Below are 57,671 nucleotides of genomic sequence, written 5' to 3'. Positions count from 1 at the left end.
GCGCGAATTTCATGAGGACCTATCACGTCGGCTCTGGGAGGTGAGTCAGCTCCAATTTGAGGTTAGTGATCTCAAGGCGCAAGAGGAGAAGATTGCGCAGAGAGTCGCAGCGGCTGCCGGGCAGCTCATCCTGGTGCAGGAAATCGCCGATACGGCGCAATATATTCTGAAGTACTATGCGGACCGTGAAGGGCACTCGGCGATTTCCAGCGTCCTATCGAAGGCCCGAGGTACGCAGAAGATTCTTGACGCCATAATCAATATCGGACCGAGCGTAACGAAAAAGGGAATGCTGGTCCGGAAGGCCTGCCTGGATGGTTATGCGACCGTACGCGAGATCCGCTCCATACTCTCCGAGGGATGGCTGGCGAAATTCCCGGAACTTCAGAACGAGTTTACTCTCAAACTAGCCATGCTTGAGGAAAGTCTGGATAGGTTCCGGACATGTCAGGCTCTGATCGGATCTGACATACAAGATACTGCCCTGCCACTTGTGGAGCAGACGCTCCAGACAGTGAGGGAAGAAGTAATTCCTACGGAATCCCGGTGGAACGACCTGATGAATGATGTCGAGAGAACCGCAGCTGCGGTCGAGAAGGACGTCAAGGAGCTGGTCGCCAAGGTGTTCGCAGGCAGCCCTTCCCTGCCGCCCGCCCATGCGCAGGCCGTCCACTTGGACCCCGACGAAAAGTACATTCTCAAAGCTCTCGCCGAGTGCTTCTTGGAGGAGAAGCTCACCGACGAGGAGTACAACGTAATGGTGCGGAGCGCGGGACTTGACTCCTTCGTGGTCGACGGATCTGGGCACAACCGGGCGAACGTCGAGCTGACCGTCGCCCAGCTGGGGATCGTGGCCGGGGCCGGTGTCGAAAAGGTGGGTACCGACATCGATCAGGCCATTAGCGACGCCAAGATCGCACTCGTGTCAGTGCGCCAGCACGCTGACACGACGGCGAACGCGGCTTCCCAGGCCGTCCAGGACAGATTCTCGAGCTTCGGAAAGATTCTCAAGGACACGTTCGACGATGTCGCCAACAAGTTGAAGGAGAAGAAGTAGAGCAGGCGCACCGGGACCAGGGCCCCTGCGAGTGCCTGGACCGTCCCGGTCTGGGGTGTTGACCTCGATGGGCCCCGGAAGTAGGTGAACGCGGCACCTGTGGATCATGTAGTTCTCTACGCTGCAAGATCCACGAGGGTGCCGTGTTCGTTCCTCCACCATCTCCTGTCGCTGTCACCGTGCCTCGTGCGCCCCGCGTGGAAGCCCTCGGTGAGGGTGCCGTCAAGGAGCAAGTCCGCTGCCTGGTGGCCGGGTTCGAATCGGTCACGGATCCGAGGGGGCTTGCGGAGTGCGGTACCGGCTCTCCTCGCTGCTGGCCCTGGTGGTCTGCGCGATGACCCCGTCCGGCCACGACTCGATCACCGCGGCGGCGGAGTGGTGCCGACGTGCGACGCCGGAGGAACTGGCCGCCTTCGGCCTGCCCTACCACCCACTCCTTGGCCGTTACCGGTGCCGAGCGAGAAGACCCTGCGCAGAGTCCTGGGGCAGCTCGATCCCGGTGAGATCGGCGCGGCCGGTTACGATTGGCTTCGGCGCTTGCTGTCCGCACAGCCCCGCCGGCCGGATCCGGTGATGCCCGACGGCGGCACCGAGCGTGAACAGCGCCGGGCCCACCGGGCGGCCGCCCGCGCCGAGCCGGTACGGCTGCGGCGGCGGGCGATTGCGGTGGACGGCAATGGTGTTGTCACGTTATCGAGGGCGTGATCGCCTGATGGTGCGTCAGGGCTGTGCTGGGGCTGTCGTCAGCTGTGGTTGGCCGTGGCGAGCACGCGGGCGGCGGCGCCGGTGATGTGGTTCCAGATGGTGAAGCGGATGCTCATTTCGAAGCGGTACCGGCCGGCGGTCATGAGGTGGCGGTGGGGGCGGAAGTGGGGTGAGATCCCGGTGAACGCGGACAGGAAGCGTTGCGCTCCGCCGACGGTGCGGAAGCTTTTCATTGCGCGTTCGCGCTGCCTGGTGGGCTGGTGGGAGTTCTCCGCCCGGTTGTTCAATCCCGTGTGAGAGCGGTGCTCGACCGAGGGCATCACCTCACGGTGCGCAGCCCCGTACGACTTCAGCTTGTCCGTGACGACCACCCGGGGCACCTGCCCGGTCGTGGTGAGGAGCCGGCGGAAGAAACGCTTGGCCGCAGCCTTGTCGCGACGGTTCTGGACCAGGATGTCGAGCACGTTGCCATCGTGGTCGACGGCCCGCCACAAGTACTTTTGGAGGCACTGTCACCTTGTTCAGCGGTCTGGGATGATCTTCGGGTTGTGGGTGCCCGGGGAGGGGTGGGATCCGTGTCGTCTGCGTCGCCGTCGTACAAGAACCACCGCTACCCCGTAGAGATCATCGCGCACTGTGTGTGGCTGTACTTCCGCTTCCCGCTCTCGTTCCGTGAGGTGGAGGAGATGATGCTCAAGCGCGGCGTCGTCGTCTCCTGCGAGACAGTGCGCCCTGCACCACGGGAATCCGCCGGCCGGCCGCACGATCTCCTTCACGGGTACCCGCCGGACAGGGGCATGGAATGGCGCCCTCCCGCATTAACACGACTCACGATCGGCACCATCCGATGGTACGAACAGGTGATTTGTCCTCTTCGGTAGCGAATTGCCGCAGCCGACGTGATCGGAGCCAAGCAGTATGGCGCCTCGCGGAGTCCTCCAACCCGCCGTCTGGCAAGGACGGACGAGGACTCGGCGGCCTCCATCAGCCAGGCGAAGAAGGTCGAATATGATCATTCTGCAAGGGTCAGGGATGTCCGTGGCGCACCGCTTCGGACAACTCTCCCCAATCGTTCACCGCCTCAGGGCCATGCCTCTCCTGCTCCTCACCGCGCTGTTGCTCGGATCGGGTGCGGCCGTTGCCGGTACGGCGTCGGCCGACGGCACGGGCAGCGGCAGTTTCGTTGCCACCGGATCCATGACACAGCCCCGGTACTTCCAGACGGCGACCCCACTGCACAGCGGCAAGGTTCTTGTCGTCGGGGGACTCGGCGGGAACGCCGCCTCGGCGGAGCTGTACGACCCGGCCACCCGCACCTTCACCGCCACCGGCTCAATGAGCGTCGCACGGTTCCTGCACAAGGCCACGATCCTGCACGATGGCAAGGTGCTGATCACAGGTGGCCAGCCTGACCAGAACACCGTACTCAACTCGGCCGAACTGTACGATCCGGCCACCGGCACCTTCACCGCCACAGGCTCCATGACCACCCCCCGGACGGCCCACACGGCCACCCGCCTCGGCAACGGAAAGGTCCTCGTCGCGGGTGGAGCGAGCGACACCAGTGTGCTGAACTCGGCCGAGCTCTACGACCCGGCCACCGGCACCTTCACCGCCACCGGCGCCATGACCACCCCCCGGGACACACACACGGCTACCCGCCTCGGCAACGGAAAGGTCCTCGTCGCGGGTGGCAACAGCAACGGCGAGGACGGCGAACTGGCCTCGGCCGAGCTCTACGACCCCGCCGCGGGCACGTTCACCGCGACCGGATCCATGAGCGTGGCCCGGGAGTTCCACACCGCGACCACGCTGCGCAGCGGCAAGGTACTGGTCGCCGGCGGCGACAACGCCACCGGGGCGCTTGCCTCGGCTGAGGTGTACAACCCCATGACGGGCACCTTCACCACCACAGGCAGCATGGCCGAAGCGCGCAGCGTGCACACTGCGACACTGCTTGCCGACGGCACGGTCCTGGTCACGGGCGGGGGCTTTGGCGACACCTTCCTGGCTTCGGCTGAGATCTACAATCCGCGAACCGGCAAGTTCGGCCCGACCGGCTCCATGAGCACCGCACTGGCGGGACAGACTGCCACGCTGCTGCGCAACGGCAGTGTCCTGATCACCGGGGGCGGGAACCTCACCGAGATCACCGCCTCGGCGGAGCTCTACGTCCGCGGCTGTGGCGAGCGACGCTGTCCCTCAAACTGACCCCCGCCAATGGCCGGGCGTGTCGAGCAAGGGCAACGCGCGTTGGCCGACCGGATCCGGCCCAGCATGCCGGAGTGACACCTGGATTGGGAGTTTCCTCAGGTCAGCAGCGGGAAAGCGCGGGTTCGTCAGGCACCGGCCTCATCCCGCTCCACATGTGCCCACGTCATGCGAACGGGTGGTCTGTCCTCAAGAGCGTCGTGAACACAGCCTTGATGCCCGCTACGCGATCGGGATGCGGCCTGGTTCGGCCTCCATGATCCCCTCACCGCCGGTCATGGGGTCTATGAGGGGACCGGTAGAGGCGGCTCAGCCCGCTGCTGCGGCCGCCCCGGCGTCCGGGGCGGGTGCGGTGGCGCCCGGTGCCGAGCCGACGAAGTGCGAGGTGACCGTGCCCGCGGGGGTGAGGCTTAATGTTCGCGTTCTTTCCGAACGCCTCCACGTGCCCCTTGACTACGCCGCCTCGGGCGATGTCGGCACGCGCTGTGCGGGCGGAGGCGTTGATGTCGACGCTGGCGCTCCAGCCTGCGCCGAGGTACCTCCCGCCCTTCGACTGCCAACCGCCCGGAACGGGGGCGGGGGCGGGCCTGGAGTCGGCCGTGGAGACCGTGCCGGTGGGGGTGAGGGTGAAGATGCGTCCGTCGATCTTGATGTTGGCATTCTTTGTGCAGGCGTCGAGTCGGCCCTTGAATATCCCGCCACGGGAGATCTCGGCCTGGGAGGCGCGGGCGGAGGGGTTGACGGAGACCTTGGCCGTCCAGCCGCCGCCCAGGCTCGTGACGCCCTTCGACTGCCAACCGCCGGCGATGGGAGACTGGAACCCGCCGCAGAAAACCGGCTCGGTGTCACCGGTCTTGTCACCGGCGGGAAGGAGTTGGACGGCGGCGCGGGCATGACCGGCGGTTCCCGCGGTGGACGGCTGGGCGTGCGCGAAGGACGACATCACGTTCACCAACAGCGGCCCGCTCGGCACCATGACCGCCAACTGCACCCCACTACTCCTCACCCTGTGCACCCCCGTCAATAACGGAGCGATGAACATCAACTACTCAGGCACTGCCACGTTGTCAGCGATGTGATCGTTTGATGGCGTGTCAGGGCATGCTGGGACCCGGTCAGGCCCGCTGCTCAGGCTGCGGCGGGCATGCCGGTGGCGCCGGTGATCTGGTTCCAGATGGTGAAGCGGACCCTCATTTCGCAGCGGTGCCGGCCGGTCGTCATCAGATGCCGGTGGGGCCGGAAGTGCGGTGAGATCCCGGTGAACGCAGACAGGAACCGCTGCGCTCCGCCGACGGTACGGAATCCTTTCATCGCGCGTTCCCGCTGCCTGGGGGGTCTTGAAAATTCAGGTGTCGATCCCCTGATGTTGTGCTCTTGTGCAGCATGCTGCGTGGGACAGACATAGACTGCCGGAGCGAAGGAATTCAGCTAATGCGTCGGAATGTACAGCGTGTTTTCGTATCGGCTATTGCATCGATTGCCTTCGCTGGCGTGGCCTCCGTGGCGCACGCGGTAGATGTTGGCGACCTTAAGGGCGGGACCGACTGCACGCTTCAAACGGGGGACAATAATACAAACGTCTATCAGTCCTGTGGGGACATCCTCATTGGCACAGGACACAATAGCGGATCGTCTCAAGGGGGATTGGGCGCACTTCCGCCTTCTGGTCAAAACGTGGGGTTCTGCAACATCAGTAATTACACCCTGATCAGCCAAGGGATTTCCTACTATCCAGTAGTCCTAAACCAGGACCCGAACGACCCCTACGCGCCCTGTGTCTCCGTGTCTGAAAATAGCCCTCAGGTTTATACCCTAAACACAGAGCAAGGCGACCCAGCGGGGCAAGTCACGCTCACGTTTACCTTCGATGGAAATGGAATCGTCACCGGCTGTGCGGCGCAGGGGGCGCAGGGGGCGCCATTGTACTGCGTGGTGGCGGAAGGGTATGTGATTGTCGAAAACTACCCATTCGGGTCTGCCGTGCGGGCAAGGGCTTGATCAGGCGCTGTCGGGGCCGACGCCGCATGTGTTGAGCAGGCCGGGAGCGCAGGCTTTCACCGTCTCGGCTATTCGTTTGTTGAGGTCGTCGCGCTCTTCGGCCAGGTGTCGGATGCAGCGGGCGAAGAGCTTGAGGGGGTGCTGTCACGTTATCGGGGGTGCGATCGCCTGAGGGTGCGCCAGGGTGTGAGGGGGCCGGAGTCGGCTGTGGTTCAGGCTGTGGCTGGCGTGCCGGCGGCACCCGTGACGTGGTTCCAGATGGTGAAGCGGATCGTCATTTCGAAGCGGTGGCGGGCGGCGGTCATGAGGTGGCGGTGGGGTCGGAAGTGGGGTGAGATCCCGGTGAACGCGGACAGGAAGCGTTGCGCGGAGCCTGGGCTGCGGAATCCTTTCATCGCGCGTTCGCGCTGCCTGGTGGGCTGGTGGGAGTTCTCGGCCCGGTTGTTCTGAGGGGCCCCGCGTTTTCCGGACAGCTGCTAATTAGCAAATTCAGGCTGCGAGCTGCTGGTTCAGGTACTCGTCGTGGACCTCTCGTGGGGTCCGGTACCCGAGTCCCGAGTGACGGCGCTTCGTATTGTAGCGGACCTCTATGTAGCGGGCGATGTCGCGGTAGGCGTGTTCTCGGGTGGGGTATACGGTCCGGTGGACACGTTCATTTTTCAGGGTCGCGAAGAATGATTCCGCCATGGCATTGTCGTAGCAGATCCCGGTCCGGCCAACGGATTGCCGGATTCTTAGCCCGGTCAGTGTATTGGCGAACTGGGTCGAGGTGTAATTGCTGCCGCGGTCCGAGTGAAAGATGGCGTCTTCGGCGAGTGGGTGGTTGCGTGCTGCCATTTTGATGGCTGCTTCGATAAGTGGGGTCTTGTAGTTGTCGTCCATGGCCCACCCGATGACGGCTTTGGTGTGGCAGTCGATGACGGTGGCGAGGAATACCCAGCCTTCCCAGGTTGGAATGTATGTGATGTCGCCGACCATTTTGCGGCCGGGTGCGTCGGCGGTGAAGTCGCGGTTCACGAGGTCAGGGATCGGGCCGGCGGAGCCGTCGTTCTCGGTGAGGCTGTGGCGCCACGGTCGTGGCTGACACGCCTGGAGGTCCAGTTCCCGCATGAGGTCACGCACGAGCTCGGGTCCGCAGGGGACGCCCCACGCGGACAGGTCGGCGTGGACCCGACGGTAGCCGTAGGTTTCGTCAGAATCCTCGAACGACTTGGTGATCAGCAATTTCAGATCCTCCCGTCGCCGGGCAGTCGCTGAAATCGGCCTGCTCCGCCATTCGTAGAAGCCGGAGCGGGATACTTCCAGCCAGTCGCACATCTTGGCAACCGGCACCGTGTCTTCAGTGTTCGTGGTAAATATTGCGTACTCTGCATCGATGAACTCGAACTTGTCGCTCACCGAGGGTCCTTGGCGAAGTACGCTGCAACTTTTTCCAGGAAAGCGACTTTCTGTCGCAGCTCGCGCAATTCTCGTTCCTGCTCCCGCAGGCGGGCGCGCTCGTCGAGCGTGAGTTCCGGCTCCTCGCCATCATGCTCACGACGGTATGCGTTGACCCAGTTTCCCAGAGTTCCTTCAACGAGTCCGAGTTCCCGGGCGACCTGGGCGACCGGACGCGACGTCTCGATCACCATCTTCACGGCCTCTTCCCGATACTCCGGGCTAAATTTCCTGCGTTTCTGCGACAACCGACTTCCCTTTCCGAGTGGTCCCACCGTAGTGGGACCACTGTCCGGAAGGTTCGGGGCGCCTCATTCAAGCCTTTGTGGGAGCGGTGTTCCACCGAGGGCATCACCTCGCGGTGCGCAGCCCCGTAGGAGCGGAGCTTTCCGTCACGATCACCCTGGGCACCCGCCCGGTGGTGGTGAGGAGCCGGCGGAAGAAACGCCTGGCCGCGGCCTTGTCCCGGCGGTTCTGGACCAGGATGTCGAGGACGTTGCCGTCGTGATCCACGGCTCGCCACAGGAATCTTTGCAAACCGCCGATCTTGATGAAGACCTCGTCGAGGTGCCACTTGTCACCGGGCTGCGGGCGCCGTCGACGCAGGGCGTTGGCGTAGGTCTGGCCGAATTTCAGGCACCAGCGCCGGACCGTCTCGTGGGAGACGACGACGCCGCGCTCGAGCATCATCTCCTCGACCTCCCGGAAGGAGAGCGGGAAGCGGAAGTACAGCCACACACAGTGCGCGATGACCTCGGCCGGGTAGCGGTGGTTCGCGTACGACGGCGTCATAGGCGACACGAACGGACCCCTCCCCAGACGGACAGCCCGAAGATCATCCCACCCCGCCACCGACAACGTGACAAGGCCGAAATGGCTGGTCGAGGCGGAGAACGCCCACTATCTGATGGTCGTCAAGGGCAACCAGCCCCGCCTCCACGCGGCCGTCAAGGCCCTGCCGTGGAAGGAAGTGACCGCCCGCCGCTACGACCGTGAGCGCGGGGACGGCCGACGCTCGACCCGCTCGATACGCACTCTCACCGTCACCGGTCTCGGCCTGGACTTCCCCCACGTCGTCCAGGCGGTGAAGATCCTGCGGCACCGCACGGACCTGAAGACTGGCAAGGTCACCCGGCAGACCATCCACGCTATCACCGACATGACGTCGTCCCAGGCATCACCCCAGGTCATCGGCCGTATCGCCAGAGCGCAGTGGGGTGTCGAGGCCGTCCACCACGTTCGGGACACCACGTTCGCCGAGGACGCCTCCAAGATCCGCACCGGACACGGGCCGGCCAACATGGCCACCCTCCGCAACCTCGTGGTCAACACCCTCCGCGACGCCGGCCACCACAACATCGCTGCCGGACTCCGCGAGGTCTCCTACACGCCCTTCACCCGCCCCCTCGACCTCCTCAGACTCGCCTGACCTGGAACGCAGCATGATCAACACGACTATGAATTAGCCCTGAGGATCGTGTTACGAGCTCGTCGGCGTGTTTTGAATCACCACTTGTGAGAGGTCGGAGTCAGCGGTGCATTCAATGCGCGGGTTTGTGAACATCGAAGTGCAGGTCAGCAGTGGCCCGAAGACATTCTCGAAGGAGAGGCTGAGCTCACTGGTTCGGTCACCCAGTTGAAATTCTACGTCAGAATCCGAGCAGTATGAGTTGGTACTTCCGGGCGCCATCTGCGAGTTACGCGTGCCGTCTACCCATGGAATCAGGATATGGGTACTGCTATTGCGGACTGGGATGAAAGTCGTGCATCCGGGGGTTGATCCCAGACCGATTTTGTGCGCTGTGCCGGTTGTGTTGTTGTTGCCGACGATCATGTAGCCGCAGGACATGTTGTTGTTGTGGCCGCTGTTCGTGATGGCGCAGTCGGCCTCGCTCTTCTCGGAGCTACTGTTGGCGTGGGCGATGGACCCCAGGGTCAAGACACTGAGGGCGAAGAGTGTCGTAGCGCTGGTGAGTACGGGGCGGGCGTAGCGCATGCATGTGCCTATCGAAGCTGTGGGCGTGACCTACTTCTAGGCTGGCGGCGCGCTGGGTTGGGGGAGGCGGGGCCGTTTTGTGGTTCGTTTGGATGAATTTTGCCTCGATACCGGATGCAACCCTAAGACCCTTCAGTGTGGACTGCCCGTTTCGAACGGAACGAGGATAATACGGGTGAACCGCCAAACCCGAGCAGCTGCCCGAGCTCTCTGGCGATTCTGCCAAATGGGGTCTATAGGTCAAATCCGTTGCTCCGTTTGACGGAATCATCGCAACATCACAGCTGGAATCCTGCGCGGTTTCTAAAACAGGCCTGCGTGAGTTGCGATGATCGACTGAAGCGAAGCGCAGGTGTGGATTTGGAGTGAGAGGGATATGGTCATGAAAAAGTCTCTTGCGGGCGCGGTTGTGGTCGCTGCTGCTCTTCTGGCGGCGGGTGCGGCCCCTGTCCACGCGCAAGACAAGGATGACAACGGCGAGCGATCTGCGGAATGCACGATTGTCAACAACGGGTCCCAAAGCAACAATGCCTGTGGCTCCATCGTCAATGGAGACGGCAACGCTCTCGGGAAGGAAAGCAGTATCTCTAATGGCGGCGGCCTCGGGACGCCGCCGGCTGCAAGTGATCCAGTCGTCGCGAGGACCGTTCGCGTATCGTGGGATGCTGTTCCTGGAGCTACTGGATATCGCGTGATCGCCACCACCCCTGGCTCATGTCCAAGCTCCTGCAATACGACCACCTTTTTCCCTGCCGGCACTGCGACCAGCATCGTCGTCCCTGTTAATGCGAGCCCGACTACGTACACAGTCATCGCCTTGAACGAAAATGGTGCAAGCCCCGCCTCTCCTGCCTCAGGTCCAGTCATTAGTTCTCAAGTTCCGATGGCGCCGGCAGCGCCAACGGTTACACCGGCAACCTGAACACGGCCCGGGCGCTTCTTCCGCCGACTCCTTACCGGGGTCTGTCAACGGTGCTGATGCCCCTATGGATGTCGAGGTGCGGTTGGGGTGGGGGTCGTGGGGCTGCTGGCTGTCGTGGTGGGGGTGAGGAGTTTGTAGACCTCTCGTGCGACGTAGCGTTTGAGGCATCGGATGATCTCGCGGCGGGTTTTGCCTTCGGTGAGGCGTCGTTGCAGGTAGTCGTGGGTGCGTGGGTGCCAGCGCAGGCGGGTGAGCACGGCCCGGTAGAGGGCGGCGTTGGCCTGGCTTGCACCACATTGTGAGGCGCCCCGAACCTTCCGGACAGTGGTCCCACTACGGTGGGACCACTCGGAAAGGGAAGTCGGTTGTCGCAGAAACGCAGGAAATTTAGCCCGGAGTATCGGGAAGAGGCCGTGAAGATGGTGATCGAGACGTCGCGTCCGGTCGCCCAGGTCGCCCGGGAACTCGGACTCGTTGAAGGAACTCTGGGAAACTGGGTCAACGCATACCGTCGTGAGCATGATGGCGAGGAGCCGGAACTCACGCTCGACGAGCGCGCCCGCCTGCGGGAGCAGGAACGAGAATTGCGCGAGCTGCGACAGAAAGTCGCTTTCCTGGAAAAAGTTGCAGCGTACTTCGCCAAGGACCCTCGGTGAGCGACAAGTTCGAGTTCATCGATGCAGAGTACGCAATATTTACCACGAACACTGAAGACACGGTGCCGGTTGCCAAGATGTGCGACTGGCTGGAAGTATCCCGCTCCGGCTTCTACGAATGGCGGAGCAGGCCGATTTCAGCGACTGCCCGGCGACGGGAGGATCTGAAATTGCTGATCACCAAGTCGTTCGAGGATTCTGACGAAACCTACGGCTACCGTCGGGTCCACGCCGACCTGTCCGCGTGGGGCGTCCCCTGCGGACCCGAGCTCGTGCGTGACCTCATGCGGGAACTGGACCTCCAGGCGTGTCAGCCACGACCGTGGCGCCACAGCCTCACCGAGAACGACGGCTCCGCCGGCCCGATCCCTGACCTCGTGAACCGCGACTTCACCGCCGACGCACCCGGCCGCAAAATGGTCGGCGACATCACATACATTCCAACCTGGGAAGGCTGGGTATTCCTCGCCACCGTCATCGACTGCCACACCAAAGCCGTCATCGGGTGGGCCATGGACGACAACTACAAGACCCCACTTATCGAAGCAGCCATCAAAATGGCAGCACGCAACCACCCACTCGCCGAAGACGCCATCTTTCACTCGGACCGCGGCAGCAATTACACCTCGACCCAGTTCGCCAATACACTGACCGGGCTAAGAATCCGGCAATCCGTTGGCCGGACCGGGATCTGCTACGACAATGCCATGGCGGAATCATTCTTCGCGACCCTGAAAAATGAACGTGTCCACCGGACCGTATACCCCACCCGAGAACACGCCTACCGCGACATCGCCCGCTACATAGAGGTCCGCTACAATACGAAGCGCCGTCACTCGGGACTCGGGTACCGGACCCCACGAGAGGTCCACGACGAGTACCTGAACCAGCAGCTCGCAGCCTGAATTTGCTAATTAGCAGCTGTCCGGAAAACGCGGGGCCCCTCATTGGCAGAGAGGGAGGCATTGCACTAACGGTCGTCCAGGCCACCGGCTGCCTCGTCACTCTCACCGTCACCTACGCCGCTGCCGGATTCGAGCCAACCGAAGCGACCGCAGAACTCGCCGGCTTCGGATTCTCACTGACCGGCTGGATGGGCGCTGTCACCTTGTTCGGCGGTCTGGGATGATCTTGGGGTTGTCCGTGTCCGGGGAGGGGTCCGCTCGTGTCGTCGAGCACGCCGTCGTACAAGAACCACCGTTACCCGGTCGAGGTCATCTCGCACTGTGTGTGGCTGTACTTCCGCTTCCCGCTCTCCTTCCGTGAGGCCGAGGAGATGATGCTCGAGCGGGGTGTGGTCGTCTCCTACGAGACCATCCGCCGGTGGTGTCTGAAGTTCGGCCAGGCCTACGCCAACGCGCTGCGCCGCAGGCGCCCGCAGCCAGGCGACAAATGGCACCTCGACGAGGTCTTCGTCAAGATCGGCGGGGTGCAAAAGTACTTGTGGCGGGCTGTGGACGCCGACGGCAACGTCCTCGACATCCTCGTCCAGAATCGCCGTGACAAGGCTGCGGCCAGGCGTTTCTTCCGCCGGCTCCTGACCGCGACCGGGCAGGTGCCCAGGGTGGTCGTCACGGACAAGCTCCGGTCCTACGGGGCTGCGTGCCGTGAGGTGATGCCTTCGGTGGAACACCGTTCCCACAAGGGACTGAACAACCGGGCGGAGAACTCGCACCAGCCCACGAGGCAGCGGGAACGGGCGATGAAAGGGTTCCGCAGCGTCGGCGGGGCGCAGCGGTTCCTGTCGGCGTTCACCGGGATCTCACCCCACTTCCGGCCCTACCGGCACCTCATGACCGCTGGCCGGTACCGCTTGGAAATGAGGGTCCGCTTCACCATCTGGAACCGCATCACCGGCGCCACCGATATGCCCGCTGCGGCCTGAACCACAGCCGCCGCCAGCCCCCCGGTGCATCCTGACGCACCCTCAGGCGATCACGCCCTCGATAACGTGACAACACCCTGCGTTCCGCGTAATTCGGGCGGTCTAGAGGGTCTGATGAGGTGAAGTGCCTGGTCAGCAGCCTCGGTGGTGCCGAGCGGGCTAGAAACGCCTAGAGAAACGCTTTGGCCCGACTGCCCATTAACGGCATGACTCAGGCGTGTATGGTCTAGAGCGATGTATGTGAAGACGACGAGTCGGAAGACCAAGAGCGGCACGGTCCGCTACCTGCACCTGGCCCACAACACGTGGGACGCAGCGGCGGGGCGGTCGGTGCCCAAGCTGCTGTACGGCTTCGGCCGTGAGGACCAGCTGGACACCGACGCGGTGCGCCGCCTGGTCGGCTCACTGTCCAGGCTGCTGGATCCGGCTGCCGCACTGGCGGCGACCGCCGAGGCGAACACGGAGCTGGACTTCGTCGAGTCCCGCCCCTTCGGCGGCGCGTATCTCCTGGACCAGCTGTGGCAGCGGCTGGAACTCCCTCGCATCGTGGCCGCGCTGGGCACCCGGGGGCGAGGCCGTCCGCGGAATGTTGAGGCCACCGAGCGCGCCCTGTTCGCGCTGGTCGCGAACAGGGCCCTGGCACCGTCCTCGAAACTGGCCGCTGCCGAGTGGGTCAACCACGACGTGCACATTGACGGCCTGGACCCCGTCGACGACGACGCCTGCTACCGGGCGATGGACTGGCTGCACCAGATACGCGAGAAGCTGGAACAGCAGGTCTTCGATGCGGCTGCCCACTTGCTCAACCTCGAAGTCGACCTGCTGTTCTTCGACACCACCAGCACCTACTTCGAACTCGAGGACGCCGACCTGCCCGTCGCCCGCGACGAAAACGGCCTCCCCCTCCCCGAAACCGGCGACGGCGACAGCGACAGCGACAGCGACGGCGGCGGCGACGGCGACGGCGACGGCGACGGCGACGGCGTGAGCATGGGAGGGTTCCGGACCTGGGGGAAGTCGAAGGACTCCCGCGACGACCTGCCGCAGATCGTGATCGGGATGGCGGTCACACGTGACGGGATCCCGGTGCGGGTGTGGTGCTGGCCGGGCAACACCGGCGATTCCGCGTTGATACGCCAGGTCAAGGACGAGATGCGGGACTGGACCCTGTCCAAGATCGTGTGGGTCGCCGACCGGGGCTTCGCCTCCGCGGCCAACCGCCGCTACCTCCGCTCGGGCGACCACCACTACATCATCGGCGAGAAGCTCCGCTCCAACTCGCCCGAGATCAAGGCCGCCCTCTCCCGGCAGGGCCGATACCAGGACATCTCACACAACATGCGCGTCAAGGAAGTGAAGGTCTCCGAGAACGAACGCTTCGTGATCTGCCACAACCCCGAAGCCGCCACCCGGGACGCAGCGATCCGTACCCAGCTGACCGCCCAGCTCACCGAGCTGATCGAAGACAGCGACGCACTCTCGGACTACAAACGCGGCGAACTGCGCGGGAGAATCGCCGCGAAGCCCGGCCTGAACCGCTATCTGCGGACCACCCCGGCCGGCAAACTCCGCATCGATGCCACCAAGGCCAAGGCCGAGGCCAACCTGGACGGCAAGTACCTCCTGCGCTGCAGCGACCCGAAACTCTCGGCCGAGGACATCGCGCTGGGCTACAAGCAGCTCCTGGAAGTCGAGCGCGGCTGGCGCGACATGAAGCAGATCCTCGACCTCCGCCCGGTCTACCACCGCCTCGAAGAACGCATCCGTGCCCACGTCATCCTGTGCTGGCTCGCCCTGCTGCTGATCCGCATCGCCGAGACCACCACCGAGACGACCTGGCCCACCATCCGCCGCGAACTCGACCGGCTCCACCTGGGCACCTTCACCGGCCCCGCCGGCACCTTCCGCCAGCTCACCGACCCCACCAAGGCGCAACGCGACCTCCTGGCCAAGCTCCGCATCCCCACCCCGAAGAAGATCATCGAGGCCAGCACCACACCCCGCTGACCAGCAGCGATACCCCCGCCTAGAGAAACGCCTCACCGGCATGCTCAGGCACGTTTCCCCAGCTCAGACCCACAATCAAGCCTCTAGCCACGCTGAATTATGCGGAACGCAGGAACACCGCTGGATGGAAAAGGGGACGGGGCGGCACGCGGCCGGGGCCGTCCACGACAGGCGACGCGAGTGGTGAACAACAACCGCGGTGATCAACGGCGGGCTACTGCGTGGAAGACCAGGCGGTGAAGTTCGACATCAGCCAGGGCCCACGGGCCACGAGCGAGAACTTCGCCCCGGGTTGACCGAGGGCTGCTGACGCCCGCCTCCTGCCTCTGGGAAACACACAGAAGGGTGCAGGATCCGCCGGTAGTTGAGCTGAGCTGGTGCGGCCGGGTCCCGGCTACTCCAGCTGCGGGCGGCATGCGGCTGAAGCCAGACCGGCCTGGCCGAGGCCTTTCACGGTGAAGACGGGCGTGACTGGCTTTGTTCACGACTACGTGAACAGGGCCACGCGACCGCCTCGTTCTGGGGGCGCGGTCTACGAGTACGCCGAGGCGAAGTGAGAAAGTGCGGGCAGGACCGTCCCTGACCGGCCGGGCACGGGCACGCCCGGAGGGGAAAAAGACCCCAGGGCACCGCAGTCCTGCCGGAGCCGGGCCACTTTCAGAGGGCAGTCGAATGGCCGCGCTCCTGTGTTGGTGCCCAGTCAGCCCGTCAGGGGCATCCGGGGATGCCCCTGACGGGCTGGTCGAGCCCGGCTGCGGCCTCCAGGGGGTGGATCTCGGCGCTGGTCGCGGCGAGCATGCTCTGGAGACTGCGTTCGAGATCGCCGTCGAGTTCAGTGGCACCATGAGGCTAGACAGCCGGTGGCACACCGCGAGAAGCGCAGGGTTTCCGCTCTCGTCCGCGACAGGATCCTGCGCTTCATGGGGATGCCGGGATCAAAGGTGCGGCCGGGTCTGCGACGGGGGGTCAGCGGCTCTGCTGCTCGACCGTCGATTTGAGCTCGCGCAGGGGTGTTGTCACGTTATCGAGGGCGTGATCGCCTGAGGGTGCGTCAGGATGCACCGGGGGGCTGGCGGCGGCTGTGGTTCAGGCCGCAGCGGGCATATCGGTGGCGCCGGTGATGCGGTTCCAGATGGTGAAGCGGACCCTCATTTCCAAGCGGTACCGGCCAGCGGTCATGAGGTGCCGGTAGGGCCGGAAGTGGGGTGAGATCCCGGTGAACGCCGACAGGAACCGCTGCGCCCCGCCGACGCTGCGGAACCCTTTCATCGCCCGTTCCCGCTGCCTCGTGGGCTGGTGCGAGTTCTCCGCCCGGTTGTTCAGTCCCTTGTGGGAACGGTGTTCCACCGAAGGCATCACCTCACGGCACGCAGCCCCGTAGGACCGGAGCTTGTCCGTGACGACCACCCTGGGCACCTGCCCGGTCGCGGTCAGGAGCCGGCGGAAGAAACGCCTGGCCGCAGCCTTGTCACGGCGATTCTGGACGAGGATGTCGAGGACGTTGCCGTCGGCGTCCACAGCCCGCCACAAGTACTTTTGCACCCCGCCGATCTTGACGAAGACCTCGTCGAGGTGCCATTTGTCGCCTGGCTGCGGGCGCCTGCGGCGCAGCGCGTTGGCGTAGGCCTGGCCGAACTTCAGACACCACCGGCGGATGGTCTCGTAGGAGACGACCACACCCCGCTCGAGCATCATCTCCTCGGCCTCACGGAAGGAGAGCGGGAAGCGGAAGTACAGCCACACACAGTGCGAGATGACCTCGACCGGGTAACGGTGGTTCTTGTACGACGGCGTGCTCGACGACACGAGCGGACCCCTCCCCGGACACGGACAACCCCAAGATCATCCCAGACCGCCGAACAAGGTGACAGCGCCCACGGCACGCAGCCCCGTACGACTTCAGCTTGTCCGTGACGACCACCCGGGGCACCTGCCCGGTCGCGGTCAGGAGCCGGCGGAAGAAGCGCTTGGCCGCAGCCTTGTCGAGCGGGTTCTGGACCAGGATGTCGAGCACGTTGCCGTCGGCGTCGACGGCCCGCCACAAGTACTTCCGCACCCCGCGGATCTTGACGAAGACCTCGTCCAGGTGCCATTTGTCGCCCGGCTGCGGGCGCCTGCGGCGCAGGCTGTTGGCGTACGCCTGACCGAACTTGAGACACCACCGCCGGATCGTCTCGTGGGAGACGACGACGCCGCGCTCGAGCATCATCTCCTCCACCTCACGGAAGGAGAGCGGGAAGCGGAAGTACAGCCAGACGCAGTGGGAGATGATCTCGGCCGGGTAGCGGTGGTTTTTGTGCGACGGCGTGCTCGACGACACGAGCGGCCCCCCTCCCCAGGCGCCCACAACCCCAAGATCATCCCAGACCGACCGAACAAGGTGACAGTGCACCAGTCTGCCGCCGTCTGTCTGACCAAGTCGCCCTCGCGTCGGTAGCGCGAGCTCCCCGACATGAACGTTCGGCTGAGTGCCCTGCCCGATCCGCGTGATCGCCGCGGACGCCGCCATGCCCTTGCCTCGGTGCTCCTGGCCGCGGCGTGCGCGGTCCTGGCCGGGGCCCGCTCCTACGCCGCGATCGGGCAATGGGCCCGCCACGCACCCCAAGACACCCTCGCCCGCCTGGGGTTTCGTCCGCGCAGCTCCCTCGGGGTCCGGCGTCCGGCCTCGCTTTCAACGGTGCGCCGAGTGCTGGTCGCCGTGTGCCCCGGTGGACTCGCCGACCTCCTCGGACACAGCCCTACCGGCACGGAATCGGTCGCGGTCGACGGCAAGAGCGCCCGCGGCTCACGCACCGACATCACGGCGGCAGCCCACCTGCTGTCCGCCATCACGGCCGCCGGCCGCACCGTCAGCCAGCTGAGAGTGCCGGACAAAACCAATGAAATAACCGGCTTCACCGCCCTCCTCGCCCTGTGCGACCTGACCGGCACCGTGGTCACCGCCGACGCCCTCCACGCCCAGCGCGAACACGCAAAATGACTGGTCGAGGCCAAGAACGCCCACTACCTGATGGTGGTCAAGGGAAACCAGCCAAACCTCTACGCAGCGATCAAGGCCCTGCTGTGGAAGGAAGTGACCGCCCGCCGCTACGACCGCGAGATGGGGCACGGCCGACGCGAGACCCGCTCGATACGCACCCTCACCGTCACCGATCTCAGCCTGGACTTCCCCCACATAGTCCAGGTCGTGAAAATCCTGCGGCACCGTACCGACCTGAAGACCGGCAAGGTTACCCGCCAGACCATCCACGCCATCGCCAGCATGACGTCGTCCCAGGCATCACCGCAGGTCATCGGCCGTATCGCCAGAGCGCAATGGGGCATCGAAGCCGTCCACCACGTCCGGGACACCACCTTCGCCGAAGACGCCTCCAAGATCCGCACCGGCCACGGACCCGAGAACATGCCCACACTCCGGAACCTCGCGATCAACACCCTCCGCGACGCCGGCCACCACAACATCGCCGCCGGACTCCGAGAACCTCCTACACCCCGTTCACCCGCCCACTCGACCTCCTCGGACGACCCCTGACCTGCGGCGCAACATGATCAACACGAGTATGAATTAGCCCTGGGGTCAGCCTCTACCGTGAGCACAGCGCCTCCGCGCGCTACACGGCCCTCCCGGCGCTCGGCCAAGAGATACCGGGAGGGCCTCGTCACGCGCCCTTCGTCGGCAAGGTGTCGCCCCACATCTGCACCCATTCGTCGGCAGGCACGCTTACCGATCATGTCGGCACCAAGCTGCCCAAACTGCCGCACTCGTAGGCGTTTTCAATGACGTCTAACACCCTGCCAAGGCTGGCAACGGCCAACCCCGATGCCTATGAGGCATACCAGGGCACCAACAGCACGGTCCGTGTCCCGTGCCGCGGCCGCTGGAACACACTTTCCGCAGGTCAACAGGATGCCAACCGATCCCACGCACGAATCCGAGCCTTCGTCGAGCAGGCCATCGCCACCCTCAAAGCTTGGTGCCTCCTACGCAAGCTCCGCTGCTCGACCACCCGCATCACCACCCTCGTCCAAGCCGTCCTGAGCCTGCATCTGGCCAGCTCAGACTGAGAATGGAAAAGGCTCAGTGCCCGCCGGAGGGCTTTCGGGTCTGGTGCCGGTTCGGGTGACAGGATCACCTCAGTGGCGCCCGCGGCGAGAAGTGACCGTGCGCACTTCGGTACGGGGCAGCGTGCCCAAGTTGCAGAACGGGACGGGACGCCCCGGGCGCGGCTTGAGCGGAAGCGGGCACAGGTACGCCGTACGGTGGCAGGATGGGCTCCGCAACGCCTTCCTCCATGCACTCACGGGCCGTCGGTCGGCTCCGTGACCAGGGTCCCTTTGCCGGGCGCGTCCTGCTCATCGCGGCGATCGGCTGGCAGCTGGCGCTCTGGGCGGGAGCCCGCAACCCACCCATCTACGCCGCCCTCGCCCCGCTGATGGCCCTTCGCAGCGACCCGTTCTCCTCGATGACCGCCGTGCTTATGCGCGTCGTCGGCGTGATGGCAGGGGTCTGCCTGGGCCTGTCCCTGGTTACCCTGCTCTCTCCGACCCTGCCCGCCGTCGTGCTCGTGCTGGGGCTGGCTCTGCTCATCGGCATCTACGTCGGGCCCGGACCTGTACTCAATCCGCAGGTCGGCCTGTCCTCCCTGCTCGTGCTCTCCAATCCGGCTCCGGACGCCTACGGCATCGCGCGCACGTGGGAGACCGCGCTGGGAGGCCTGGCCACCATCGTGCTGGCGCCGCTGCTGTGGCCTCCGCACCCCCGCCGCGAGCTGGAGGCCATCGCGCGGGACTGCAGCACGCGTCTTTCTGCGGCGCTCGGCAGCAGCGTGGGCGCTCTGGGCGACCCTTCCGCGGCCCGCGCCAGTCGCATGTTCGTGGCGGACGAGGCGCAGCGCCTCAGCCGCTGCCGCGAACAGTCGGACCAAGCGCAGCAAGCGATGCGGTTCAACCCGCTGCACAAGCGTGACAGGGAAGTGGTCGCCCACCTGGCGGACCGCTTGAGGACACTGGCCCAGACCGCGCCCTACGTGGACCTCCTCGCGGTGGAAGCCGACGCACTGAGCACGCGGGACGGGCCGAGCCCGGTCCTGCTGAGGGCGAAGCGGGAACTGCCCGCCATCGTCGAGGCGACCGCCCGCACCATCGAGTCCATGGTGCAGGGGCGGGATCCGAACGCCGATGCCGCGGCTGCGCGCCGATTGCTCGACCGGTACCGCGAGACCGATCCGCAGGCCGTGGCCGTGGCCCTGCGCAGGCCGTTCCACAAGATCCTGGACACCTGCGTACTGCTGCGACCGCTGTCGGCTCCGCCGGCGGACCCGGGCAAGCCCGACCAGGCCGGGTAGGCGGACCGGTCGCGGCCCCTCCCTGGGCGCTGTCACCTTGTTCGGCGGTCTGGGATGACTTCGGGTTGTCGGTGTCCGGAGGGGTGGGGGTTCATGTCGTCCGGGGTGCCGTCGTACAAGAACCACCGCTACCCGGCCGAGTTCATCTCCCACTGCGTCTGGCTGTATTTCCGCTTCCCGCTCTCCTTCCGAGAGGTGGAGGAGATGATGCTCGAGCGCGGTGCGGTCGTCTCGCATGAGACCATCCGCCGGTGGTGCCTGAAGTTCGGCCAGACCTACGCCAACGCCCTGCGCCGCAGGCGCCCGCGGCCGGGCGATAAGTGGCACCTGGACGAGGTCTTCATCAAGGTCCGCGGGGTGCGGAAGTACTTGTGGCGGGCTGTCGGCCAGGGTGGCGGTGTCTTGGGTGTTTTGGTTCGGTGTCGTCGTGGCGGGCTGGTGGTGTGGTGTTTCTTGTGTTGGTTCTTGATCGTGACGGGTCGGGTGTCCCTGTGTCGTGGTTACGGACAGGTTCGGTTCCTTTGGGGTTGTGTAGTGGGGGGTGGTGTCCTGGGTTGAGCGCCGTTTCCGTAGGGGGATCGGTAATGGGGTGGAGATCTCGCGCGGGCTGTCTTGGCAGTGGGATCGGGTGATGGAGGGGTTCCGTGCTGTCGGCGGGGCGGAGTGGTTTTTGTCCGGGTTCGTCGGGGTCTCGGCGTACTTTCGGTCTCGCTGGTACGTGGTGGCGGCTGGCCGGTGCGGGTTCGAGATGAGGGTTGGTTTTTGCCGTCTGGGGTCAGGTCAGCGGCGTCGTCGGCATGTTCGCCAGGGTTTGGGCGGTGGGCCGGAACGGGCCGCGGTGTGCTCTGACGCACCTTCGAGCGGTCGCGGCCCCGTCAGTGTGACTGTGTCTTTCCGGGCTGTGGGATCTGCCCGGTTGCTGGGGCGGATCCCATGGATTGATCATGGCCGGATGCGGGGTTTAGCGCAGGTGGGAGGTGATGGATGCGGCCAGGCGTGGGGCGGCTGTGTGGGTGCCGGCGATGAATCGCATGACCGGTCCGAACGTGGCTGCTGCCGGCAGGCCGGTGAAGTAGAGCCCTGGCACGGTTGAGCTGAAGCTGTTGTCTAGGTGTGGGTAGTTGCCTGTCCGCGTCAGGGTGGTGTGTACCTTCGGGGTGTGCTTCCCCTCGTAGCGTGGAGTCGTGACCCGATAAGGAGTTGAGGGTGGGGAAGCGACGTAGCTACGACGCGGAGTTCCGTGAGGGGGCCGTGCGGATCGTGCTGGAGACGGGCAAGCCGGCTGCGGAGGTCGCGCGGGATCTGGGTGTGCACGAGGGCACGCTGCAGACCTGGGTGAGCCGGGCCCGCGGGGCCGCGGAGACGGGTACCGGCCCTCTGGAGGAATCCGAGCGGGAGGAACTGGCCCGGCTCCGGGCGGAGAATCAGCGGTTGCGCAAGGAGACCGTCGAGCTCGGGATGGAGCGTGATGTCCTCAAGCGATGCATGGTCCTGTGGGTGAAGTAGCTGATTGGGACCCGGCGGTACTCGTCGGGGTGATCAGCGACTGCAGGACCGAGGAGAAGATCCCGCACACCGTGGCCTGCCGCGCGCTCGGTGTGTCACCGGCCTGGTACTACAAATGGCGTGGCAGGCCTGCAAATTTGACGAAGCGTGAGGTCAGACGGGCCGCGCTGACCGAGAGGATCAAGCACTTCTTCGACGCGTCGGGTCGGACCTACGGCTCGCCCAGGATCACGCTTGACCTGTGGGCCGAGGGCTGGCAAGTGTCCGTGAACACGGTCGCCGAGATCATGTCCGAGGAGGGCTGGTACGGCCGCGAACCGAAAAAGAGCAAGGGCCTGACTCGCCAGGGCAAGCGGAAAGCAGCCCGCGACCTGGTCGGACGGCACTTCGACGCGATCGCTCCCGACGTGCTCTGGGTGGGTGACATGACCGAGATCGACACCGGCGAGGGCAAGCTCTACCTGGCCACCGTCATCGACCTGTTCTCCCGCCGCTGCCTCGGATACGCCATGGACGCCCGCCACGACGCCGCCCTGGTCAGCGCGTCCCTGCAGATGGCCGCCGCGACCCGCGGCAGCGACGTGGACGGAGTGATCTTCCACTCCGACAGGGGCAGCGAATACGCCTCCGCCGCCTACAACAGCCTGTGCGACCGACTCGGCGTGGTCCAGTCCATGGGCCGCGTGGGGTCCTGTTTCGACAACGCCGCCGCCGAGGCGTTCAACTCCACCGTCAAGACCGAGTACATCCACCGGCACCGGTTCACCACCCGCGCCGAAGCCCGGATCAAGATCGCCACCTGGATCGCCGACTTCTACAACACCAGACGCCGCCACACCCGTGCCGGCGGACTCCCACCCGTGGAGTTCGAACAGAAGATCAGCCAGCAACGCAGCCAAGCCCACCAGAGGGCCGAAGCCGCATAGAAGAGGACTCTACGTTTCCAGGGGATTGACAGGGCCGAAGCCGCATAGAAGAGGACTCTACGTTTCCAGGGGATTGACACCCTGCCCCCCGGACCTGAACCGGGCCACCATCCGCCGCACGACGAATCGATACATCGCCACCCGAACAGCCCCCACACACCACCCACGGCAGCCACAGCCAGGTCCCGCACCCGCTCCGCCCCGACACCAGAACACTCGCCCGACTCTCCGCCAGCACCTCCTTGACAAGCCCGACGATCTGCCCGGGGCGGTCCACCGCACCGAGGTGCGGCTCGCCAACCAGCGCCAGCACCGCGACCGACACGACGCCGGACAACTGCGGGCACTCGCCGAACTCGGGGACGACTGTGTGAGATCCCGAGATCCGGCGCCGCAGCCGGGGCTACCGCGCCCGACCCGCGTCCTCGCGACCCCACCCCGCCCTCCGGATGCGACGCGAGGCCCTCGGACGAACCTCATGGCCCCGCCGGCTCGCCCACACGCACACAGAATTCCGGACCGGCCCCAAAATGATGCGCGGCTGGCTCCTTTTCCCCCTGGGCATGGCCAGCCTGGTGTGGTCTGAACGCATCCCGCCCACCGCGGACAACAACATCCTGTACCTCGCCGTCGCCATACCCGGAAGCATCGCGATGACCTATCTCGCAGCAGGCATGATCACCTACAAGCGCTTCCTACGACGCCAGGCCGCCCTCGCCGCCACAGGCGATGCGCAGGCCCACGAACACCCCGACCGGTGGTACGGAACCAGGCACCGACCCGAACACCGCTAACCACCCACCCCCACACACGCGACAGCAGACCTTCAGCGGGAAACGACACCGGCCCTTCAGCAGAAGAACGACACCCCGCAACCCGCCCACCAGCAAAAACACCTACCGAAAGCCCTGTCGCCAACCACTGAAAATCACACGTCGCGCATCAGCGAGGTCAGCAGGCGTGCGCCGCACCGGGCCAGTGCCTGCTGCGGGGCGCTGCCGGCCCATTGCCCGATCGCCGCGTACGAGCGTGCGCCCGCGGCCACCGCGGATGCGGCGATCAGCAGCACCGACACAAACGGGTGACGCACGCCCCGGCGATGGCGTGGGTCCGGCAGCCTGACCACCCGCTCTGCCAACGACCGCCCCGAACACCCCGCAAGTGACGGCGACTTGACGAGACGGGCGGTGGCAGACTGACGGCACATCGAGGCTCCGGTTCTGGACGACGACTCGCAAGGTCATCCGTCCACAATGGGGGCCTCGATCTGTTCGTAGCGGCCCTCACCGACATCGTCACCACGCCGTGACCAGCACCTTCACCACCCGCCAGGACTTTGGGACAGCCCTGGCCCCGGGGAAGCCTGGCATCGGCTGGTTCGGGTAGCCGCTCACCGCTGGTGCACCCGCAGCCAGCGGCGGCCCAGGAGTCCGGCCGCTGCGATGGCGGCGGCCACACCGAGGCCCTCACCGGTCTCCTCGAGCGGGCTCTGGTGCCCGCCGCCGGTCACGACACCGGTGTCGGGCGCGCCCTTGGGGATGTGCGGGGTCACGGGCGTGGGGGTCGGCGTGGGGGTGGGGGTGGGGGTGGGGGTGGGCGGCGAGTAGGGAAGCGCGACGGAGAGGCTGCCGGTGAACGTCTCGCTGTTCGGATTGCCGTTCGAGGTCGTGCTCGGCACCGAGCATGTGACGGTGACCGGGTACGTCCGCGGGGCGAGGTTCGGGAGCACCTCTGCCGTGGCTCTGAAGCCCGAGGCGTCGGCGGTGGTAATCGTCGCCTTCCCCGGGGGTGGGCCATCCGGGTTGGCGAAGGCGTTCGAGGTGATCGACGTCACAGCGTTGGCGTTGGCGGGGCAGGTGCCGGAGATGTTGAGGCTGTCCGGCGTCAGGATCTGCTTCCGGCCGAGGGCCGTCGACTTGAACTGGATCGTCCCCGGGTCAACGGGCGGGGTGTAGGGAAGCGCGACGTTGAAAGTGCTCTGGAACGCCTCACTGACCGGCGGGGCTCCCGGGACCTGGCTCGCAGCGGTGCACGTGACGGTGACCGACTGCTCTCCCGGGGTGAGGCCCGACTTCACCTTTGCCGTGGCTTCGAAGCCCGAGCCGGCATTGGTGGTGATCGTCGCCGGACCGTCGAAGGCTGGTGAAGTGATCGATGCCACGGTGTCGGTGCCGGAGGGGCACGTGCCGGAGATGTTGATGCTGTCCGGCGTGAGGATGTTCTTCCGGCCGAGGGCCGTTGACTTGAACTGGACCTTCCCGGTGCCGCCGGGGATGCCCGGATCCGTGCTCCCGCCGTCCGTGGCCGTGCCACTGCCCGAGCCGCCGTCGGCGGTCGTCCCACCGGTCGTGGGGGCCGTGGCGTTGTGGATCGTGGGACCCGCCGCGAACGCCGGTGCGGCTCCTGGGAGCATCAGTGCGGCCGCTCCGATGGCGGTTGTCGCGATGCCCGTTGCAATGATCGACCTCATGCCCTGTCTCCTTCTGCGCGCGTTCCAGGCCGGATCCCCGTTGGAGGCGCCTGCATGTTGCGAGGCACACTCTTCGCGGTTTCGGAGGTCCGGTCATGGACCGATCGGGGGACCAGCCGGTGGATACGGGCTCTCGAAGGGGCTCTGCCGGGCAAGGGGGCGATGGGCTGCAAGGGGCCCGTGGCCGGCGGACCGGCCCCGGACCCTTCGCCAGTGCAGTGCGGTCAGTCGCGCCTGGGCAAGGAGGGGATCGCCTCGTCAGGCTTTGAGTACCGTGAGGTGGGGGCTCGTGCCGAGACCGGCGAGGAGAACGATCTTGGGAGTCACGCGTGAAGCAACTCGCCTGCCCTGTACTTCGTGCTTGAGAACCTGCCCCGTTGTATCGGACCATCCGGGCTTGGACGTCGCCAGGACAAGTCCATCTGCTTCAAGGGCGACGCAGCCCTCAATAGGCTTGTACGCCTCGCCCTTCTGCTCCTTGGGACTGCTCCCGAGCACATCCCCGCTTTTGGCTTCGCCAAGCCACACCTGGTCCAACGTGGCCAGGGCGAAGTCAATCTCCACGAACGGGTTGCCGCTTCGGAGGACCTCGAACTCCTCGCACACCAGCGCTGGGCGGGCCCAGTGCTGGGTTCGAAGGAACTGGGTCGCCAGCAGGGGCACATCTCCGTCGTTCTCGACGAGTTCACGTACCGCCGGATGCAGTTCGTAGTACCAGCTCGGCTCAGGAATCGGCGACTTCCACCGTCTCTGGATCAGGCTGTTCTCACCACCGCATCGTCGGCACGAGTAGGCTTGAGTGATCTCGGCGAGCGGGTAGAACCCGTAGATCGGGCAGTGGCAGCAGCCCAGAACGAGCCCCCGGCGAACGACTCCCTGACTCGCCCATCTGTCCAGGTCGGCACGCCTTGCGTGCTCGTCCCAGTCGTCCTGCTTGTACGCAGCGGCCGCATCCCACGACAGCACGAGCCCCGACTTCAGCTCCCATGCGCTGTCCGGTGGCAGGTCCCAGGACGTCTTCTTCGATGTGAAGGCACGAAGCACCGGCCACCCGGGGCTGGAGGCAAGCTGTTCCAGCTCGGTGCGTGAACCGAGCAGTTTCTCTGCAATGGCGGCCCGCTTCCCGGCCGCACTGGGGCGGATCGCTGTGGTCTGGGCTACGGCAGCATGCTGCAGAACCCTCCCGATAGCCGGCCAGGACAGCCTGGGAGCAGCCAGCCTCCCGGCGAGAGACGCTCCTGCAGAGACGAAGTCGAACCGGTGAGACCAATAGGTGATCCCGCCGTCCGCAGGCCTGACGAAGGTCTCCCACGGGTTGTGATCGGCTGCAATCACAGCGGAGCCCGTAAGCGTGTGGAGCGGCGGCACGGGATGGTTCTTTGCCGTGAGCGTCACCTGCCATCGGTGTCGATCGGGGTCAAGACCGGCGGGGACCTCTCCCGGCAGGCTGAGTACGGCGGTGAGGCTCCCCTCTTTGCCCACCAGCAGCGGCAGCGAGCAGGGCTGCTCCCAGGCATCGCGCAGCACCACCGTCTGCCGGCAGGACAGGTCCACCTCCGCGTAAGCCACCGCCTCAGGTGCCGCATCGCGGTCGGGATCCACTGACGGGATGCGCAGTCGCCAACTGGACTCAGCCCGTTCCCGCACCTGGTCGAGAGCCAAGGATGCGCTCGTCGCCAGGATCCGGTCTTGCGTGTAGGACCGGACGTAGGGCCATCCCTCGTTCCGGGACGGCTCGCTCCGCGGAGCCCAAAAGGCACGGCTGTACGTCTGCCTCAGCGCCTCGGCCAGGGCGTAATCCTCAGGTTTGCCCCCGAACACGAGCAGTGTGTCCCGGTTCGGTATCCCACGCTGGACCGGTATGCACAGCGCCGCTTCGTGTGACCTGACAGCAAAGGCATGCGGACCGGCCGACACGCGGACCTCGGCCACGGCCTCCGGCTCAGTCTGGTGGACCGTGGCTGCCTGCCACGCGGAGGCGTCCACCTCTGCCGTGCCCAACTGCTCCTGGACTCCAATCACCATCGCGTAGGACAGAGCCTCAGTCGTCGTTACCAGCCCACGCGGCACCCCGTACAACGGCACCCGAGCCACAGCCCCGAGCTCAGTGAGGTCGGAGGGGGAACAGCCATCGAACAGGTGAGTCAGCTGCGCATGTTCCTCGCGCCGGTTCACGGACCAACGCGACCGCAGATCTTCAGCGGCTTCCTCGGCCTGTGCCACGGTGGCGTGGCTCCATGCCGTATCCCGCAGTATCTGCGTGGTCGCCTCACGAGCCGCTGGGTCCTCGACCTGCTGACCGGCGACGAAGCGGTCAACCATCCCCGGGGTGACCGACCGCGGCTGCGGGGACAACCACGCTGCCACTGCCTCCCCAGGCTTGCGATAGCCGCGCCAGACCGAGAGCCATCCATCGCACCCAGTCCTCGTCATGGGGCATCACGACCACCAGCCGCGGCGGCCCCGCCACAACGACGGTCCAGACACAGGAACAGTCACGGCCATGACAGCCATAGTGCTGATTCGCACCTACTGGCAGTGTGCTTCCCCTCGTAGCGTGGAGTCGTGACCCGATAAGGAGTTGAGGGTGGGGAAGCGACGTAGCTACGACGCGGAGTTCCGTGAGGGGGCCGTGCGGATCGTGCTGGAGACGGGCAAGCCGGCTGCGGAGGTCGCGCGGGATCTGGGTGTGCACGAGGGCACGCTGCAGACCTGGGTGAGCCGGGCCCGCGGGGCCGCGGAGACGGGTACCGGCCCTCTGGAGGAATCCGAGCGGGAGGAACTGGCCCGGCTCCGGGCGGAGAATCAGCGGTTGCGCAAGGAGACCGTCGAGCTCGGGATGGAGCGTGATGTCCTCAAGCGATGCATGGTCCTGTGGGTGAAGTAGCTGATTGGGACCCGGCGGTACTCGTCGGGGTGATCAGCGACTGCAGGACCGAGGAGAAGATCCCGCACACCGTGGCCTGCCGCGCGCTCGGTGTGTCACCGGCCTGGTACTACAAATGGCGTGGCAGGCCTGCAAATTTGACGAAGCGTGAGGTCAGACGGGCCGCGCTGACCGAGAGGATCAAGCACTTCTTCGACGCGTCGGGTCGGACCTACGGCTCGCCCAGGATCACGCTTGACCTGTGGGCCGAGGGCTGGCAAGTGTCCGTGAACACGGTCGCCGAGATCATGTCCGAGGAGGGCTGGTACGGCCGCGAACCGAAAAAGAGCAAGGGCCTGACTCGCCAGGGCAAGCGGAAAGCAGCCCGCGACCTGGTCGGACGGCACTTCGACGCGATCGCTCCCGACGTGCTCTGGGTGGGTGACATGACCGAGATCGACACCGGCGAGGGCAAGCTCTACCTGGCCACCGTCATCGACCTGTTCTCCCGCCGCTGCCTCGGATACGCCATGGACGCCCGCCACGACGCCGCCCTGGTCAGCGCGTCCCTGCAGATGGCCGCCGCGACCCGCGGCGGCGACGTGGACGGAGTGATCTTCCACTCCGACAGGGGCAGCGAATACGCCTCCGCCGCCTACAACAGCCTGTGCGACCGACTCGGCGTGGTCCAGTCCATGGGCCGCGTGGGGTCCTGTTTCGACAACGCCGCCGCCGAGGCGTTCAACTCCACCGTCAAGACCGAGTACATCCACCGGCACCGGTTCACCACCCGCGCCGAAGCCCGGATCAAGATCGCCACCTGGATCGCCGACTTCTACAACACCAGACGCCGCCACACCCGTGCCGGCGGACTCCCACCCGTGGAGTTCGAACAGAAGATCAGCCAGCAACGCAGCCAAGCCCACCAGAGGGCCGAAGCCGCATAGAAGAGGACTCTACGTTTCCAGGGGATTGACACAGCGTCTTGGTCACACCATGGCAGCCATGGTCGCCACCGGATTTCCGCTTGTCCTGGGGCCGTCACCCCGTCATAGCTGACGCCCATCCGCTGTCACCACCGCACTTATTCACAAGTCCAAAGGATCTGGCCTTGTCGGTACGAATAGCAACAGATGGGGGCATTCAGTCCTAGTCGATTACCACCCTAAGCATCGGCATGATTACGATGTGTGAATGATCGGCTGGTGGTGGACTGTGATGGGCACGCTGCGACGTTGTCGCGTGCTCCTCCTGCCAGGGCTCGTTCTGGTGGTCGCCGCGCACATCGCGGTGGCCACACACAGCGCCGCTTTCGGCGGCCCCCACGCCTCGGTGTCAGGCCCCTCCACACAGCATCGCGCGCTGCAAGGGCCGGTGATCCCTTCCGAGGCGCAGGAACCCCTGCACCAGCACGGCGTGACCGACCACGTCGACCACGCCGTCGACCGGCCACGCACCCATGCCGATACGGTCGCGACCGTCCCGGTCTCCTCCGACGGACTCGCTGCGCTCCCGGTACCGGAACAGCGCACCACTTCCCTGCGTTCCGCAGGCGAGGCGGGCCCGCCGGGCCATCCGGCTCCGCTCGTCCTGAACTGCGTCTGCCGGCAGTAGGAGCGCCCCCGCACGACGTCGTCCGCCCTCTGGCGCATGCCCGAGAGCGGTGTCGAGCGTGCTCGCGCGCCCTGAGAACTGCCTATCCCGTGCGCCCACGTCCCCGTGGACGCGCGTAGGAGCCGTACGCGATGAACCACCTCTCCCTGCTCGACGACTTCGGTCCCCTCTCTCCCCTCTCCCACGCGCCGGTGCCCGTGGTCGCCCGGCGGCCGGCGCAGCTGGTGGGCAGCACTCCGGTCCTGTGGATCGACCAGCCCTTCGCCCCGCCCGGCCGCGGCTTCTACGCGAAGCTGGAGGGGTGCAACCCCGGCGGCATCAAGGACCGGCCGGGCCTGCACATGATCCGCCAGGCCCGGCTGCGCGGCGAGCTGCTGCCCGGCGCCCCCGTGATCGAGTCCTCTTCCGGCACCCTCGGCCTGGGGCTGGCCCTGGCCGGCCTGACCTTCGGCCACCCGGTCACGGTCGTGTCCGATCCGGGCATGGAGCCCTCGGTCGTACGCCTGCTCACGGCGCTCGGCGCCTTCGTCGACCAGGTCGAGTCGCCTCACCCCACGGGCGGCTGGCAGGCAGCGCGGCGTGAGCGGGTCGGCGAGCTGCTGGCGGCGGCGCCGGGCGCGTACTGCCCGGACCAGTACGCCAATCCCGACAACGTCGGCGCGTACCGGCCACTGGCCGGTGAGCTGATCGCCCAGCTGGGCCGGATCGACGTCCTGGTCGCGGCGGTGGGAACCGGCGGGCACTCCGCCGGGATCGCGGCCGGTCTGCGCGAGCACTCCCCCGGACTACGGCTGATCGGGGTGGACTCGGTCAACTCGGCGATCTTCGGCCAGCCCGTCGGCCCTCGGCTGATGCGCGGGCTGGGCTCCAGCATCCACCCGGCGAACGTGGACTACGGAGCGTTCTCCGAGGTGCACTGGGTGGCGCCCGGAGAGGCGGTGTGGGCGTGCCGGCGGCTGGCCCGCCAGCACTACGCGTCCGGGGGCTGGAGCGTGGGCGCGGTGGCGCTCGTCGCGGGGTGGGCGGCACGGACGATGCCGCCGGGGACGCGGATCGCCGCCGTCTTCCCCGACGGCCCCTACCGGTACCTGGAAACCGTCTACAACGACGCGTGGTGCGCCGAGCAGGGCATTCTCGGGGTGGAGCCGCCCGAGGAGCCGGACGAGATCGCGGCGCCGGACGAGTGCGCGGTGACCGGGTGGACCCGGTGCAGCCAGGTCCGCGACCCGCTCGGACGCGAGCCCCGCCGCCCGGTGCTGCGGACGGCGGCCGTGCGGTGAAGGGCCTGCGGGCCCAGGTGCGGTCCTTCGACACGAGCGTGCGGCTGCTGATGGTCAACCAGTTCGCCATCAACCTCGGCTTCTACATGCTGATGCCCTACCTCGCGGACCACCTCGCCCACGGTCTGGGACTGGCCGCCTGGGCGGTCGGCCTGGTGCTCGGCGTACGGAACCTCTCCCAGCAGGGCATGTTCCTGGTCGGCGGGACGCTGGCTGACCGGTACGGGTGCAAGCCGATGATCCTGGCCGGGTGCGCCCTGCGGACGGTCGCCTTCACCCTGCTCGGCGTGGTGCAGTCGCTCCCCGCGCTGATCGTCGCCTCCGCGCTCACGGGGCTGGCCGGGGCGCTGTTCAACCCGGCGGTGCGGGCGTATCTGGCGGCTGAGGCGGGACCGGAGCGGCGGGTGGAGGCGTTCGCCGCGTTCAACGTCTTCTACCAGGCGGGCATCCTGGTCGGCCCGCTGGCCGGACTGGCCCTGCTGGCGTGGGACTTCCGGCTGGTGTGCCTGGTGGCGGCCGGGATCTTCGGGGCTCTGGCCCTGCTCCAGGGCCGGGCGCTGCCCGGTCGGCCGCCGGCCGATCGCAGTGCCGAGCCGGCTTGGCGGGCGGTGCTGCGCGACTGGCGTTCCATCGCGGCGAACCGGCCGTTCCTGCTGTTCGCCGTCGCCATGTCCGGGTCCTACGTGCTCGCGTTCCAGGTGTACCTGGCGCTGCCGCTGCGGGCCCGGGACCTGTTCGGCGACCGGAGCGGCGTGGTGACCGGCGCCGTGTTCGCCGTCTCGGCGCTCGCCGCTCTGTCGGGCCAGCTGAAACTGACGGCCTGGGCCAAGCGCAGGCTGTCCGGGCCCGCGGCGATCGCGTGGGGGCTGGCTGTCATGGGAGTGGCGTTCCTGCCGCTCCTTCTCGGCCCGTACGGCGACGGAGTTGCGGGGACCGTCGTCGGGGTCGCCGGGCTGGTGTTGTGTGCCGCGCTCCTGGCCTGGGGCGGGGCGCTGCTCTACCCCTTCGAGATGGACACCGTGGTCAGGCTGTCCGGCGAACGGCTCGTGGCTACGTACTACGGCGCCTACAACACGGCGTCGGGGGTTGCGGTCGCCGCCGGGAACCTGGGAGTGGGTGTCTTGTTCGACGCCGGTGTCGCATGGCTGCCGTGGGCGGCGCTGGCTGCGACAGGCCTGCTGTGCGCCGCTGCCGTGACCGGCCTGGAGCGCGGTGGGTACCTGCGCCCGCCGGTACGGGAGGTGGTACCGGCGGGTTGAACGGCTGGTGGGCACCCGGGGATCCTGGTGCCCACCGGCCAGTCAGCGGGTCGCGCTCGCCCCTGCGAGGTGGAGGTCGTCGGACGTGCAGTGGTGGGAGTGGCGCCAGCCGTCGCCGTCCTGGACCGCGTCCTGGAGGTGCGGGTGGCCGGGCTCCAGAGTGGTGTGGACGTGAGGGCTGTCCGTCGCGTCGCGGGCGGGCCAGAGCCACACCGCCGACACGGCCGCGATGAGGCCGATCGCTCCGAGGGCGACAACGGCAGCGAGCAGTCCCGCCGAGGCGCCGACCCAGCCGGCGAGGGGGTAGGTGAGCAGCCAGGCGGCGTGGGAGAGGGAGAACTGGGCGGCGAAAGCGGGTGTCCGCTCCTCGGGTGCGGCCGAGCGGCGGATGAGCCGGCCGGTCGGGGTGAGGACCATGGAGCAGGCCGCGCCGAACGCGGCCCAGGCACCGAGGAGTGCCGGCCAGCGCCAGCCGCCGCCGGAAGCCGAAGTGATCACGCCGACGGCGGCGAAGACCAGGGTCAGGGCGAGGCCGCCGCGGAGCATGACCGTGCGGTCGGCGACCTTGTCGAGGACGCGCGGAAGGATGAGGGCGACGAGCATGGAGCCTGCGCCGTATGCGCCGAGGGCGAAGGCCACGTCGCCGGTGGTGCGGCCGAGGTGGTCGCGGACGTAGACGACGGTGTTGACGGGAGCGCATCCAGCTCGCTAAGGCGGTGCAACCATGTCATGGGTGGACGACGTTGAACACGTCATCGTGGACGAGTATGTGGTGATGGCGCAGTGCTTCCCGGCCAGTGACCGTGGACTGGGTGCTTTTCGATCGCTGTGGCTGGAATCGGTCGCCGACGAACTGGCCCCAGTGATCGCGGATCATGGAAGTCCCCGCCCCCTGCCGCCTCCCTTCGACAGGCTGTTTTCCTCCTTCGGGTTCGATGCCGCGGATGCGCGCATGTCGGTAATGGAGAAGGTGCCAGGTCGTTCAGTTGCACCGGCGATGTGCGAGGCCGCACGAGATCAAGCACTCCGAGACTTCGTGAAACGGATCGGGGACTTGTGATCTGGGCTGTGGCCAACGCGAATCTTGCTCTGGTCAAGTATTGGGGCAAGGCGGGCGGGAACGTCAACGACGCTGCTGGCGGCAGCCTGTCTCTCACTCTTGAGGGGCTGAGCAGCTTGGCAGGTGCCCGTGTGCGGGGCACGGGGAAGGGCGATTACTGCCGTTGGAACCCGCCTGCCCCCGCTGCCGGCCTTACGCAGTTCGTCGCTCAAGCACGGGAGAGACTGGGCATCGGCGACGGCTTGGACATCGTCGTGACCTCGAACTTCCCCGCCGGTTCAGGCCTGGCATCGTCGGCGTCGGCTTACTCGGCTGTGACCACCCTGCTGGCGGGGCTGGCAGACCCCCAGCCCCGCGACGCGGAACGTGCTGAACTGGCCCGAAGCGGCTCCGGGTCTGCATGTAGGTCTCTCCTGGGCGGATTCGTGGAATGGCGACCCGGAAAGGGCGGCAGCGTTACCCAGATCGCGACTCCCGAGCACTGGCCAGTCGACGTGGTGATCGCCGTGGTGCGCGAAGGGCCCAAAGACGTCTCATCCCGGGAAGGCATGCTCCGCACCGCTGCCACCTCGCCCTTCTACGAGGCCTGGCTGGCGGCGGGTGCCGAAGACCTGCCGGTCGTGCGGGGGGCCATCCTCAACAAGGACATACAAGTGCTCGGCCCAGCCATCGAGCGCAATGCGTTGCGCATGCATGCCACGGCCCTCGGTGCCGACCCACCCCTGTTGTACTGGGAACCCGCGACGCTAGCGGTCGTCCGAGAGGTCTGGAAACTACGGAAGACAGGCGTACCGGCATACTTCTCGATAGACGCCGGCCCGCAGGTGAAGGTCATCTGCGAGCCCGGGAGCGCCGAGCGCGTCGCCCCCGCAATCGCCGCAGTACCCGGCGTGATCCGAGTGCTGCGTTCGTTTCCCGGTCGGGCCCCGAGCATCGTTACCGCCCCGCCTTCCTGGGCACAGCTGCCACCAGACTGGTCTGGATCCGTCCCGAGTACCGTCGGGAGGGGCTATGGCTGACGTACGCGTTTTCGCGCCGGGCAAACTCGTCATCATGGGGGAGTACGCCGTGCTCCAGGGCGCCCAGGCCCTGGTGGTGGCAGTGGACAGCGGCATCGAGTGCCTTTGCCGCTCCAGTCCACGGGGCTGGTGGCTCAACGCGCCCGAGCTCGGTGTGGATGCCCCGCTGTCCGACGCGTCCTCGGTGCCCAAGGCCGCTCTCTTGACGCTGGCCGCTACTACCGCCGCCGCAGAGTTTCGCCACATGGCGCCCCAGCACGTCACCGTCCGGGCTGTGCCATCTTGCCCACAGGGCAAAATCGGACTTGGTGGGAGCGCTGCGAGTACGGTCGCAATCGTGGGTGCGCTCGCTGCGGTGGCCGGTGAAGACCCCGCCAATCCACAGTTTCGTCTCCGGCTGTTCAGCCTTGCACTTGCCGTGCACCGCGCGCACCAGCACGGTCTCGGCAGCGGCGTTGACGTGGCAGCGAGTACGTTCGGAGGATGGCTCGGCTACCGGATGTCCGGCGCGGTCCCACATGCCGTCCCCGTAGAACCACCTCCCGGCCTGACGTTCGCAGCAGCCTGGAGCGGCATCGGCACCGATACAGCGGCGAGCGTGGCACGTTTCGATGCGCTGCCCTGCCGTGCCGAACATCTTCGTCGGATGCACGCTGTCCTCAACGACTTCTGGGGTGCGCTGGAGGAGAGGTCCGCACCGGCAGTGCTCGAGTCGGTCTCCCGCTATGGCGGCCTTCTGGACGCAGTTGCCCAGGAACTCGGCCTCCCCGCGCGTGCGCGGATCGCCGAGCTCGTCCGATCTGCCACCGGCACTTCGACCGCGGCCAAGGGCTCTGGAGCGGTCGGCGGCGACTGTGTTGTGGCCCTCGGATTCGCCTCCCCCCACCTCCAAGCCGTCAGGGCAGGGTGGCAGCGGATGGGAGCAACCGTCCTCAGCCTCAGACCGCAGTACGGCGGAGTGCACGTGGTGCAGTCCGGCCGCATCGCGGACGAACCAATTGAACTGGACGAACCAATTGAACTGATGGACGGCCCAGGCCGTGCCCATCAGGGCAAGGAAGAGAAGTGAGCGACCAGGCCAGCAGGAGAACGCAGAAAACCGCTGTGCCATCGTACGAAACCGAGGGTGCGGGGCGACCCCCCGAGTACCGGAACCAAGCCGCAGGCCTTGCGAAGAGAACGACGTCACGCCATCCGGGCTTTCATCGTTCGTCACTGCGCGACCGCCTCAACTGGCTGGTCGCAACAGCAGGCCTCGACTCCAGCGAGCGCGATCTCCTGGAAAGCGGGGCACCGTTGCCGATCACCCAGGCCGATCTCATGATCGAAAACACGGTGTCGGTGTACGGCCTCCCCTACGGCATTGCCCTCAACTTCACGATCAACGGCCACGATCGCATTGTGCCCATGGTTATTGAGGAGCCCGCTGTAGTGGCCGCTGCCTGCCACGCGGCACGCCTTGTCCGAGCATGTGGCGGCATCACTGCCGACGCAGACCCCGCATTGATGCCGGGACAGATCCACATCGTCGACTTGCTCGATGCTCAGGCGGCAGCCACACGTGTTAGCCAAGCCGCCGACCGCCTCGTGGCCGAGGCCCGCCGCCTCCAGCCGCGGATGGTATCCCGCGGATTTGGTACACGTAAGATCACTGCCCAGGCTCTGCCGGACGGGACCCTCCTGGTGACCTTCATCGTCGACGTCGGCGATGCCATGGGTGCGAACAGCGTAAACACTCTGCTTGAGACGGTAACCCCCGAAGTCGTGGCAGTAACCGGGGGTGTCCCTGGAGTGCGGATCCTGTCCAACCTGGCTGACAGCCGCATTGCACGGGCTCGTGTCAGCCTCCCGGACCATCTCCTGAAGAATCCAGTCCACGACGGCCCTGACACTGCCCGTCGCATTGCACAGGCTTCAGCTCTCGCGACCATGAATCCACACCGCGCAGCCACCCACAACAAAGGAATCATGAACGGCATCGACGCGGTCGCCGTCGCCACCGGCCAGGACTGGAGGGCGATCGAAGCAGGTGTGCACTCATACGCGGCACGCACTGGAACCTACCAACCAGTAGCCACATGGAACTACTCAAACGGACTGCTGCACGGATTCTTCGAAGCGCCCCTCGTCGTCGGCACGGTCGGCGAGCGCATTCGTGCCAACCCGCTGGCCTCACTTTCACTCAAACTCCTGGAAACGGTCCGAGCCAGGGAGCTGGCCACCGTCATGGCCGCGGTCGGGCTCGCCCAGAACCTCGCCGCGCTTCACGCACTGACCGGCGAGGGGATCCAACGCGGCCACATGGCGCTCCATCAACGCTCCCTGCCCAGGCCCCCTGCCCTGTCACAGCCGTCGGCGGATCCCAGCACACTGCCGCCCGAGAATTACGACACCACATAGCGTCTGGACGATGGCCGTGACACCAGAGATTCGGCAGCGGAGCGTGCAGCAGGTACCTGGAAAAGTCATCCTGCTCGGCGAACATGCCGTCCTGTACGGGCATCCTGCGATCGCTGCCCCCATCCCACTGAGCATGACGCTGACCGCCCGGCGCAGCCTTCCGGCCATGCCGACAGGCGAGCGGCAACTGTGTCGAGCTCTTGCCGTGGCGGCCTCCTTTTTCCACATCGACCCGCACACCATCAGGCTGCATATCAGCTCTCGCATCCCGGCCGGGGCCGGCCTCGGCAGTTCGGCTGCATTGAGCGTTGCACTTGTGAGAGGACGGTTCGTGACCCTTTGAGTGATTCTGTCGTCGCCTGATGGTGTGGGGTGCGGGCGGAATCCACTGGTCCGCAGCCGGTGGTCTGTTGGGGTGGCGGGGTGAGTGAACGCAAGCCGTACCCGAGTGACTTATCGGACGAGCAGTGGTCGTTGATCGAGCCGGTGATCACGGCGTGGAAGGATCGGCACCGCTCGGTCAGCGGCCACCAGGGCGCCTACGCCATGCGGGAGATCGTGAACTCGATCCTCTACCAGAGCCGGACGGGCTGCCAGTGGGCCTACCTCCCGCACGATCTGCCGCCGAAGAGCGCGACGTACTACTACTTCGCCGCCTGGCGGGACGACGGAACCGACGAGGTCATCCACGAACTCCTGCGCTGCCAGGTCCGTGAGAAGGCCCGCCGATTAGAGGACCCGACCCTGGTGGTGCTGGACACGCAGAGTGTCCGTGTTGCCGCCGGGGTCCCCGCCTCCACGACCGGCCGGGACGCGGCGAAACGGGTCCCGGGCCGCAAGCGCGGACTGGCCGTGGACGTACTCGGCCTGGTCATCGCCGTCATCGTCCTCGCCGCGAGCGCGCATGACAACGCCGCCGGCATCGCCCTGCTCGACCGGGTCGCCGAGAACACCGCAGGAACCGTCGAGAAGGCCCTGGTCGACCAGGGCTTCAAGGCCGCCGTGGTCGCCCACGGCACCACGCTCGGGATCGACGTTGAGATCGTCGAACGCAACCCGCAGGACATCGGGTTCGTGCCGCAGCCGAAGCGGTGGAGGGTCGAGCAGACCTACGGGGTCCTGATACTGCACCGGCGCCTGGTCCGCGACTACGAGCACCGCCCGGCATCCTCCGCCTCACGCGTCTACTGGGCCATGACCCACATCATGGCCCGCCGCCTGACCGGCGCGAACACCCCCACCTGGCGCGATGCGGAAGCGGTGACGGCGTGAACATCGAGCCCCTGCTCGACGCGCTCGACGTCCAGCAGGACGCTGCCCGGTCCCTGGCCGAGGACCTGCGCACCCAGATCGCCGAACTTCAGGGCCGGCTACGGGAAGCCGAGACCCACCTCGAACACCTCGCGATCACCCGGAAGACCGTCACCGCCCTCGCGGACCGGATCCCCGCCGGGGCCGACTCACCCGACCTGCCCGAGCACCCGGACTACCCCCGCATCCTCGGCGTCTTCAACGACGCGACCGGACCGCTACGGGCCCGGGACATCTGCGAAGCCCTCGACCACGAACTGCTGCCGAAGAACATCGAGGGTACCCGCGCCAAGCTGAAACGCCTGGTCAAGCTCGACGTCCTCACCGAGGTCGATGCCGGCAGCTTCACCAGGAAGCAGTAGCCGACCGAGCACCGCGACCAGCAGCCCTGCCCCATCCTCACCCGGAAATGGACATCAAGTCGCGAACCGCCCTCTGAGGGCTGTCGCTGATCTGGCTGCCGCCGTCCCCGACGAGTCCCAAATCCTGAGCATGGCCACAGATGTCGAATGCGTGTTCCACGGCAGGTCCTCCGGGCTGGACGTCTGCGCGGTAGCACACGTCGACGCAATCTGGTTCGAACCCGGCCTCCCACCCCGCACTTCCCCGCTGCCCGTCGCGGCCCCGCTGTCCCTCATCATCGCCTTGACTCCCAGGCGGACATCCACCGCGGCGCGTATTGCCGCACTGCGTATGCGGGTGGATTTCTCTTCTCCTACGGTCCGGCCCGCCATGGACGCTCTGGGCAAGCTGACCTGTCAGGCACACAGCGCCGTGGTCCATGGAGACCCGGGCCCGCTGGGCCTTCTCATGGACCAGGCCCAAAGTACTCTCCAAACCCTGGGCCTATCGACCCCCGAGCTGGACCGCGGGATCGCAGTGGCGCGCGCGGCAGGCGCCGCTGGGGCCAAACTCACGGGCGCAGGCGGAGGAGGCGCCCTCATCGCTCTCGCGCAGGGCCCGGATCAAGCGCCCCAAATCGAGGCCGCCCTCAAGGATGCCGGATTCATCGCCTTCACCACCACACCCCTCGGACGCATTGACCAGAAGCTCACGGGGTCCCGTCCCCCACGGAGGAGGTGATTCCTGACCGCATTCCTGGCGGGGAAGCTAACGAGAGTCACTCCTGCGTGTCAAATCGTAATCAAAGGTCACGGCACGATTCCAGAGGGTCGCAATAGCACCCGGTGGTAGAATCGAATAGTTTAGATTGGCGGCAAGCGTGGATCAGGGCCACGCATGTGCCGAGCATGACCACGTCCACTTTCCCACACTGCAGACGTGAGTCGGCCTCCCATGAAGAGGGAGCGTGATGATGACGGAAGCTGCCGGTCAGTCAGAGCGCGACTACGGGGGTGGCCACTTGAGCCACAGCCTGCCCACCGAACTTCGCCGCCTCCGAGCGTTGGAACACTTCGGCGATCCAGGCACCTACGCAGCCCTGAACAACTGTGGCATCCAGGCTGGTTGGCGCGGATTGGAATTGGGGGCCGGCGCCGGGTCCATCGCGTGCTGGCTTGCCGAACGCTGCGCACCCGGCCAAGTGGTCGCCACCGATCTCGATACCAGGTTTCTGCCGCAAGACGTGCCGAATATAACCACCCTCAAGCATGACGTTTTGCGAGAAGAATTCCCGCCAAATTCATTTGAAATTGTGCATGCCCGTGCCTTGTTGGAGCATTTGTCCGAGCGTGAACAGGTCCTGGCCCGGATGGTTGACTGGACTGCCCAGGGTGGCTGGGTGTGCGTGGACGGTTTTATTGCGCTTGAACCTCCACCTGACTCCCCAAACCCGTATCACCGATGCATGAGCGGCTTGATTTCACTGAGTTCCCATATCCAGGCAGACCCACGCTGGGCGGCGAGCCTGCCTCGGCTTCTATCTGAGTTGGGTCTCCGGGATGTCGGCTCGCTTTGCACTCCCGGTCATGTCGGTCCGGGAGGTAATGCTGACGCGTTCTTTCGGCTGACGCTCGACCAGATCGCGCCGGCTCTGTTGGGGCATGGCTTTGTGACCGAGCAGGATCTTTCCGACTGCTCCCGGGTTCTAGAAACCGAAGGCTACGTCGATCTGTCTTTCCTCCAGCTGTCTGTGTTTGGCCGACGCTCACCCTAAGGCGCGTTGCGACCATGGGGACGCATATCAATCACTTCTACCCAGCGGGAGGTTCTGCAATGATCGGGCATCCGCGGGAAGTACTTGCCGGAACGTCAGGTATCGCATCGGCTGGACGGAGATTTCCACTAGTGGGTCACTTGCCCGCGCTCGCAAAGGATCCACTCGGATTTATTTCCTCGGCATCCAGGCGGGGAGACATGGTGCGCATATGGCTCGGACCGCAAGAGACCGTGCTGGTATGTGATCCAGAGCTGACCAGACAGATGTTGCTGGATGATGCCACCTTCGATAAGGGTGGCGCCATGTTCGAGAATGCTCGCAGGACCGTAGGAAACGGCCTGACGGTTTGCCCGCATGGCCAGCACCGCCGTGAGCGACGGCTGTGCCAGCCCTCGTTTCAGCCGCCCCGTTTGGCTGATTATGCACATACGTTCTCGGCAGTGGTCGAGAAAGAGGTCGGTACGTGGCAAGACGGTCAGGTCATTGAAGTAACCGAGCGCATGATGGCATTGACGAGCCGAGTCATAATCGAAACGATGTTCTCGGACACGCTCAGCCCAGAGCAGGTAAGACGCGCGACCGCAGATGTGCGCATCTTCATGGATGGAACTCTTCGCACCGCGCTCACACCGCCATTCCTGGCAGCGATGCCATTTGTGGGCACCCGCCATTTCGATCAAGCTGCGGAGCGCATGAGGGCGACGCTAGTAAAGGCCGTCACACACAGAAGAGAGTTCCCTGGAGAGTACTCTGACCTCCTTTCGGTTCTTTGCAATGCAAGTGATCCGAACAGCCCGGCTGATCAGCGAGTCCTCAGTGAGGCTGAACTCGCCGACCAGGTTATAAATTTCTTTGTCGCAGGCACGGAAACCACGGCACTCACCCTGGCTTGGTCGCTGTACTTGCTAGACCGGCACCCCCAATGGGATACGGGTGTGCACGGCGAAGCCGTGCGCACCCTCAATGGCCATTCCGCTACGTACGAGTGTCTGCCTCTGCTCGAAACGACTGGCCGCGTACTCACCGAAACCTTGAGACTCTTCCCACCCGCATGGCTGATCACGCGCAAGATGACCCAGGATTCCTCACTTGGTCGGGTTCGCCTCCCAGCAGGAACAATGCTTGCCTACAGTCCCTACGTTATCAACCGACTGCCCAGCGCTTACACCGACCCAGATCGCTTCGACCCAGACCGATGGGTGAACACAACTGTCGGTCGCAACGCATTCATCCCATTCGGAGCCGGGCCCCGAAAGTGTATAGGCGATCGATTCGCCATGGCTGAAGCCACGATCATTCTGGCCACCATTGCGAGCCGTTGGCGCCTGAGCTCCATCGACAAAAAGGCTGTCAAGCCGTTCGCGGCCGCGACCCTACGTCCCCGGGGCCTGAGAATGAGAGCCGTTGCCAGATGAGACTCGCTCCGAGGCAAGCCTTGGGGCGGGCATCAATCCATCGACCAGCGCACAGGATGGAAAAATGAGAATTAACCACCTGGCGCGCAAGGAAGCCGAGTCATCGCCGAATCCAGGGCACTATGATCAGAATTCGGGACATTGCCAAAAGACTTGAGCGTGAAGTTCAGATCACGGTCAGGATGCTCGCCGACAACTGTCTGGCGATCGGAGCCGCGGTAACCTTCACGGCTGCAGCATGCGGGTATTTCCGAAAGGGCTGGGTGGATTCGGTTGAGAGCATCTGCATCAGCCTGGTGCTCTTCGTCGCATATCTATACATATTCGATTCATCAAACCAGGCGCGCGACGCAGAGGAGGACAGAGTAAATAAGCCGCACCGGCCTATTCCAATGGGCTTGTTGACTCCTTCCGAAGCCATGCACCGCTTCTGGTTGGCAATGCCGATCTACACTCTTCTCGGCTTCCTGAGCGGAACGATTGAATGGACTCTTCTGTGGCAAGGAGTAACGGTATTTCTCAACTTGCTCTCGCACCCGCGGCAGTATTTCTACGTGAAACCCGTGGCAATGCTTCTCGGCACGATTGCACAGCTCGCGGCGGCGTGGCAGTTGGTCGGCCCGATTGACAGGACGGGCTGGACGTGGGTGCTGACAGTCTCGATCGGATTCAATCTGGCGTTGATTTTCGAGGATGTCCGCGATATGGACGGGGACCGCCGCATCGGGCGACGCACTCTCGCTCTCATGCTCGGTCACTGGCCGGTGCGCATTTGGTTTTTCGTGGTCATGGTGTGTTTGCCTGCGTTTCTCCACGGGTATCTATTTGCACCTGCCCGTGGCGCAGGTTCTTGTGACAATTTTCTGCGACTGGATCATCGCCATATTGTGTTGGATGGTCGCCGTGAGAGCCCTCGTGTTCAGGAATCCTCGCTCTGACAGAATTACATATCTCCTTTACCATTCCATGTATAATCTCACTCTTGCCACCGCAGTCATAGTTCTCGCGCATTGAGCCGTTGGGCACTGTCACGTTATCGAGGCGTGGTCGTTTGATGGCGCGTCAGGGCGTGGTGAGGTGCCAGCGGTCTGCTGTTCAGGCTGTGGCGGGCATGCCGGTGGTGCCGGTGATCTGGTTCCAGATGGTGAAGCGGACTCTCATTTCGAGGGGGTGCCGGCCGGCGGTCATGAGGTGGCGGTGGGGTCGGAAGTGGGGTGAGATCCCGGTGAACGCGGACAGGAAGCGTTGCGCCCCGCGGACGCTGCGGAATCCTTTCATCGCGCGTTCCCGCTGCCTGGTGGGCTGGTGGGAGTTCTCCGCCCGGTTGTTCAATCCCTTGTGGGAGCGGTGCTCGACCGAGGGCATCACCTCCCGGTGCGCAGCCCCGTAGGAGCGGAGCTTGTCCGTGACGATCACCCTGGGCACCTGCCCGGTCGTGGTGAGGAGCCTGCGGAAGAAACGCCTGGCCGCGGCCTTGTCCCGCCGGTTCTGCACCAGGATGTCGAGCACGTTGCCGTCGGCGTCGACGGCACGCCACAAGTACCTCTGCACCCCGCGGATCTTGATGAAGACCTCGTCCAGGTGCCACTTATCGCCCGGCTGCGGGCGCCTGCGGCGCAGGGCGTTGGCGTAGGTCTGGCCGAACTTCAGGCACCACCGGCGGATGGTCTCGTGGGAGACGGTCACACCCCGCTCGAGCATCATCTCCTCCACCTCACGGAAGGAGAGCGGGAAGCGGAAGTACAGCCACACACAGTGGGAAATGATCTCTGTCGGGTAGCGGTGGTTCTTGTACGACGGCGACGCAGACGACACGAACCCCACCCCTCACGGACACCCACAACCCCAAGATCATCCCAGACCGCCCGAACAAGGTGACAGTGCCGTCCCAGATGGCCAGGCGTGGCGAATCCTTCCCCGAGGGTGAGAAGCGCGGGCGTACCACCTGGTACACACCCGCGAAGAACTCGAATCAGTCTTCGGATCAAACGAAGACACAGCGCCGACGAGGGAGCCGAATAGGGCGGCGGGTAGCGGCTTGCCCGGTAGCCCGCGGGGCAACCTTCCCGTTGTCCTGTTTTCCGGGGTTCTGGGATTTCGGTGGCGGTGGTGATCGTGAGCGTAGCCAGGCACCCCCGCCTCTCGGGGCGGGGGTGCCTGGCTTTGTCGCTTTTTGGCTCTTATCTGTTGCTTTGACCGCTGGTGGTCAGGGTTGGCGGAGGGTAGGGCTTGGCCCACAGCCGCTTGGAGGCCCCCCAGGGGCCCGTTCGGAGGCCGCTGAGGGGCTGCTGAGGGGGCTGGTGGGTGGTCACGGTCTCGAGGTCAGGTCGAGGGGTCCGCGTGGTGGGTGTCAGTCGATGCCAGCGGCGGTCGGGGGTTTTGTCTCAGTTGCCGGGTACGCATGCGTAGTAGGGCGGGGTGGAGGACGGGACTGAGTGCCACCCGGGTCCGCAGAGGTTGTCGCCCACGACGACGGTGTGGCTGATGCTGCCGAGTACGTGGCCTGAGCCGGATCCCATGTGGATGGCGCCGTGTCCGTTCTGCTGGTCGCCTCCGACCCAGTGGCTGCTCGTCGGGGGCGCCGGCTGGGGCTGGGGGGTGTCCGCGGCGAATACGGGTCCGGCGGCGAAGGCGGTGGCCAGGATCACGCTGGGCAGGGTCATGGCCAGCTTCGTCGAAAAGTTCACGCGCATGTCCTCACGAGGGTCGGACAGGCAGGCTTGGCAGCCCGCCCGGATCAGCCTTCAACCTTCCCCAAAACATCCGCAAACTGACAGTTAATCGGAAAAATGCCCCGAATGTCGTGGTGTTCCGGGCGGGTGGTCTTCCCGGCTGGGGCTGGTTCGGATTGGCCGGGGTCCGGGGGGCTGGGGGCTGGGTTGGGGGCGGGTACGGGACGGTGTGCGAAGGGCCAGGCGCCCGCGGGGGTTGGGGTGTCTGGCCCTTGCTGTTTTTTGGGTGGTTATCTGCTGTTTTGGCTGCTGTTTCGGGTTCTGGTGGTGTTAGTTGTTGCAGCCGGTGCCGGTGGTGGGGTTGGTGCAGGTGTTGGTGCCGGTGCCGCCGTTGTTGGTGTTTAGGCCGGGTCCGCCGTTGAGGGTGTCGTTGCCGGCTTCGCCGAAGTTCTGGTCTGCGTCGGTGCCGCCTTGGAGGGTGTCGTTGCCGTTGCCGCCGAAGATTTGGTCGGTGCCGGCGTCGCCGAAGAGCTGGTCGTTGCCGTTGTCGCCGCGGATTTGGTCGGGGCCGTTGCCGCCTTCGATGCGGTCGTCGCCGTTTTCGCCTCGGATTTGGTCGTTGCCGTCGCCTCCGCAGAGGAGGTCGTTGCCGGCGCGGCCGAAGATCTGGTCACCCCCGCCGTTACCGAAGATCGCGTCCATGCCGTCGGTCCCGACGAGCTGGTTACCGGCACCGTTGCCCTGGATGATGTTGTAGCCGCGCTGCTGCAGCACGGACACGGGCGTGGCGCAGGTGGAGACGGCGCCGGCGTTGACCTGCTGGTTGAGTACCGCGCTGGTGGACGCGGCATGCGTGGGGTCGCCGTTGTAGGTGGCGGTGATGGCGTGGGAGCCGACAGCCAGGGCACTGGTGGCGAAGGTGGCGGTGCCGGCGCCGGTCAGGGGGCTGGTGCCCAGGACGGTCGCGCCGTCCTTGAAGGTGACGGTGCCGGTGGGGGTGGTGGGGCCGTCGGTGACGGTGGCGGTGAAGGTGACGCTTTCCCCGAACGTGGAGGGGTTCAGCGAGGACAGCACGGTGGTGCTGGTGGTGGCTGCGTTGATGTGGAGGGTGAACTGGTGGGATGCCGTCTGTGCGGGGGTCGCACTGTCGGTCGCGGTGACGGTGAATGTGTAGTCGCCCGCAGTGGTGGGGGTACCGGTGATGGCGCCGGTGGCGGGGACCAGGGTGAGGCCGGTGGGGAGGGTGCCGTCGCTGAGGCTGTAGGTCAGTTCCCCGGTGCCGCCGGTGGTGCTGGTGACGGTGTCAGCGTTGTAGAGGGTGCCGATGGTGCCTACGGGCAGGTTGTCGGCCCAGGTCACTACCAGGGGGGCGGCGGGGATGGTGTAGGTGAGCTCGATCCGCGGGGTCGCGGTCAGTGCGGCGGTGGTGGCGGTGGCGGTGGCGACGTTGTCGCGGATATAGGACGAACCCGCGCCACCGCCGCCCGACGCAGTGTCTGAGTGTCCGCCGCTTGCGCCGCCGTAGTATCCGCCGCCACCGGCACCGGCGGTACCGATGTTTCCAGGGAAGGAGGCATCCCCGCCTTCGCCTAGCTGGCCGGGCTGTCCGGGGGCGTTGTCGCCCTGGCCGGGGCCGCCGGGTGTGCTGCCTCCTCCGCCCCCGCCGCTGGCCGGAGTGGGATCACCGCCGCCGAGCACCATGCCTCCTCCGCCCCCTCCTCCTGCCGTGTGAACGCCGGGATCGCCGCCGGCGCCTCCCGGATGCGTCGTACCGAGATCCCGGTTGAAGCCGATGCCTCCCTGACCGCCCCCTGTACCAAATCCACCGCCGGGAGAACCGCTGCTGCCGCCGCCTGATCCGATCCCACCGAGGCCATTGCCGTTCCCACCCGCCGAGTTCAATCCTGCTGCACCACCGCCGCCGGAAGCAGCCAAAAGGTAGCTGTCCACTGTGCAGTCGGTGCTGGTGCAGATGGTGGTGGCTCCTCCACCGGAAGCGCCCTCGGAGTGCAAGGCGCTTCCCCCGCCGTTGTATCCCCCTGTCTGGTCAGTGGGAAATGTCTCCTGGGGACGGTTCTGTCCGGGGGCTCCGACTCGGAGGGTGAGGGTCTGCGCGGGGGTGACGTTGAGTGTGCCGGTCACGGTTCCACCCGCGCCGCCGGGGCCGCGACCGTCTGGCACTGGGTCGCCGCCTTTGGCTCCGGTGGCTTCGGTGATGGTGAGGGTGGTGGTGCGGTCGGGGATGGTGAGGGTGAATTCGCCGCCGCCGGCGGCTCCGGTGGTGGGGGTGTTGTCGGGGTTGGTGAGGCCGGTGTAGGTGCAGGTGACGGTGGTGCTGCCGTCGGGGTTGGTGGTGTTGCCGGTCATGGTGACGGTGCCGCCCTTGGCGGTGGCTGCCCCGCAGGTGGGGGTGTCATCCGCCCAGGCGGGTGAGGCTGCGGGGAGTGCGAGGCCGGCGAGGAGGGCGAGGGCGGCGGCGAGGGTCTGGGTGCGTACGCGGCGTGCGGTGGTGCGGGCGGGGGCGGTAGCCATCGAAAATTGTGTCCTTTGTCCCGTGCTGCATTTTGTGCCTGTTTGTTCTGCCGGTGGGTAGTCTCCAGCCGTTCTGGGGGCGGGTGTTGTGTGCCACACGGTGCTGTCACCTTCCTGGCAGGCAGCGGATCGCCTGAGGCGGCTGCCAGGCGGTCGAAGAGGCCGGATCCGCGCCGTGGCGGGGCGGCGCGGTATCGGCGGGTCAGGCAATTCACGCCGGCACCCGGCTGGCGATTACCAACCGTGAAATCAGGGCGAACGAGCGGCCCCTATCCCGTCGTTCGAAGACAGGCGGGTCATTGGACATCGTCAAGACCATCCTCGAAGACGACGAAACGACGCTCACCGATACATCCTCCCGACGCCGCCAGGCACAGCAGACCCTCACCGACCCCGTCGCGGAAGTCGAAGAGGAGTTTGAGGAGGAGACGGGGCCGGAGCGAGCCGGCGTCGACTTGGACGACTACCTGCTGACCCCCGCCGCACAGACCAGCGGCAGGAAAGAAGGCTGGGACTTCGACATGCCCGACACCGTCATCGACAGCCGGCACTACGAAGCAGTGCACGCCGCGAGAAGCGGCCGGTACGCCGAAGCATCCGAGCTGGCCGTGATCGGCGAAGCCCAGGACATCCGCGCCTACGGCATCAACTCCAGCGAAGCCCTGTCGTGGCTCTCGACCCGCGCCGTGGTCGCGGAGCTTGGCGGAAGGCCCGACACGGCCACCCAGCTACGGGCTACCGTCACCCGCATGGGCGGAGACATCGAGTGGTGGGACAAAGAACCCGTGGACAGGAGCAGGCCACAGGCAGAGCACCGGGATCCCCTGCCCCCCAACCCCACGCAGAACATGGAGGGGGCGGAACCCACCGGGAAGCGCCGGCGACCCTGGCTCTTCGCGGCCGTAGTCGCCGCACTGGCCCTCACCACCGTCGGCGTATGGCATAAAGCCGAGACTGACAGGAAAGACGAGGCAAGGCAGCAGAAAGTAGCCGCCTACAAAGGGACATCGGGCGGCAAGCTGACGATTGACGACGTCGAGGCGGACGTGCTCGCGCGGTGGACCCGGGATCACGACCACGTCATCGTGGAACTGCGGACGTACTTCGACCCCGATGCCAAATACCTGCGTATCGAGGCCGCGGGGGCGAATGCCTCCAGTACTCGCGGGGAGGACCGGTACACGAGGAGCCCCGAGCTTGAGTTGCCGGTGACCGACCCCCTGGCTGATGTGACGGTGCGGATAGAGATCGGCGGGAAGAACTGGAAGCAAGGGGAGAAGGGGACGTTCCGCACGATCCGCCTGTCCCCTACAGGGGAGGCATTCGACGCGGACACTGGTAACAAGCTCCCCCGCGCCGTTTGACGGACCCTCCTCCGCACACCACAAGAGGCCAGATACTGCTGCCTTACAGGGGTTTCTGGGGGGCTTGCCACGAAAGTACGGAAGGGGGCTGTCGGCTTCCCGCGGTAACGGCAGATGGGTGATCCCCGTGCGCCCCATCCAACACGATCTAACCGGGACGGTGCAGAATCCGGTCCCCTGCCCTGGACACAACGGAGCCCCAGCCCACTTTCGTGATTGGCCTGTGGGCTGGGGCTCCTTCTGTGGGCTATGCGTCTCTCAGGAGGCCGGCGGCTACCTGCTGGAGGATGACTGCCAGTGAGGTTCGGTCATGTGCGGGAAGTTTCCCTCTCATGTCCGTGATGACGGCTTCCACTCCGCTGCTTCGGTGGAAGTAGCGGAGCATGAATGCGCTCCGCTGCTCTGGAGTAAGCCTCTGCAAGGCGGCATCCATCACGGCGGCGCCATCGTGCCAGGGGAGTACACCGGCAGGGGTGCTCTCCGCTGGTGCTGGGGTCGGCCGGGGCTCAGGGACACGGCCGATCGCGTGACTCTCCTGAGTCGTCACAACGGTCGCTGGACCACTGCTGCTCGTGTCCGTGTCGAGCGAGGGTTTCAAAACCGGGTTTTGAACTGGCGCCGCTGCCGCGGCAGGCGAGCGCTTGCGTGGAGCTCGAGGCTGCTGAGCCTTGCGGATCTCTTCGGCCGCGACAGCCTTCTGCTGCTCAGGGTCCTCGATCTTGGCGATGCGTTCCGCTGTCTTGACCTTGAGCTGCTTGGTGTCGACGGCCTCGCCCAGTTCGGGAGTGAGGTTGAGCAGGCTGAGCCGGTTGGAGACGTACATCTGGGACTTGCCGATGCGCTCGGCGACCTTCTCCTGCGAGCTGTGTCGCTCAACCATCCGCTGGAGGAACTCTGCCTCCTTGTAGGGGGCGATGTTCTTGCGGTGGATGTTCTCGATGACTACAGCCTCGTCGACCTTGTCGTCGTCTCCGCTGGCCAATCGGTCCCGCACCCGGATCTCGAACTTGGTCCAGCCGAGCTGCTTGGCTGCGTGGAATCGGCGGTTGCCCAGGATGACAATCCACTCGGCATCTCCAACGCGGGTGCGGTGCTCGGGCTTGGTACGGAGGAACGCTTCACGGGACATGGCCACGGCGGGCTGGAGTTGACCGACGGACTTCATGGACTCCTTGAGTTCTCGGAACTCAGGGTCTTCGTCTGTGTAGTCGGGGTCGGTGCGCGGGTTGTCCGGGTTGCCGACGAGCGTGTGCATGTACACCGTGGTCGGTGGAGCCTCGGGCTTGGCGGCGTCACTGGCGGTGGTTTGCTTGCTGCCGGGCTTGCCCGAACCCTCGAGAAGGTCCGCCCAGGGCTTCTTTGCGGCGGCCATCAGCGGCGGTCCTTCTTACCGGCCCCAAGTTCCAGGGCGAGCTGGTAGAAGTCTTCGCGTGCCTCCATGGCGACCCTGTTCTTCTTGTACTGGGTCACGACGGTGCCTTCCAGTGCCGCCCGGGTGTGGACCTTGTAGTGGCGGACCACGGTGTTGGCGAGGTTCCAGCCCTGCGCGCGGATGAAGTCCTTGGTCTGATCCAGGTCGGCTTCTCCGTCGCGCGGGTCCCAGTTGTTGATGACGACGAGGTAGGGGATGCCGAGCGGCTTGACCACTTCCTCAATGGTGTCACGTGTGGGCATGAAGCCGAGCGGCTCGGGCTCGATGGGGACGATGATGTCGTCGGCGTTGGCCAGCACCGCTCGCATTGCGTCGGCTGCGGTGCTCTGGCCGAACGGGTCGCCGGCTTCTTCCTTCTCGTCCTCGGGCAGGTCCATCCAGCCGGGGGTGTCGATGAAGGCGTGCCTGACCTTCCGGGACTTCTTGAGTTGAGAGAAGAGCTCCAGATCGTCTCTGGAGTTGATCTGCTCGAAGGAGAAGGGGAGGTCGTCGCCGACGCGCTGTGACCACCAAGTGGTGGAGCCCTGGGGGTCAGCGGAGACTGCGGCGACGTAGTCAGGGTCGCCTTCGGGGGATGCGCCCAGTACGTGGGCGGTGATGGCCGCAGTGTTCACAGTGAGAGTCGACTTTCCGACTCCACCCTTGCGGTTGATGAGCGCGGTGATCCGTGCCATAGGTGGTGCTCCTGATGCTCCGTATGCTTCCCGGCCCAGGTGGGCCGGTACTAGCGGACCGGGACAGGATGCCACGTATGACCTCCCTGCCAACGACTCCTCGGCGGGTCCGTTCAAAACCGGGTTTTGAAACGCCAGGCTGAGCGGGGGCACCTCGGCGGGAAGGCACGGCTTTCAAAACCGGGTTTTGAAAACGCTTCGGGCGAACGACCGGGGCTTGTACCCCGGGCGGCGGTTGGTGAAGTCGGCCGCCCCATCGGGCGGTCCCAGGGCACCGAGTCTTCCGGCCGTACAACGGCGCAACCAGCTAGGTAGCTTCAGAAGCACGAATAGGCCCGCACCTCCAGCTTGCGCCGGGGGTGCGGGCCTATATGGCCCCCGCAGGCACTGTCACCTTGTTCGGCGGTCTGGGATGATCTTGGGGTTGTGGGTGTCCGGTGAGGGGTGGGGTCCGTGTCGTCTGCATCGCCGTCGTACAAGAACCACGGCACTGTCACATTGTCGGTGTCGGGGTGGGATGATCTTCAGGTTGGTCTGTCTGGGGAGGGGCCCGATCGTGTCGTCGAGGACGCCGTCCTATGCGAATCACCGCTACCCGGCCGAGGTCATCGCGCACTGTGTGTGGCTGTGCTTCCGTTTCCCGCTCTCCTTCCGTGAGGTCGAGGAGATGATGCTCGAACGGGGCGTCGTCGTCTCCTACGAGAGCATCCGGCGGTGGTGTCTGAAGTTCGGCCAGACCTACGCCAGCGCGCTGCGCCGTAGGCGCCCGCGGCCGGGCGATAAATGGCATCTGGACGAGGTCTTCGTCAAGATCCGCGGGGTGCAGAAGGTACTTGTGGCGGGCCGTCGACCAGGACGGCAACGTCCTGGACATCCTGGTCCAGAACCGTCGCGACAAGGCCGCGGCCACGCGTTTCTTCCGCCGGCTCCTCACCACCACCTGTCAGGTGCCCCGGGTGGTTGTCACGGACAAGCTCCGCTCTTACGGGGCTGCGCACCGGGCGGTGATGCCCTCGGTGGAACACCGCTCCCACAAGGGGTTGAGCAACCGGGCGGAGAACTCGCACCAGCCCACTCGGCAGCGTGAACGCGCGATGAAGGGATTCCGCACCGTCGGCGGAGCCCAGCGGTTCCTGTCCGCGTTCACCGGGATCTCACCGCACTTCCGGCCCCACCGGCACCTGATGACCGCCGACCGGTACCGCTTCGAAATGAGAGTCCGCTTCACCGTCTGGAACCAGATCACCGGCGCCACCGGCATGCCCGCCACAGCCTGAACAACGGACCGGCCAGCACCCCACCACGCCCTGACGCACCATCAAACGATCACGCCCTCGATAACGTGACAGTGCCGTCCCGCCTGATCTACCGGATCCGCGAGTACCGGGGCCGCACAGGCGAGCCGAAGGGCTTCGGCTGGCGCGACTTCCGAGACCTGCTCGTCCGCGCCCGGATCCAGCTCGGCGGCCCGATCGTCCTGGTCTGGGACAACGTCAGCCTCCATTTGACCAAGCCGCTGCGGGAGTTCATCGCCGCGAACGCCGACTGGCTCACCGTCTTCCAGCTGCCCACCTATGCGCCGGACCTCAACCCCCAAGAAGGAGTGTGGTCGCTGGTCAAACGCGACATCGGCAACCTCGCCGCAGCCGACCTCAACCAGATCACCCGGGCCGTGAAGCACCGGCTCAAACAGATCCAGCACCACCCAGACCTCATCGACGGCTGCCTCGCCGGCACCGGCCTGATCATCGACGGTTGACCGACATCACGCATTCAATTTCAGTAGCGATCACCGGCTACGAAAATCTTGTAAGAGCCGTTCCTTTTACAGGCCCCCTTTTCACGGTCCCGCGATGCTCAAAATCCAGGGGTTGCTTTGTGTGCCCTGCCCGCTGGAAATGGTGCAGGCTCCCTGCTGCTGGCAACTCGGCACACCTGCTGATGACACAGTCACAGTGTAAAAGGCATTGCCGACAAGGGAGATTGAGGCAGTTGTTCCGGGCGTCCAGGCGAAGAAGTTGGAACTATCAGTTTCGCCCGCCATGATCTCCACCGGAAGTCCAGGCGCGCTTACCCACGGCCCCGAATAAGAATAAATGATCAGCTCATCGCTTGTCATGTTTTGAATATTGAAGTAATTTGTTGTGGCTGGAGCGGTAATTCCACTTGTGGTAACGCTGTGCCCCTGTCCGGTGGTGGCGTTGTGGCCGTATTTGATGTTGCCGCAGGCGTTGTGGTTGTGGTCGCCCTTAACTTCGATGACGCAGAGTTTCCCCCCGTCCTTGTTGTCACGGTTGTTGTCGGCGTGTGCGGTGGTGCCGAGGCCGGTGAGGGCGAGGAGGGCTGTGGCGATGGCGAGTGCCGGGTGCCTATAGCGCATCCCGTTTCTCCTTTTTGGCGGTGAGTGTGGTGTTTGTATTTTGTGGGTGTGTGGGTGTGTGGGGGGGGGAGGCGGGCCGTGGTGTGGTTCGGTTGGGTGTATTGGTGGAGTGTCACGATTCCAGTCTTAATCCGGCAGTTGAACTGAAGCACACAGCCTGTACCGGTCTCATCGTGAACCTTGGGAAAGCTGTCCCTGTCCCAAGCTGCTTGTCAGCCGGCTGACAGGAATCGGCATACGGACGACAGTGGACTTCGGTCACCTGCCCGCGGAGCGGGCTGGTCCTGGAGGCGGAGCCGGAAGGGCGTTGTCACATTGTTGGCGGCATGATCTTTTGATGGTGCATCAGGGTGCGCTGAGGCCCGGTGGTGGGCGTGCTTCAGGCCGTGGCGGGCATGCCTATGGCGCTGGTGATCTGGTTCCAGACGGTGAAGCGGACCGCCATCTCGAAGCGGTACCGGCGGGCGGTCATCAGATGGCGGTGGGGCCGGAAGTGGGGTGAGATCCCGGTGAACGCGGACAGGAACCGCTGCGCTCCGCCGGGGCTGCGGAAGGTGAGGGGCCCCGCGTTTTCCGGACAGCTGCTAATTAGCAAATTCAGGCTGCGAGCTGCTGGTTCAGGTACTCGTCGTGGACCTCTCGTGGGGTCCGGTACCCGAGTCCCGAGTGACGGCGCTTCGTATTGTAGCGGACCTCTATGTAGCGGGCGATGTCGCGGTAGGCGTGTTCTCGGGTGGGGTATACGGTCCGGTGGACACGTTCATTTTTCAGGGTCGCGAAGAATGATTCCGCCATGGCATTGTCGTAGCAGATCCCGGTCCGGCCAACGGATTGCCGGATTCTTAGCCCGGTCAGTGTATTGGCGAACTGGGTCGAGGTGTAATTGCTGCCGCGGTCCGAGTGAAAGATGGCGTCTTCGGCGAGTGGGTGGTTGCGTGCTGCCATTTTGATGGCTGCTTCGATAAGTGGGGTCTTGTAGTTGTCGTCCATGGCCCACCCGATGACGGCTTTGGTGTGGCAGTCGATGACGGTGGCGAGGAATACCCAGCCTTCCCAGGTTGGAATGTATGTGATGTCGCCGACCATTTTGCGGCCGGGTGCGTCGGCGGTGAAGTCGCGGTTCACGAGGTCAGGGATCGGGCCGGCGGAGCCGTCGTTCTCGGTGAGGCTGTGGCGCCACGGTCGTGGCTGACACGCCTGGAGGTCCAGTTCCCGCATGAGGTCACGCACGAGCTCGGGTCCGCAGGGGACGCCCCACGCGGACAGGTCGGCGTGGACCCGACGGTAGCCGTAGGTTTCGTCAGAATCCTCGAACGACTTGGTGATCAGCAATTTCAGATCCTCCCGTCGCCGGGCAGTCGCTGAAATCGGCCTGCTCCGCCATTCGTAGAAGCCGGAGCGGGATACTTCCAGCCAGTCGCACATCTTGGCAACCGGCACCGTGTCTTCAGTGTTCGTGGTAAATATTGCGTACTCTGCATCGATGAACTCGAACTTGTCGCTCACCGAGGGTCCTTGGCGAAGTACGCTGCAACTTTTTCCAGGAAAGCGACTTTCTGTCGCAGCTCGCGCAATTCTCGTTCCTGCTCCCGCAGGCGGGCGCGCTCGTCGAGCGTGAGTTCCGGCTCCTCGCCATCATGCTCACGACGGTATGCGTTGACCCAGTTTCCCAGAGTTCCTTCAACGAGTCCGAGTTCCCGGGCGACCTGGGCGACCGGACGCGACGTCTCGATCACCATCTTCACGGCCTCTTCCCGATACTCCGGGCTAAATTTCCTGCGTTTCTGCGACAACCGACTTCCCTTTCCGAGTGGTCCCACCGTAGTGGGACCACTGTCCGGAAGGTTCGGGGCGCCTCAAACCCCTTCATGGACCTGGAACAGGCACAGTTGGTGGGCACCGACACCCTGCTGACCACACGCGACACATCGAAGCCGTCATCGACGCCAAGGCCATGATGGGCGTCTACGGACCCGCCGGATCCGGAAAAACGATGTCGGTCAACTCCGCGCTGCGCCTACCGGGCCATCGCGCCAACTGGCGGACTATTTGAATTTACAGCTATTGCGTCCGTATCGGAAGGTGGGCCGTTGGCTAGCTGCCCATTCGACGCAAATCCCAACACCGCATTTTCGTGCACCTGGGTTTCTGCAAGCGGGCCAGGGACCTACGAAGGGGCTGTCTCCTTCACAGTCACGGCAGCTGTAGTTCTTGATCGCTGTTGCGTCGGTGCTGGTCAGCGGTGGTGGGGGTGCTTGTAGGCATGGGTGCGGCCACCATGATCATGGCGGTTTGTGAAGACTCGACAGGATCAGGTGGCCGTGGAAGCCACGGTAGCCGAGCTGGCATGGGCGACGGTGCTTGGGGCGGCGTGCGGGCAGATCGCGGACTGCTTCGAGCGCCCGGGGCCGCGTGCTCTGGCCGGGGAGATGTGCGAGGCGCTGCTCATGGAGCTGGACACCCGCAACTGCTGGACCCTGGCCGAGGCGCTGGGGCACCGTGGTCCCCATCGGCTGCAGCACTTCCTGTCCCGCGCGATGGTCGACCATGACACCGCCCGGGACCGGATCGCAGCCTGGACAGCAGGTGAACTCGCTGCCCCGGACGCGGTGTTGATCGTGGACGAGACCGGCGATGAGAAGTCCTCCACCGACTGCGTCGGGGCAGCCCACCAGTACTCCGGGGCCCTCGGCGGCATCGGTCTGTGCCAGGTCGCCGTCCACCTCACCTACGCAAGCCGGCACGGACACGCCCCCATCGACCGGACCTTGTACTTCAGCAGGGAGTGGACCGCGGACGAGGAACGCCGGCTGCTCACCCATGTCCCCGACGACCTCGCCTTCGCCACCAAGCCCCAGCTCGCCGCCGACATGCTCACCCGCGCCCGGGGCCTGGGCATACCGGCCCGGTGGCTGGCCGGCGACGAGGTCTACGGCAGTCGCGAACTGCGACTTACTGCCCGCGCCCTCGGTTTCGACTATGCCCTCGCCGTCCGCTGCGACCACCGAGTGGACACAGCCATCGGCCGCATGAGCGTCACCGACCTGGCCACCCGCGTCCCGAGGAAGAACTGGATGCGCCTACGCACCGGCCAAGGCCTGAAAGGCGACCGCCACTACGACTGGGCCATGCTCGACATCCACCCCGACGACACCCCCGACGACCAAGAGCCGGGGCGCTCCTTTGTGCTCGTGCGCCGCCACCGCTATACCCGCGAGCTCTCCTTCTACCGCTGCCACTCGGCCCGCCCCGTCACCCTGGCCGATCTTGTGGACGTGGTGTGCTGCCGATGGCGAGTGGAAGAAGACTTCCAGCTCGCCAAGGGCATCTGCGGCCTCGACCAGGGCCAGACCACCTGCTGGAACTCCTGGATGCGCTGGACCCTGATCAGCATGCTCGCCACCGCCGTCCTCGCGATCACCCGCGCCCGCACCACTGTGAACGCAGCCGGAACCACAGACACCAAACTCGTCCCGGCCAGCGCCCGCGAACTCCTGCGCCTACTACGGATCACCGCGCTGCCCCAGCCCCGCCGCGATCGCGACCACCTGCTGCACTGGTCCACCTGGCGCCGTCACCATCAGTTCCAGGCAGCCGAGGCCCACCGTCGCTGGAACAACATCACAGCCGCCGAAACGACGTGACCAGCGACGATGACCCAACGATCACGGAACTACAGCTGCCGTGACAGTTACAGGCCCTTGACCTCGATCTTTCTTGACGGTCCACCGCCTGGTTCGGCGGGCCGTTTCGGTTGTCGGGCGGGACTGGTAATTGAGCCTTTTCAGAGTGGACACCGATCGGGTGACGGCCTGACCCGTGAAGGCGAGGACCACTAGCAGCCTCACCTGCTGGCGACGACTCAAGAACCACCGGCCATGATCCTGTTACGAGCTCTCATGGGAGTGAATTTGCCTTGCCTTTCAGCGCTGCGTCCCGCCCGAATGGACAGCGGCACGTCAAAATCTTGAGGTCGCCAACAAGTTTGGATGAGAGGCACCCCCATGCGTTACGCTCGCCGCTCCCTCGCCGCTGCTGCCGCAGTTCTTGCCAGCGGTCTCTGTCTGGCTGGCAGTGCTCAGGCAGAGAACAACGACGGCCACGACAACACCCCCGTCAACTGCAACATCAACACCACCGGCACCCACGCCATCAGCGCCTGCCGTGACATCAGCATCGGTGACCACGGCACCATTGGCGCCGGCCACAACGTCGTCTCGCCGGCGTCCCTCACCGCGCCCCAGAATGTAGTCGTCGTGCCTCTCTTCACCGGCACGGACCCCGCCGGACAGGCGCAGGTGGCCATCAACACAGGCTGCCCGAACGATCACCCGTTCATCGCTGAGAGCGTCGGTGGAAACGTCGGCGTCCGCGGCGTCAACTTCATCGCGCCAGCGGGTACGACGGTGAACAGCCTCACGACAGATGGCAGGGGTTTCCCCACTTCCATCACCTACACGACGCCGGGTGGCTACGCAGAGCTGGACCTCTACTGCGCCACCACTCCGGCGGGTTAAGCTAACCGCGATCTCTCGTGACGGCCCGTCGAGCTCCTCGGTGATGGCGATTCCTGGAAACGGCCAGGGCTACTCCTCTCCCCACTTGATCCGGTTCTCAAGCGAGGGGGGACGTTCGGAGAGCAGCACGGTGTCGATGAGCCGGGGCCGCCCTCCTGGCGCCCAGCCGCAGATCAGCGCGAGTCTGCCTGGGGAGTCAAGCCGAGCAACTCTGAGGCCACCCCGAGTACCGGGCGGGGAAATCCAAATAGCCCCATCAACCGCGCCCCTGTGGCTGCATGAGGACATCCTCGAGGCAGCCTGGGCCCTCGGGAACACCGGCGCGGACAACACCCGGGCCGAACAGCGGGCCTACCGCGCCTTTCCGTCGCCATCGAGGTAAGCCCGCCGCCGGCCCAATCAGCCCGGCTCGGGCTTCTTCCTTTGCCCCGCAGGGGCGGGCCCCCGGCGCGAAGCGCCTTCAAAGGGGCCCGGGAGCGGAGCGACCTGCCCGGAGGGCAGCCAGCCCGCCCGTGCCCGAAGGGCACATAGGGGGCGGGCCAGCCCGCAGGGCTGTCGATTGCGCCGCGCAGGTCATGCGGGAGGGGCGGCGCAGTGGCCGCCCCTCTTTCACCTATGCGGCTGTACGGGGGCTCT

At 65.6% G+C, this 57,671-nt stretch carries 43 protein-coding genes and 14 pseudogenes (1 of these 57 running past the window's edge); 36 read left to right on the top strand and 21 right to left on the bottom strand.

From position 1 onward, the window contains the following. Both ACTVZO_RS00465 and ACTVZO_RS00460 read left to right on the top strand, forming a co-directional pair. Nucleotides 1-1,057, top strand: the 3' portion of a protein-coding gene (locus ACTVZO_RS00465) for a hypothetical protein (protein WP_443296366.1). It extends 305 nt beyond the left edge of the window; only the last 1,057 of its 1,362 coding nucleotides appear in the window; its start codon lies off the left edge, out of view; its stop codon occupies nucleotides 1,055-1,057. A gap of 143 nt (nucleotides 1,058-1,200) precedes the next feature. Then, nucleotides 1,201-1,732, top strand: a pseudogene (locus ACTVZO_RS00460) (transposase family protein); the annotation flags it as partial. Nucleotides 1,733-1,800: 68 nt separating this feature from the next. Here ACTVZO_RS00460 and ACTVZO_RS00455 read toward each other — a convergent pair. Continuing rightward, a pseudogene (locus tag ACTVZO_RS00455) lies at nucleotides 1,801-2,259 on the bottom strand (IS6 family transposase); the annotation flags it as partial. Nucleotides 2,260-2,356: 97 nt separating this feature from the next. Here ACTVZO_RS00455 and ACTVZO_RS00450 point away from each other — a divergent pair. Both ACTVZO_RS00450 and ACTVZO_RS00445 read left to right on the top strand, forming a co-directional pair. After that, a pseudogene (locus ACTVZO_RS00450) lies at nucleotides 2,357-2,493 on the top strand (IS6 family transposase); the annotation flags it as partial. Between the two features lie 358 nt (nucleotides 2,494-2,851). Continuing rightward, on the top strand, nucleotides 2,852-3,973 hold the full coding sequence (locus ACTVZO_RS00445) for a Kelch repeat-containing protein (protein ID WP_443296365.1): 1,122 nt from the start codon (nucleotides 2,852-2,854) through the stop codon (nucleotides 3,971-3,973). Nucleotides 3,974-4,238: 265 nt separating this feature from the next. Here ACTVZO_RS00445 and ACTVZO_RS00440 read toward each other — a convergent pair whose 3' ends face one another. The 5 genes and pseudogenes from ACTVZO_RS00440 to ACTVZO_RS00420 all read right to left on the bottom strand — a co-directional run. After that, nucleotides 4,239-4,964 (bottom strand): hypothetical protein, encoded by a 726-nt coding sequence (locus ACTVZO_RS00440; protein WP_443296364.1) that lies wholly within the window; start codon nucleotides 4,962-4,964, stop codon nucleotides 4,239-4,241. Between the two features lie 137 nt (nucleotides 4,965-5,101). Further along, nucleotides 5,102-5,308, bottom strand: a pseudogene (locus tag ACTVZO_RS00435) (IS6 family transposase); the annotation flags it as partial. A gap of 1,009 nt (nucleotides 5,309-6,317) precedes the next feature. Further along, nucleotides 6,318-6,417, bottom strand: a pseudogene (locus ACTVZO_RS00430) (IS6 family transposase); the annotation flags it as partial. A 43-nt stretch (nucleotides 6,418-6,460) separates the two neighbouring features. Continuing rightward, a protein-coding gene (locus ACTVZO_RS00425) for an IS3 family transposase (RefSeq protein WP_443296327.1) occupies nucleotides 6,461-7,656 on the bottom strand; the annotation gives its coding sequence in 2 pieces (ribosomal slippage) (nucleotides 6,461-7,404 and nucleotides 7,404-7,656; 1,197 coding nt in all). After that, a pseudogene (locus ACTVZO_RS00420) lies at nucleotides 7,620-8,200 on the bottom strand (IS6 family transposase); the annotation flags it as partial. The gene ACTVZO_RS00425 and the pseudogene ACTVZO_RS00420, both read right to left, overlap by 37 nt. A 67-nt stretch (nucleotides 8,201-8,267) precedes the next feature. Here ACTVZO_RS00420 and ACTVZO_RS00415 point away from each other — a divergent pair. Further along, nucleotides 8,268-8,837, top strand: coding sequence for an ISAs1 family transposase (locus ACTVZO_RS00415; protein WP_443296362.1), 570 nt, complete (start codon nucleotides 8,268-8,270; stop codon nucleotides 8,835-8,837). Between the two features lie 51 nt (nucleotides 8,838-8,888). Here the strand turns inward: ACTVZO_RS00415 and ACTVZO_RS00410 are convergent, their stop codons facing one another. Further along, nucleotides 8,889-9,404, bottom strand: coding sequence for a hypothetical protein (locus ACTVZO_RS00410; RefSeq protein WP_443296361.1), 516 nt, complete (start codon nucleotides 9,402-9,404; stop codon nucleotides 8,889-8,891). Nucleotides 9,405-10,691: 1,287 nt separating this feature from the next. Here ACTVZO_RS00410 and ACTVZO_RS00405 point away from each other — a divergent pair. From ACTVZO_RS00405 to ACTVZO_RS00395, 3 genes are all read left to right on the top strand, one after another. After that, a protein-coding gene (locus ACTVZO_RS00405; RefSeq protein ID WP_443296327.1) for an IS3 family transposase occupies nucleotides 10,692-11,887 on the top strand; the annotation gives its coding sequence in 2 pieces (ribosomal slippage) (nucleotides 10,692-10,944 and nucleotides 10,944-11,887; 1,197 coding nt in all). A gap of 260 nt (nucleotides 11,888-12,147) precedes the next feature. After that, entirely contained in the window at nucleotides 12,148-12,867 is a 720-nt protein-coding gene (locus tag ACTVZO_RS00400; RefSeq protein WP_443296358.1) for an IS6 family transposase, read from the top strand. Nucleotides 12,868-13,101: 234 nt separating this feature from the next. Then, a complete protein-coding gene (locus ACTVZO_RS00395; protein WP_443296360.1) occupies nucleotides 13,102-14,874 on the top strand; it encodes an IS1634 family transposase in 1,773 nt (590 codons plus the stop codon). Between the two features lie 1,086 nt (nucleotides 14,875-15,960). Here ACTVZO_RS00395 and ACTVZO_RS00390 read toward each other — a convergent pair. Both ACTVZO_RS00390 and ACTVZO_RS00385 read right to left on the bottom strand, forming a co-directional pair. Continuing rightward, nucleotides 15,961-16,680, bottom strand: coding sequence for an IS6 family transposase (locus ACTVZO_RS00390; protein ID WP_443296358.1), 720 nt, complete (start codon nucleotides 16,678-16,680; stop codon nucleotides 15,961-15,963). A gap of 70 nt (nucleotides 16,681-16,750) precedes the next feature. Further along, nucleotides 16,751-17,194: pseudogene (locus tag ACTVZO_RS00385) on the bottom strand (IS6 family transposase); the annotation flags it as partial. A gap of 132 nt (nucleotides 17,195-17,326) precedes the next feature. Between ACTVZO_RS00385 and ACTVZO_RS00380 the strand changes: the two are divergent. The 7 genes and pseudogenes from ACTVZO_RS00380 to ACTVZO_RS00350 all read left to right on the top strand — a co-directional run bounded on the left by ACTVZO_RS00380 (nucleotide 17,327) and on the right by ACTVZO_RS00350 (nucleotide 23,445). Further along, nucleotides 17,327-18,406 (top strand): annotated as a pseudogene (locus tag ACTVZO_RS00380) (ISAs1 family transposase). Nucleotides 18,407-18,696: 290 nt separating this feature from the next. Beyond that, nucleotides 18,697-18,939 (top strand): annotated as a pseudogene (locus ACTVZO_RS00375) (transposase family protein); the annotation flags it as partial. Nucleotides 18,940-19,142: 203 nt separating this feature from the next. After that, nucleotides 19,143-20,219 (top strand): FUSC family protein, encoded by a 1,077-nt coding sequence (locus ACTVZO_RS00370; protein WP_443296357.1) that lies wholly within the window; start codon nucleotides 19,143-19,145, stop codon nucleotides 20,217-20,219. A gap of 93 nt (nucleotides 20,220-20,312) precedes the next feature. Then, nucleotides 20,313-21,019 (top strand): annotated as a pseudogene (locus ACTVZO_RS00365) (IS6 family transposase); the annotation flags it as partial. A 406-nt stretch (nucleotides 21,020-21,425) separates the two neighbouring features. Then, nucleotides 21,426-21,725, top strand: a complete 300-nt coding sequence (locus ACTVZO_RS00360) for a transposase (protein ID WP_443296350.1) — start codon at nucleotides 21,426-21,428, stop codon at nucleotides 21,723-21,725. Further along, nucleotides 21,701-22,651: an IS3 family transposase gene (locus ACTVZO_RS00355; protein WP_443296356.1), complete on the top strand. Its 951-nt coding sequence runs from the start codon at nucleotides 21,701-21,703 to the stop codon at nucleotides 22,649-22,651. Before ACTVZO_RS00360 ends, ACTVZO_RS00355 begins: the two co-directional genes overlap by 25 nt. Nucleotides 22,652-23,226: 575 nt before the next feature. Continuing rightward, on the top strand, nucleotides 23,227-23,445 hold the full coding sequence (locus ACTVZO_RS00350) for a hypothetical protein (protein ID WP_443296355.1): 219 nt from the start codon (nucleotides 23,227-23,229) through the stop codon (nucleotides 23,443-23,445). A gap of 134 nt (nucleotides 23,446-23,579) precedes the next feature. On the opposite strand, the gene ACTVZO_RS00345 is transcribed toward ACTVZO_RS00350, so the two are convergent. The 3 genes from ACTVZO_RS00345 to ACTVZO_RS00335 all read right to left on the bottom strand — a co-directional run bounded on the left by ACTVZO_RS00345 (nucleotide 23,580) and on the right by ACTVZO_RS00335 (nucleotide 27,443). Next, the gene (locus tag ACTVZO_RS00345) at nucleotides 23,580-23,858 is read right to left on the bottom strand and encodes a transposase family protein (protein WP_443296354.1); all 279 of its coding nucleotides are present in this window, start codon (nucleotides 23,856-23,858) and stop codon (nucleotides 23,580-23,582) included. A 183-nt stretch (nucleotides 23,859-24,041) separates the two neighbouring features. After that, on the bottom strand, nucleotides 24,042-25,121 hold the full coding sequence (locus ACTVZO_RS00340) for a hypothetical protein (RefSeq protein WP_443296353.1): 1,080 nt from the start codon (nucleotides 25,119-25,121) through the stop codon (nucleotides 24,042-24,044). A 258-nt stretch (nucleotides 25,122-25,379) separates the two neighbouring features. Continuing rightward, the gene (locus ACTVZO_RS00335) at nucleotides 25,380-27,443 is read right to left on the bottom strand and encodes a hypothetical protein (protein ID WP_443296351.1); all 2,064 of its coding nucleotides are present in this window, start codon (nucleotides 27,441-27,443) and stop codon (nucleotides 25,380-25,382) included. Nucleotides 27,444-27,708: 265 nt separating this feature from the next. Here ACTVZO_RS00335 and ACTVZO_RS00330 point away from each other — a divergent pair, with 265 nt between their 5' ends. From ACTVZO_RS00330 to ACTVZO_RS00310, 5 genes are all read left to right on the top strand, one after another. After that, nucleotides 27,709-28,008, top strand: a complete 300-nt coding sequence (locus tag ACTVZO_RS00330; RefSeq protein WP_443296350.1) for a transposase — start codon at nucleotides 27,709-27,711, stop codon at nucleotides 28,006-28,008. Next, nucleotides 27,984-28,934 (top strand): IS3 family transposase, encoded by a 951-nt coding sequence (locus ACTVZO_RS00325; RefSeq protein ID WP_443296349.1) that lies wholly within the window; start codon nucleotides 27,984-27,986, stop codon nucleotides 28,932-28,934. Before ACTVZO_RS00330 ends, ACTVZO_RS00325 begins: the two co-directional genes overlap by 25 nt. A gap of 247 nt (nucleotides 28,935-29,181) precedes the next feature. Further along, complete coding sequence (locus ACTVZO_RS00320) at nucleotides 29,182-29,601, top strand: hypothetical protein (RefSeq protein ID WP_443296348.1); 420 nt, start codon at nucleotides 29,182-29,184, stop codon at nucleotides 29,599-29,601. A gap of 131 nt (nucleotides 29,602-29,732) precedes the next feature. After that, nucleotides 29,733-30,881 carry a PLP-dependent cysteine synthase family protein gene (locus ACTVZO_RS00315; protein ID WP_443296347.1) on the top strand — a complete coding sequence of 383 codons (1,149 nt, stop codon included), beginning with the start codon at nucleotides 29,733-29,735 and terminating at the stop codon, nucleotides 30,879-30,881. Then, a complete protein-coding gene (locus ACTVZO_RS00310; RefSeq protein ID WP_443296346.1) occupies nucleotides 30,878-32,140 on the top strand; it encodes an MDR family MFS transporter in 1,263 nt (420 codons plus the stop codon). Before ACTVZO_RS00315 ends, ACTVZO_RS00310 begins: the two co-directional genes overlap by 4 nt. Nucleotides 32,141-32,182: 42 nt before the next feature. Here the strand turns inward: ACTVZO_RS00310 and ACTVZO_RS00305 are convergent. After that, nucleotides 32,183-32,809: pseudogene (locus ACTVZO_RS00305) on the bottom strand (MFS transporter); the annotation flags it as partial. 64 nt (nucleotides 32,810-32,873) lie between these two features. Between ACTVZO_RS00305 and ACTVZO_RS00300 the strand changes: the two are divergent. From ACTVZO_RS00300 to ACTVZO_RS00250, 11 genes are all read left to right on the top strand, one after another. Continuing rightward, entirely contained in the window at nucleotides 32,874-33,200 is a 327-nt protein-coding gene (locus ACTVZO_RS00300; protein WP_443296345.1) for a hypothetical protein, read from the top strand. Nucleotides 33,201-33,208: 8 nt separating this feature from the next. After that, on the top strand, nucleotides 33,209-34,219 hold the full coding sequence (mvaD, locus tag ACTVZO_RS00295) for a diphosphomevalonate decarboxylase (RefSeq protein ID WP_443296344.1): 1,011 nt from the start codon (nucleotides 33,209-33,211) through the stop codon (nucleotides 34,217-34,219). Beyond that, nucleotides 34,212-35,288, top strand: coding sequence for a mevalonate kinase family protein (locus ACTVZO_RS00290; protein WP_443296343.1), 1,077 nt, complete (start codon nucleotides 34,212-34,214; stop codon nucleotides 35,286-35,288). The genes mvaD and ACTVZO_RS00290 overlap by 8 nt, the downstream gene beginning before the upstream one ends. Then, on the top strand, nucleotides 35,285-36,619 hold the full coding sequence (locus tag ACTVZO_RS00285) for a hydroxymethylglutaryl-CoA reductase, degradative (RefSeq protein ID WP_443296342.1): 1,335 nt from the start codon (nucleotides 35,285-35,287) through the stop codon (nucleotides 36,617-36,619). Before ACTVZO_RS00290 ends, ACTVZO_RS00285 begins: the two co-directional genes overlap by 4 nt. A 10-nt stretch (nucleotides 36,620-36,629) precedes the next feature. Then, nucleotides 36,630-36,962, top strand: a complete 333-nt coding sequence (locus ACTVZO_RS00280; RefSeq protein WP_443296340.1) for a mevalonate kinase family protein — start codon at nucleotides 36,630-36,632, stop codon at nucleotides 36,960-36,962. Between the two features lie 80 nt (nucleotides 36,963-37,042). Further along, the gene (locus tag ACTVZO_RS00275; protein ID WP_443296339.1) at nucleotides 37,043-37,891 is read left to right on the top strand and encodes an IS5 family transposase; all 849 of its coding nucleotides are present in this window, start codon (nucleotides 37,043-37,045) and stop codon (nucleotides 37,889-37,891) included. Next, the gene (locus ACTVZO_RS00270) at nucleotides 37,888-38,292 is read left to right on the top strand and encodes a hypothetical protein (RefSeq protein ID WP_443296338.1); all 405 of its coding nucleotides are present in this window, start codon (nucleotides 37,888-37,890) and stop codon (nucleotides 38,290-38,292) included. Before ACTVZO_RS00275 ends, ACTVZO_RS00270 begins: the two co-directional genes overlap by 4 nt. Continuing rightward, nucleotides 38,264-39,013, top strand: coding sequence for a hypothetical protein (locus ACTVZO_RS00265; protein WP_443296337.1), 750 nt, complete (start codon nucleotides 38,264-38,266; stop codon nucleotides 39,011-39,013). The genes ACTVZO_RS00270 and ACTVZO_RS00265 overlap by 29 nt, the downstream gene beginning before the upstream one ends. Before the next feature lie 229 nt (nucleotides 39,014-39,242). Continuing rightward, on the top strand, nucleotides 39,243-40,046 hold the full coding sequence (locus ACTVZO_RS00260; RefSeq protein WP_443303006.1) for a class I SAM-dependent methyltransferase: 804 nt from the start codon (nucleotides 39,243-39,245) through the stop codon (nucleotides 40,044-40,046). A 14-nt stretch (nucleotides 40,047-40,060) separates the two neighbouring features. Next, entirely contained in the window at nucleotides 40,061-41,464 is a 1,404-nt protein-coding gene (locus ACTVZO_RS00255) for a cytochrome P450 (protein ID WP_443296336.1), read from the top strand. A 182-nt stretch (nucleotides 41,465-41,646) separates the two neighbouring features. After that, nucleotides 41,647-42,402, top strand: a complete 756-nt coding sequence (locus tag ACTVZO_RS00250; protein ID WP_443296335.1) for a UbiA family prenyltransferase — start codon at nucleotides 41,647-41,649, stop codon at nucleotides 42,400-42,402. Nucleotides 42,403-42,559: 157 nt separating this feature from the next. Here ACTVZO_RS00250 and ACTVZO_RS00245 read toward each other — a convergent pair whose 3' ends face one another. The 3 genes from ACTVZO_RS00245 to ACTVZO_RS00235 form a co-directional block, all read right to left on the bottom strand. After that, nucleotides 42,560-43,279, bottom strand: a complete 720-nt coding sequence (locus ACTVZO_RS00245) for an IS6 family transposase (protein ID WP_443296334.1) — start codon at nucleotides 43,277-43,279, stop codon at nucleotides 42,560-42,562. A gap of 569 nt (nucleotides 43,280-43,848) precedes the next feature. Further along, the gene (locus tag ACTVZO_RS00240) at nucleotides 43,849-44,151 is read right to left on the bottom strand and encodes a hypothetical protein (protein WP_443296333.1); all 303 of its coding nucleotides are present in this window, start codon (nucleotides 44,149-44,151) and stop codon (nucleotides 43,849-43,851) included. Nucleotides 44,152-44,466: 315 nt separating this feature from the next. Continuing rightward, the gene (locus tag ACTVZO_RS00235) at nucleotides 44,467-46,668 is read right to left on the bottom strand and encodes an Ig-like domain repeat protein (RefSeq protein WP_443296332.1); all 2,202 of its coding nucleotides are present in this window, start codon (nucleotides 46,666-46,668) and stop codon (nucleotides 44,467-44,469) included. Nucleotides 46,669-46,967: 299 nt separating this feature from the next. On the opposite strand from ACTVZO_RS00235, the gene ACTVZO_RS00230 reads away from it, so the two are divergent. Further along, complete coding sequence (locus ACTVZO_RS00230) at nucleotides 46,968-48,032, top strand: hypothetical protein (protein WP_443296331.1); 1,065 nt, start codon at nucleotides 46,968-46,970, stop codon at nucleotides 48,030-48,032. Nucleotides 48,033-48,279: 247 nt separating this feature from the next. Here the strand turns inward: ACTVZO_RS00230 and ACTVZO_RS00225 are convergent, their stop codons facing one another. After that, a complete protein-coding gene (locus tag ACTVZO_RS00225; protein ID WP_443296330.1) occupies nucleotides 48,280-49,404 on the bottom strand; it encodes a ParB/RepB/Spo0J family partition protein in 1,125 nt (374 codons plus the stop codon). Beyond that, nucleotides 49,404-50,138 carry a ParA family protein gene (locus tag ACTVZO_RS00220; RefSeq protein WP_443296329.1) on the bottom strand — a complete coding sequence of 245 codons (735 nt, stop codon included), beginning with the start codon at nucleotides 50,136-50,138 and terminating at the stop codon, nucleotides 49,404-49,406. The genes ACTVZO_RS00225 and ACTVZO_RS00220 overlap by 1 nt, the downstream gene beginning before the upstream one ends. 517 nt (nucleotides 50,139-50,655) lie before the next feature. Between ACTVZO_RS00220 and ACTVZO_RS00215 the strand changes: the two are divergent. After that, nucleotides 50,656-51,415: pseudogene (locus ACTVZO_RS00215) on the top strand (IS6 family transposase). 77 nt (nucleotides 51,416-51,492) lie between these two features. Continuing rightward, nucleotides 51,493-51,897: pseudogene (locus tag ACTVZO_RS00210) on the top strand (transposase); the annotation flags it as partial. An 81-nt stretch (nucleotides 51,898-51,978) separates the two neighbouring features. Here the strand turns inward: ACTVZO_RS00210 and ACTVZO_RS00205 are convergent. The 3 genes and pseudogenes from ACTVZO_RS00205 to ACTVZO_RS00195 form a co-directional block, all read right to left on the bottom strand. After that, complete coding sequence (locus tag ACTVZO_RS00205; protein WP_443296328.1) at nucleotides 51,979-52,518, bottom strand: hypothetical protein; 540 nt, start codon at nucleotides 52,516-52,518, stop codon at nucleotides 51,979-51,981. A 379-nt stretch (nucleotides 52,519-52,897) separates the two neighbouring features. Then, a pseudogene (locus ACTVZO_RS00200) lies at nucleotides 52,898-53,071 on the bottom strand (IS6 family transposase); the annotation flags it as partial. A gap of 44 nt (nucleotides 53,072-53,115) precedes the next feature. Beyond that, nucleotides 53,116-54,311 (bottom strand): IS3 family transposase gene (locus tag ACTVZO_RS00195; RefSeq protein WP_443296327.1). Its coding sequence is split into 2 segments (ribosomal slippage): nucleotides 53,116-54,059 and nucleotides 54,059-54,311, totalling 1,197 coding nucleotides; the frame shifts between segments, so codons are not numbered across the junction. Between the two features lie 501 nt (nucleotides 54,312-54,812). On the opposite strand from ACTVZO_RS00195, the gene ACTVZO_RS00190 reads away from it, so the two are divergent. Then, on the top strand, nucleotides 54,813-56,162 hold the full coding sequence (locus tag ACTVZO_RS00190) for an IS701 family transposase (protein ID WP_443296326.1): 1,350 nt from the start codon (nucleotides 54,813-54,815) through the stop codon (nucleotides 56,160-56,162). Nucleotides 56,163-56,522: 360 nt separating this feature from the next. Beyond that, entirely contained in the window at nucleotides 56,523-57,035 is a 513-nt protein-coding gene (locus tag ACTVZO_RS00185) for a hypothetical protein (protein WP_443296325.1), read from the top strand. Nucleotides 57,036-57,671 lie beyond the last annotated feature (636 nt).

The sequence above is a fragment of the Streptomyces sp. IBSNAI002 genome, from assembly GCF_052244475.1.
Lineage (GTDB): Bacteria > Actinomycetota > Actinomycetes > Streptomycetales > Streptomycetaceae > Streptomyces.
The sequence above is the reverse complement of the archived record's forward strand: the minus strand, read 5'-3'. Positions and strand labels throughout refer to the sequence as shown.

Coding starts and splice junctions, on each gene's coding strand:
- ACTVZO_RS00445 (WP_443296365.1), top strand. CDS start 2,852: ATGCCTCTCCTGCTCCTCACCGCGCTGTTGCTCGGATCGGGTGCGGCC.
- ACTVZO_RS00410 (WP_443296361.1), bottom strand. CDS start 9,404: ATGCGCTACGCCCGCCCCGTACTCACCAGCGCTACGACACTCTTCGCC.
- ACTVZO_RS00395 (WP_443296360.1), top strand. CDS start 13,102: ATGTATGTGAAGACGACGAGTCGGAAGACCAAGAGCGGCACGGTCCGC.
- ACTVZO_RS00370 (WP_443296357.1), top strand. CDS start 19,143: ATGGGCTCCGCAACGCCTTCCTCCATGCACTCACGGGCCGTCGGTCGG.
- ACTVZO_RS00355 (WP_443296356.1), top strand. CDS start 21,701: ATGCATGGTCCTGTGGGTGAAGTAGCTGATTGGGACCCGGCGGTACTC.
- ACTVZO_RS00345 (WP_443296354.1), bottom strand. CDS start 23,858: ATGTGCCGTCAGTCTGCCACCGCCCGTCTCGTCAAGTCGCCGTCACTT.
- ACTVZO_RS00340 (WP_443296353.1), bottom strand. CDS start 25,121: ATGAGGTCGATCATTGCAACGGGCATCGCGACAACCGCCATCGGAGCG.
- ACTVZO_RS00335 (WP_443296351.1), bottom strand. CDS start 27,443: ATGGTTGACCGCTTCGTCGCCGGTCAGCAGGTCGAGGACCCAGCGGCT.
- ACTVZO_RS00325 (WP_443296349.1), top strand. CDS start 27,984: ATGCATGGTCCTGTGGGTGAAGTAGCTGATTGGGACCCGGCGGTACTC.
- ACTVZO_RS00320 (WP_443296348.1), top strand. CDS start 29,182: ATGATCGGCTGGTGGTGGACTGTGATGGGCACGCTGCGACGTTGTCGC.
- ACTVZO_RS00315 (WP_443296347.1), top strand. CDS start 29,733: ATGAACCACCTCTCCCTGCTCGACGACTTCGGTCCCCTCTCTCCCCTC.
- ACTVZO_RS00290 (WP_443296343.1), top strand. CDS start 34,212: ATGGCTGACGTACGCGTTTTCGCGCCGGGCAAACTCGTCATCATGGGG.
- ACTVZO_RS00280 (WP_443296340.1), top strand. CDS start 36,630: ATGGCCGTGACACCAGAGATTCGGCAGCGGAGCGTGCAGCAGGTACCT.
- ACTVZO_RS00265 (WP_443296337.1), top strand. CDS start 38,264: ATGCCGGCAGCTTCACCAGGAAGCAGTAGCCGACCGAGCACCGCGACC.
- ACTVZO_RS00260 (WP_443303006.1), top strand. CDS start 39,243: ATGATGACGGAAGCTGCCGGTCAGTCAGAGCGCGACTACGGGGGTGGC.
- ACTVZO_RS00255 (WP_443296336.1), top strand. CDS start 40,061: ATGGGGACGCATATCAATCACTTCTACCCAGCGGGAGGTTCTGCAATG.
- ACTVZO_RS00250 (WP_443296335.1), top strand. CDS start 41,647: ATGCTCGCCGACAACTGTCTGGCGATCGGAGCCGCGGTAACCTTCACG.
- ACTVZO_RS00235 (WP_443296332.1), bottom strand. CDS start 46,668: ATGGCTACCGCCCCCGCCCGCACCACCGCACGCCGCGTACGCACCCAG.
- ACTVZO_RS00225 (WP_443296330.1), bottom strand. CDS start 49,404: ATGGCCGCCGCAAAGAAGCCCTGGGCGGACCTTCTCGAGGGTTCGGGC.
- ACTVZO_RS00220 (WP_443296329.1), bottom strand. CDS start 50,138: ATGGCACGGATCACCGCGCTCATCAACCGCAAGGGTGGAGTCGGAAAG.
- ACTVZO_RS00205 (WP_443296328.1), bottom strand. CDS start 52,518: ATGCGCTATAGGCACCCGGCACTCGCCATCGCCACAGCCCTCCTCGCC.
- ACTVZO_RS00185 (WP_443296325.1), top strand. CDS start 56,523: ATGCGTTACGCTCGCCGCTCCCTCGCCGCTGCTGCCGCAGTTCTTGCC.